Annotated in this window: 51 protein-coding genes (1 of these 51 cut by a window edge); 11 read left to right on the top strand and 40 right to left on the bottom strand. The window is 64.3% G+C overall.

Annotated features, from left to right (window positions below; translation table 11 throughout):
* Positions 1-2,189: translocation/assembly module TamB domain-containing protein (locus RTQ46_RS01625; protein ID WP_312434165.1), on the top strand; the 2,189-nt coding region annotated here is incomplete at its 5' end.
* Between the two features lie 165 nt (positions 2,190-2,354).
* On the opposite strand, the gene RTQ46_RS01620 is transcribed toward RTQ46_RS01625, so the two are convergent.
* From RTQ46_RS01620 to RTQ46_RS01610, 3 genes are all read right to left on the bottom strand, one after another.
* The gene (locus tag RTQ46_RS01620) at positions 2,355-2,594 is read right to left on the bottom strand and encodes a hypothetical protein (RefSeq protein WP_312434164.1); all 240 of its coding nucleotides are present in this window, start codon (positions 2,592-2,594) and stop codon (positions 2,355-2,357) included.
* Positions 2,595-2,618: 24 nt separating this feature from the next.
* Positions 2,619-2,777 carry a hypothetical protein gene (locus RTQ46_RS01615; protein WP_312434162.1) on the bottom strand — a complete coding sequence of 53 codons (159 nt, stop codon included), beginning with the start codon at positions 2,775-2,777 and terminating at the stop codon, positions 2,619-2,621.
* A gap of 62 nt (positions 2,778-2,839) precedes the next feature.
* Positions 2,840-5,344 carry an alpha/beta hydrolase family protein gene (locus RTQ46_RS01610; RefSeq protein ID WP_312434160.1) on the bottom strand — a complete coding sequence of 835 codons (2,505 nt, stop codon included), beginning with the start codon at positions 5,342-5,344 and terminating at the stop codon, positions 2,840-2,842.
* A gap of 140 nt (positions 5,345-5,484) precedes the next feature.
* Here RTQ46_RS01610 and RTQ46_RS01605 point away from each other — a divergent pair, with 140 nt between their 5' ends.
* On the top strand, positions 5,485-6,003 hold the full coding sequence (locus RTQ46_RS01605; RefSeq protein WP_312434159.1) for a hypothetical protein: 519 nt from the start codon (positions 5,485-5,487) through the stop codon (positions 6,001-6,003).
* 4 nt (positions 6,004-6,007) lie between these two features.
* On the opposite strand, the gene RTQ46_RS01600 is transcribed toward RTQ46_RS01605, so the two are convergent.
* The 7 genes from RTQ46_RS01600 to RTQ46_RS01570 all read right to left on the bottom strand — a co-directional run bounded on the left by RTQ46_RS01600 (position 6,008) and on the right by RTQ46_RS01570 (position 14,848).
* The gene (locus tag RTQ46_RS01600) at positions 6,008-6,787 is read right to left on the bottom strand and encodes a hypothetical protein (protein ID WP_312434157.1); all 780 of its coding nucleotides are present in this window, start codon (positions 6,785-6,787) and stop codon (positions 6,008-6,010) included.
* A 12-nt stretch (positions 6,788-6,799) separates the two neighbouring features.
* Positions 6,800-7,822 (bottom strand): DUF4424 family protein, encoded by a 1,023-nt coding sequence (locus RTQ46_RS01595; RefSeq protein WP_312434156.1) that lies wholly within the window; start codon positions 7,820-7,822, stop codon positions 6,800-6,802.
* A complete protein-coding gene (locus RTQ46_RS01590) occupies positions 7,822-10,653 on the bottom strand; it encodes an ATP-binding protein (protein ID WP_312434155.1) in 2,832 nt (943 codons plus the stop codon). Before RTQ46_RS01590 ends, RTQ46_RS01595 begins: the two co-directional genes overlap by 1 nt.
* An 8-nt stretch (positions 10,654-10,661) precedes the next feature.
* Complete coding sequence (locus RTQ46_RS01585) at positions 10,662-11,381, bottom strand: hypothetical protein (protein ID WP_312434154.1); 720 nt, start codon at positions 11,379-11,381, stop codon at positions 10,662-10,664.
* Complete coding sequence (locus tag RTQ46_RS01580) at positions 11,374-12,744, bottom strand: hypothetical protein (protein ID WP_312434152.1); 1,371 nt, start codon at positions 12,742-12,744, stop codon at positions 11,374-11,376. The genes RTQ46_RS01585 and RTQ46_RS01580 overlap by 8 nt, the downstream gene beginning before the upstream one ends.
* Before the next feature lie 235 nt (positions 12,745-12,979).
* Positions 12,980-13,735 carry a DUF3108 domain-containing protein gene (locus RTQ46_RS01575; RefSeq protein WP_312434151.1) on the bottom strand — a complete coding sequence of 252 codons (756 nt, stop codon included), beginning with the start codon at positions 13,733-13,735 and terminating at the stop codon, positions 12,980-12,982.
* Positions 13,736-14,848 carry a DUF3108 domain-containing protein gene (locus tag RTQ46_RS01570; protein ID WP_312434150.1) on the bottom strand — a complete coding sequence of 371 codons (1,113 nt, stop codon included), beginning with the start codon at positions 14,846-14,848 and terminating at the stop codon, positions 13,736-13,738.
* Positions 14,849-15,009: 161 nt separating this feature from the next.
* On the opposite strand from RTQ46_RS01570, the gene RTQ46_RS01565 reads away from it, so the two are divergent.
* Complete coding sequence (locus RTQ46_RS01565) at positions 15,010-15,714, top strand: PhaM family polyhydroxyalkanoate granule multifunctional regulatory protein (RefSeq protein ID WP_312434148.1); 705 nt, start codon at positions 15,010-15,012, stop codon at positions 15,712-15,714.
* Positions 15,715-15,855: 141 nt separating this feature from the next.
* Here the strand turns inward: RTQ46_RS01565 and RTQ46_RS01560 are convergent, their stop codons facing one another.
* From RTQ46_RS01560 to RTQ46_RS01525, 8 genes are all read right to left on the bottom strand, one after another.
* The gene (locus tag RTQ46_RS01560) at positions 15,856-16,071 is read right to left on the bottom strand and encodes a hypothetical protein (RefSeq protein WP_312434147.1); all 216 of its coding nucleotides are present in this window, start codon (positions 16,069-16,071) and stop codon (positions 15,856-15,858) included.
* 76 nt (positions 16,072-16,147) lie between these two features.
* Complete coding sequence (locus RTQ46_RS01555; RefSeq protein WP_312434145.1) at positions 16,148-17,896, bottom strand: response regulator; 1,749 nt, start codon at positions 17,894-17,896, stop codon at positions 16,148-16,150.
* Positions 17,897-17,910: 14 nt separating this feature from the next.
* Positions 17,911-18,624, bottom strand: a complete 714-nt coding sequence (locus tag RTQ46_RS01550) for a HAMP domain-containing sensor histidine kinase (protein ID WP_312434144.1) — start codon at positions 18,622-18,624, stop codon at positions 17,911-17,913.
* A gap of 134 nt (positions 18,625-18,758) precedes the next feature.
* On the bottom strand, positions 18,759-18,983 hold the full coding sequence (locus RTQ46_RS01545; protein ID WP_312434142.1) for a helix-turn-helix transcriptional regulator: 225 nt from the start codon (positions 18,981-18,983) through the stop codon (positions 18,759-18,761).
* Between the two features lie 7 nt (positions 18,984-18,990).
* On the bottom strand, positions 18,991-19,983 hold the full coding sequence (epsC, locus tag RTQ46_RS01540; RefSeq protein WP_312434141.1) for a serine O-acetyltransferase EpsC: 993 nt from the start codon (positions 19,981-19,983) through the stop codon (positions 18,991-18,993).
* Positions 19,984-20,189: 206 nt separating this feature from the next.
* A complete protein-coding gene (gene mnmC / locus RTQ46_RS01535; protein WP_312434139.1) occupies positions 20,190-21,851 on the bottom strand; it encodes an FAD-dependent 5-carboxymethylaminomethyl-2-thiouridine(34) oxidoreductase MnmC in 1,662 nt (553 codons plus the stop codon).
* Complete coding sequence (locus RTQ46_RS01530; protein WP_312434138.1) at positions 21,851-22,414, bottom strand: DNA-3-methyladenine glycosylase I; 564 nt, start codon at positions 22,412-22,414, stop codon at positions 21,851-21,853. The genes mnmC and RTQ46_RS01530 overlap by 1 nt, the downstream gene beginning before the upstream one ends.
* Positions 22,415-22,455: 41 nt before the next feature.
* Positions 22,456-23,925: a PLP-dependent aminotransferase family protein gene (locus RTQ46_RS01525; RefSeq protein WP_312434136.1), complete on the bottom strand. Its 1,470-nt coding sequence runs from the start codon at positions 23,923-23,925 to the stop codon at positions 22,456-22,458.
* 106 nt (positions 23,926-24,031) lie between these two features.
* On the opposite strand from RTQ46_RS01525, the gene RTQ46_RS01520 reads away from it, so the two are divergent.
* Together RTQ46_RS01520 and RTQ46_RS01515 are read left to right on the top strand one after the other, a co-directional pair.
* Positions 24,032-24,490: an OsmC family protein gene (locus tag RTQ46_RS01520; protein ID WP_312434135.1), complete on the top strand. Its 459-nt coding sequence runs from the start codon at positions 24,032-24,034 to the stop codon at positions 24,488-24,490.
* Positions 24,490-25,137, top strand: a complete 648-nt coding sequence (locus tag RTQ46_RS01515) for an FMN-binding negative transcriptional regulator (protein ID WP_312434134.1) — start codon at positions 24,490-24,492, stop codon at positions 25,135-25,137. Before RTQ46_RS01520 ends, RTQ46_RS01515 begins: the two co-directional genes overlap by 1 nt.
* Here RTQ46_RS01515 and RTQ46_RS01510 read toward each other — a convergent pair.
* The 3 genes from RTQ46_RS01510 to RTQ46_RS01500 all read right to left on the bottom strand — a co-directional run bounded on the left by RTQ46_RS01510 (position 25,121) and on the right by RTQ46_RS01500 (position 27,213).
* Entirely contained in the window at positions 25,121-26,074 is a 954-nt protein-coding gene (locus RTQ46_RS01510) for an AEC family transporter (RefSeq protein WP_312434132.1), read from the bottom strand. The genes RTQ46_RS01515 and RTQ46_RS01510 overlap by 17 nt on opposite strands.
* A gap of 105 nt (positions 26,075-26,179) precedes the next feature.
* Positions 26,180-26,614, bottom strand: coding sequence for a CHRD domain-containing protein (locus RTQ46_RS01505; protein WP_312434131.1), 435 nt, complete (start codon positions 26,612-26,614; stop codon positions 26,180-26,182).
* 41 nt (positions 26,615-26,655) lie between these two features.
* Positions 26,656-27,213, bottom strand: coding sequence for a helix-turn-helix domain-containing protein (locus RTQ46_RS01500; RefSeq protein WP_312434129.1), 558 nt, complete (start codon positions 27,211-27,213; stop codon positions 26,656-26,658).
* A gap of 241 nt (positions 27,214-27,454) precedes the next feature.
* Between RTQ46_RS01500 and RTQ46_RS01495 the strand changes: the two genes are divergently transcribed.
* Positions 27,455-27,709, top strand: a complete 255-nt coding sequence (locus tag RTQ46_RS01495; RefSeq protein ID WP_312434128.1) for a hypothetical protein — start codon at positions 27,455-27,457, stop codon at positions 27,707-27,709.
* On the opposite strand, the gene RTQ46_RS01490 is transcribed toward RTQ46_RS01495, so the two are convergent.
* Genes RTQ46_RS01490 through RTQ46_RS01475 form a run of 4 tightly spaced genes read right to left on the bottom strand, consistent with a single transcriptional unit; the run spans position 27,706 to position 32,414 of the window.
* Entirely contained in the window at positions 27,706-28,707 is a 1,002-nt protein-coding gene (locus RTQ46_RS01490) for a spore coat U domain-containing protein (RefSeq protein ID WP_312434126.1), read from the bottom strand. The genes RTQ46_RS01495 and RTQ46_RS01490 overlap by 4 nt on opposite strands.
* A complete protein-coding gene (locus tag RTQ46_RS01485; RefSeq protein ID WP_312434125.1) occupies positions 28,707-31,088 on the bottom strand; it encodes a fimbria/pilus outer membrane usher protein in 2,382 nt (793 codons plus the stop codon). Before RTQ46_RS01485 ends, RTQ46_RS01490 begins: the two co-directional genes overlap by 1 nt.
* A 51-nt stretch (positions 31,089-31,139) precedes the next feature.
* Positions 31,140-31,871: a fimbria/pilus periplasmic chaperone gene (locus RTQ46_RS01480; protein WP_312434124.1), complete on the bottom strand. Its 732-nt coding sequence runs from the start codon at positions 31,869-31,871 to the stop codon at positions 31,140-31,142.
* Positions 31,872-31,883: 12 nt separating this feature from the next.
* Positions 31,884-32,414 (bottom strand): spore coat U domain-containing protein, encoded by a 531-nt coding sequence (locus RTQ46_RS01475; protein ID WP_409518283.1) that lies wholly within the window; start codon positions 32,412-32,414, stop codon positions 31,884-31,886.
* A 345-nt stretch (positions 32,415-32,759) separates the two neighbouring features.
* Here RTQ46_RS01475 and RTQ46_RS01470 point away from each other — a divergent pair, with 345 nt between their 5' ends.
* Positions 32,760-33,569 (top strand): response regulator, encoded by an 810-nt coding sequence (locus tag RTQ46_RS01470; protein WP_312434123.1) that lies wholly within the window; start codon positions 32,760-32,762, stop codon positions 33,567-33,569.
* Positions 33,570-33,587: 18 nt separating this feature from the next.
* Here the strand turns inward: RTQ46_RS01470 and RTQ46_RS01465 are convergent, their stop codons facing one another.
* The gene (locus RTQ46_RS01465; RefSeq protein ID WP_312434121.1) at positions 33,588-36,146 is read right to left on the bottom strand and encodes a TonB-dependent receptor; all 2,559 of its coding nucleotides are present in this window, start codon (positions 36,144-36,146) and stop codon (positions 33,588-33,590) included.
* 303 nt (positions 36,147-36,449) lie between these two features.
* The gene (pnuC, locus tag RTQ46_RS01460) at positions 36,450-37,040 is read right to left on the bottom strand and encodes a nicotinamide riboside transporter PnuC (protein WP_312434120.1); all 591 of its coding nucleotides are present in this window, start codon (positions 37,038-37,040) and stop codon (positions 36,450-36,452) included.
* A 130-nt stretch (positions 37,041-37,170) separates the two neighbouring features.
* On the opposite strand from pnuC, the gene RTQ46_RS01455 reads away from it, so the two are divergent.
* The gene (locus RTQ46_RS01455) at positions 37,171-37,938 is read left to right on the top strand and encodes a transporter substrate-binding domain-containing protein (RefSeq protein ID WP_312434180.1); all 768 of its coding nucleotides are present in this window, start codon (positions 37,171-37,173) and stop codon (positions 37,936-37,938) included.
* A gap of 10 nt (positions 37,939-37,948) precedes the next feature.
* Here RTQ46_RS01455 and RTQ46_RS01450 read toward each other — a convergent pair whose 3' ends face one another.
* Positions 37,949-38,125, bottom strand: a complete 177-nt coding sequence (locus RTQ46_RS01450; protein ID WP_312434119.1) for a hypothetical protein — start codon at positions 38,123-38,125, stop codon at positions 37,949-37,951.
* An 11-nt stretch (positions 38,126-38,136) separates the two neighbouring features.
* Positions 38,137-39,345 carry an RtcB family protein gene (locus RTQ46_RS01445; RefSeq protein ID WP_312434118.1) on the bottom strand — a complete coding sequence of 403 codons (1,209 nt, stop codon included), beginning with the start codon at positions 39,343-39,345 and terminating at the stop codon, positions 38,137-38,139.
* Between the two features lie 403 nt (positions 39,346-39,748).
* Between RTQ46_RS01445 and RTQ46_RS01440 the strand changes: the two genes are divergently transcribed.
* Entirely contained in the window at positions 39,749-41,524 is a 1,776-nt protein-coding gene (locus RTQ46_RS01440) for a hypothetical protein (protein WP_312434116.1), read from the top strand.
* A gap of 34 nt (positions 41,525-41,558) precedes the next feature.
* Here RTQ46_RS01440 and bla read toward each other — a convergent pair whose 3' ends face one another.
* Positions 41,559-42,542 carry a subclass B3 metallo-beta-lactamase gene (bla, locus tag RTQ46_RS01435; RefSeq protein WP_312434115.1) on the bottom strand — a complete coding sequence of 328 codons (984 nt, stop codon included), beginning with the start codon at positions 42,540-42,542 and terminating at the stop codon, positions 41,559-41,561.
* A gap of 77 nt (positions 42,543-42,619) precedes the next feature.
* On the opposite strand from bla, the gene RTQ46_RS01430 reads away from it, so the two are divergent.
* Positions 42,620-43,456, top strand: a complete 837-nt coding sequence (locus tag RTQ46_RS01430) for a metallophosphoesterase family protein (RefSeq protein WP_312434113.1) — start codon at positions 42,620-42,622, stop codon at positions 43,454-43,456.
* A 52-nt stretch (positions 43,457-43,508) separates the two neighbouring features.
* On the opposite strand, the gene RTQ46_RS01425 is transcribed toward RTQ46_RS01430, so the two are convergent.
* Complete coding sequence (locus RTQ46_RS01425; RefSeq protein ID WP_312434112.1) at positions 43,509-43,913, bottom strand: hypothetical protein; 405 nt, start codon at positions 43,911-43,913, stop codon at positions 43,509-43,511.
* A gap of 78 nt (positions 43,914-43,991) precedes the next feature.
* A complete protein-coding gene (gene lldD / locus RTQ46_RS01420; RefSeq protein ID WP_312434110.1) occupies positions 43,992-45,131 on the bottom strand; it encodes an FMN-dependent L-lactate dehydrogenase LldD in 1,140 nt (379 codons plus the stop codon).
* A gap of 100 nt (positions 45,132-45,231) precedes the next feature.
* On the opposite strand from lldD, the gene RTQ46_RS01415 reads away from it, so the two are divergent.
* Positions 45,232-46,110, top strand: coding sequence for a LysR substrate-binding domain-containing protein (locus RTQ46_RS01415; RefSeq protein WP_312434108.1), 879 nt, complete (start codon positions 45,232-45,234; stop codon positions 46,108-46,110).
* A gap of 17 nt (positions 46,111-46,127) precedes the next feature.
* On the opposite strand, the gene RTQ46_RS01410 is transcribed toward RTQ46_RS01415, so the two are convergent.
* The 8 genes from RTQ46_RS01410 to RTQ46_RS01375 all read right to left on the bottom strand — a co-directional run.
* A complete protein-coding gene (locus RTQ46_RS01410; protein ID WP_312434107.1) occupies positions 46,128-46,907 on the bottom strand; it encodes an enoyl-CoA hydratase in 780 nt (259 codons plus the stop codon).
* 73 nt (positions 46,908-46,980) lie between these two features.
* Positions 46,981-48,177, bottom strand: a complete 1,197-nt coding sequence (locus RTQ46_RS01405) for an acetyl-CoA C-acyltransferase (protein ID WP_312434106.1) — start codon at positions 48,175-48,177, stop codon at positions 46,981-46,983.
* 20 nt (positions 48,178-48,197) lie between these two features.
* Complete coding sequence (locus RTQ46_RS01400) at positions 48,198-50,597, bottom strand: 3-hydroxyacyl-CoA dehydrogenase NAD-binding domain-containing protein (protein ID WP_312434104.1); 2,400 nt, start codon at positions 50,595-50,597, stop codon at positions 48,198-48,200.
* Between the two features lie 14 nt (positions 50,598-50,611).
* Positions 50,612-52,402 carry an acyl-CoA dehydrogenase C-terminal domain-containing protein gene (locus RTQ46_RS01395; RefSeq protein WP_312434103.1) on the bottom strand — a complete coding sequence of 597 codons (1,791 nt, stop codon included), beginning with the start codon at positions 52,400-52,402 and terminating at the stop codon, positions 50,612-50,614.
* A gap of 76 nt (positions 52,403-52,478) precedes the next feature.
* Positions 52,479-53,084: a TetR/AcrR family transcriptional regulator gene (locus RTQ46_RS01390; protein ID WP_312434179.1), complete on the bottom strand. Its 606-nt coding sequence runs from the start codon at positions 53,082-53,084 to the stop codon at positions 52,479-52,481.
* 228 nt (positions 53,085-53,312) lie between these two features.
* Entirely contained in the window at positions 53,313-53,702 is a 390-nt protein-coding gene (locus RTQ46_RS01385) for an RNA-binding S4 domain-containing protein (protein WP_312434102.1), read from the bottom strand.
* On the bottom strand, positions 53,699-54,862 hold the full coding sequence (clsB, locus tag RTQ46_RS01380) for a cardiolipin synthase ClsB (protein ID WP_312434101.1): 1,164 nt from the start codon (positions 54,860-54,862) through the stop codon (positions 53,699-53,701). Before clsB ends, RTQ46_RS01385 begins: the two co-directional genes overlap by 4 nt.
* A gap of 9 nt (positions 54,863-54,871) precedes the next feature.
* Positions 54,872-55,645, bottom strand: partial view of an endonuclease/exonuclease/phosphatase family protein gene (locus RTQ46_RS01375; RefSeq protein ID WP_312434100.1) — the 3' portion only. Its footprint extends 48 nt past the window's final position; only the last 774 of its 822 coding nucleotides appear in the window; its start codon lies beyond the right edge, outside the window — the gene reads right to left on this strand; the stop codon is at positions 54,872-54,874.

The raw sequence follows: 55,645 nt of genomic DNA, 5'->3' as shown, positions 1-55,645 counted from the left end.
TTGCCGGCGTGCTGCAGGCCTCGGGCGTGGTGGCGGGCAGGATGGATGCGCCATCTGCACAGCTGAGCCTGGACGGCAGCAACCTGACTTTCTTCGGCGACCAGCGCCTGCAAGCGATCAAGGGCAGCGCCAGCGTCGGCTCCGGCCAGGGCGCACAGGACCCGGTGGTCAGCACACTGGAGATTACCGGCTACAGCACGCCGACCTTCAAGCTGGCCACTGCCCGTCTGGCCAGCACTGGCACGCGCGGCAACCATGCGATCAATCTTGCGGCGCGCAATGACGATTTCGACGCCACGATTGCCGCCAGGGGCAGCCAGAGCGGCGCCAGCTGGACCGGCAGCATCGACAGCCTGCAGAACAAGGGCCGCTATGCGCTGGTGCTGCAAGCTCCCGTAGCCATCAAGGTGGCGGGCCCGGCCGGCAGCGGCGTGGCCGGCCTGGGCAAGCCCGAACAGGTCAGCGTGGGCAATACCGTGATCAAGCTGCCAGCCGGCAGCATCACCATGCAAAGCCTGGCCAAGAACGGTCCGCGCTGGACCAGCACCGGCCAGGCCACCGGCGTGGCGCTGAACTACCTGGCGCAGTTCGCGCCGGCGCTGAAGGAAAACATGCGCGGCGACCTGACCCTGGGCGCGCAATGGTCGCTCGACATGCAGGCGGCCACCGCCAGCCAGAAGGAACCAGCGCTGGCCGGCATGCTGCACGTGTTCCGCGAAAAAGGCGACGTGACGGTCGGCGTCGACCAGCCATTGACGCTGGGCCTGCGCACCCTGGACGCACGCGTCGACGTGGCCAACCAGCAACTGCGCCTGGCCTTAAAACTGGACGGCACGCGCGCCGGCCAGACCGACATCAACGGCACCGTGCAGATGCTTGCCGGACGCATCAGCAACAACAGTGCGCTCAGCCTGACGGGCACCACCAATATCGCTTCGCTGGCGTGGGTGGGGCCGCTGGCGGGACAACCGGGACTGGAACTGGGCGGCGCCCTGAAAGTGGCGCTGACGGGCAGCGGCACCATCGGCGCGCCCTTGCTGAACGGCGACATTGCCGGCACCGGCCTGGTGGTCAACTGGGCCGAGCAAGGCCTGAAACTGCGCAACGGCGTGCTGCAGGCCAAGCTGGCCGGCGATCAATTGCAGCTGCAGCGCCTGAGTTTTGACGGCGGCAACGGCAAGGCGCAGCTTGACGGCTGGGTACGCTTTGCGAATGGCGAAGCGACGATGGAACTGAAACTGCTGGCCGACCGCCTGACGGCGCTGTCGCGTCCGGACCGCACCTTGATTTTGTCGGGCAACGCCACCGTGCTGCGCAACGAGAAACTGTTCAGCCTGGAAGGCAAGTTCAAGGCCAACCGCGCACTGATCGAACTGGCGCCGGAAGGCACGCCGACGCAAAGCGATGACGTGGTGGTGCTGGGCAGGAACAGCCGCGCCACCAAGGCCGCGCCCGAGCTGCCGCTCAATATCGACGTCGAGTTTGACCTGGGCAACGCCTTCCACCTGCGCGGCATGGGCCTCGATGCCGATCTGGCCGGCAATATCCGCGCCCGCGTGCAGAACCGCGCCGCACCGCGCGTCACCGGCAGCATCCGCGTCGCCAACGGCCTGTATGCGGCGTACGGCCAGAAGCTGTCGATCGAACGCGGCGTGATCAACTTCACGGGCGCCTACGACAATCCATCGCTGAACGTGCTGGCCGTACGCAAGCGTCCGGAAGGCGAAGCGCTGTCGGAAACCAATGTGGAAGCAGGCGTGGAAGTGCGCGGCACGGCGCAGGCGCCCACCGCCAAGCTGGTGTCGACGCCGAACGTGTCCGACAGCGACAAGCTGGCCTGGCTGATCCTGGGTCACGGTGCCGAATCGGCGGCCGGCGACGAAATGGCCCTGCTGACGACCGCAGCCGGCGCCCTGTTCGGCGGCTCGGGCGGCGGCCTGCAAGGCAAGCTGGCCAATTCGCTGGGTCTCGATGAAGTGGGCCTGTCGCAGGCGGACGGCCTGGAAAGCACGGTCGTGACGGTCGGCAAGCGCCTGTCCTCGCGCGCCTACCTGACGTTCGAGCAAGGCGCCAGCACGGCGTCGAGCCTGGTCAAGCTGCGTTACAAACTGAACCGCCGCTTTACCTTGCAGTTCCAGACCGGCACCAACAATGCGCTGGACATCCTGTACACCTGGGCGTTTGATTGATCCAAAACACAAAGGGCGCCTCGGCGCCCTTTTCGTTTATTACGTTCACCGGGGGGCGTAGGTCGGATTAGGCCGAAGGCCGTAATCCGACAACACCTCAGGCGTCAACGACGTTGTCGGATTACGCGCTGCGCGCCAATCCGACCTACCCTTTCAACCTGCCACTTACTCCGCGATATCGATGCCACGCTCGATCATGCCTTCGACATACGCGCGCAGGTATTGTTCCAGCGCCGGGCCGGACAACACGTTGGCCGTCAGCGCGCCATGCGGCGAACCCTTCAGCACGCCGCCGTGGTAGACGCGGGCGATCCAGCCGACGTCGCTGCCGGGGGTGTATTCGAGTTCATAGTCGAACGTATCGCCGCTGACTTTGCGGGTGTAGTTTTCCTTGATCAATGCCATCTGTAACAGCCTTTCTTTAACAAATTAACTGGGGTGCGGATCGGGCACGGGATCGTCCTGCGGTACCGGGTGCACCGGGCCGTGGCGATGGTCGTGGCCCGTATCCGGTGCGGAATCGGGCTGCGGATCGTCGATCGGTGCGGGGTCCGGGGCGCGGTGGGCGCTGATGGCAAACGGTGACATGGCTGGCCTCCCTTGGCGAACAGGCAAAGGAAGACCATACCACGAGACGCCGGCCGCCGTCCTTATTGGCCTTCCTTGCCGGCCGGCGGATTGACTGGCGCGGCGTTTTTGACGTATTTTTCCAGCCAGTTGTTGCTTTCATACAGCATGTGCAGGATCGACTCGCGCGCGCGGTAGGCGTGGCTTTCGTTGGGCAGCATCACCAGGCGGGCCGTGCCACCCAGGCCCTTGATGGCCTGGAACATGCGCTCGCTCTGGATCGGGAAGGTGCCCGAGTTGTTGTCCTGCTCGCCGTGGATCATCAGCAGCGCATCCTTGATCCTGTCGGCATAGTTAAACGGCGACATGGCCTGGTACACGGTCTGCGCCTGCCAGAACGGCCGGTCTTCCGACTGGAAGCCGAACGGCGTCAAGGTGCGGTTGTAGGCGCCGCTGCGGGCGATGCCGGCGCGGAACAGCCGCGTATGCGCCAGCAGGTTGCCGGTCATAAAGGCGCCATACGAATGGCCGCCGATGGCGATGCGGTTGCGGTCGGCCACGCCGCGCCGCACCACTTCGTCGACGGCCGCTTCGGCGTCGGCCACCAGCTGCGGCAGATAGGTGTCGTTCGGCTCCTGCTCGCCGTTGCCGACGATGGGGAAGGACGGATTGTCGAGCACGGCGTAACCCATGGCCAGGAAGGCGGCCGGGCCCCAATAGCTGACAGCATTGAACTTGTGCGGCGAACCCTTGGTCTGGCTGGCGGCGCTGGCCGTCTTGAATTCCTGCGGATACGCCCACATCAGGGTCGGCAGCGGACCGTCGCGCCTGGCGTCATAGCCGGGTGGCAGCATCAGTGTCGCCGTCAGGTCGACGCCGTCGGCGCGCTGGTAGCGGATCAGTTCCTTCTGCACATCCTTGAGTTGCGGCAGCGGATGGGGGAACTGCGTGAGCGGCGTCAATGGCGTGGCGCCCGGCTTCAGGTTGCGCACATAAAAGTTCGGCTGCTCGGTCGGCGATTCGCGCGTCGACAGCAGGCGCGTGCCGTCTTCGTCCAGCACGGCCACCACGTTTTCATAATACGGCGCGGCGCTCTGGAACAGGCGCTCCTTCTTTTTTGTGACCAGGTTCAGGCGGTCGATAAACGGACGGTCGCCTTCGGCGGAGGCGCCGGCGCCATCGAGCAAAATGGAGTTGTCCGCTGCGATCAGCAACCGTGGCAAGCCGGCCGCATCGGCGCGCATGACGGGCTGGCCCGGATCGTTGTAGCGGTCCTCGAACGAGCCCGAATACACCAGGTCGCCCGGCGTGCCCGCCTCCAGCGATGGCTGGTCCGGATTGATGCGCCACTGTTTGACAGCGCGCGTCTTGTACCACGCTTCGCTGAGCAGGGCTAGGTCGCCGCGGCCCCAGGCGATGCCCGCATAGCGCGAACCGAGTTTGGCCAGCACGGCCGGCCGGGCGGTAAATGGCGCCGCCTGCGTGTAGACGATGTCGCGAATCTCGGCGCTTTTGGCCGGGTCGCCGCCATCCTGCGCTTCGGCCCATACCAGCGTGGCCGGCGCATCGACGCGCCAGCTGACCGAGCGCACGCCATGCGATACCGCATCATTGCCTGGCGGCAGGCCTTCTTCCAGCGGCAAGGTGGCCACCACATGCACTACCTTGCCGGCCAGGTCGCGCACTTCGATCCGGCTGCCGAAGTCGCGCGCCGGCACGATATACGAGTACGGGCGCTCGACGCTGGCCGTCAGCAGATACTTGCCGCCCGGTGCGGCCGAGACGCGCGAAAACTGGCCCGGCTGGCCCACCAGGCGCTGCTTGCCCGATACATCGAGCAAAGCCAGCTGCACCGTGATGTAGTGCTCGAACAATTGCGCATCCTGCTCGTTTTTCAGCAGGTCGGGATAGGTGCGCAATTGCTTGACGGCGCCGCCGGGCAGGCTGTCCTGGATCGCCGGGCCGGTCGGGATGCCGGTGACGGCGGGCGCCGCGCCCAGTTTGGCGGGTTTCAGTTGCACCAGCAGGGTGCTGCTGTCCGGCATCCACGAAAAGCCGCGGCCATACACGTTCGACAAGGGCTCCCTGGCCAGCTTGCGCGCCACTTTGGTGTGCACATCGAGCAGCCACAGTTCCACGCCCGATTCCCTGATGCCTTTGGCGGCATCGGCATGCACCACATTGCTGAACGCCAGGTAATGCTGGTCGGGCGACCAGGCCAGGTCGGCGATGCGCGGGTTGGCGGGCAGGCCGCTGACCTTGATTTCCTTTTGCGTATCAATGTCGAGCAGGCCCAGGCCCGTGTAAAAGCTGAAACGGCTCGACGAATAGGTGCGCGGATTGATGCGCAGGCCGGCCAGCTTCAGTTCCGGTTGCGCCACTTCGCTGATGCCGGGCAGCGACGGCGTTGGCAGCACGGCCGCCAGGTTGCGTTTCGGGCCCAGGCTCAGGGTGGGCGCGCGCGGCGCATCGACAATCGCTTGCAGGGCGGCGGGCGGCTGCTGATAGCCGCCCGTCTGTGCAGCGGCCATGGAGGAGGCGGCCATCAGGCCAACGGTAACGGGCAGCAAGGGGAAACGGGGGGACATGGCGCTCCGGCAACAGTGGATGAGGAACCGGCCATAGTGCTGACCAGTCACCAAAATGTCAACAAGCAACATTTCCATGGCCTGCCATCGTCACGCCGATCTGGCTTACAATCGCTGTTTTACCGTTGCCGAAGCTCTACATGGAAACCACCACCCTCGCCCTGCTGTTCCTGGTCCCGCTGCTGGTCTGGCGCATCTATTCGCGCCTGAAAAAACTGGTGGCGCGCCAGAAGTCGCAGCCGTGGCGCCACTGGCTGGTGGCAACTGCCGTGCCCGCGCTGATTCTGTTCCTGGCGACGACGACGAAATTCGAGATATTGCCACTGTCGAGCCTGGGCGCCGGCGTGCTGGCCGGCGGCTGGCTGGGCGTGCTGGGCATCAAGCTGACGCGCTTCGAGCAGGTGGGCAAGGATTTTTACTTTACCCAGCACCGCTACCTGGGCCTGGCCATCACCATGCTGTTTATCGCCCGCCTGCTGTACCGCGGCATGGAAATCTACCTGAACACGCGCCTGGACGTGCCGGTGCCGCCGCCCCCGTTCGGCCAGAGTCCGCTGACCATGGCCGCCTACGGCCTGGTCACCGGCTACTACGCCACGTACGCCTGGGGCCTGCTGCGCTGGCGCCAGCGCAGCCAGCCTTTGCCAACATCGGAATAAAAACTCAGTATTCGCACAGTCCGGTGCAAGTAGTGGCCGCCAGCGCCTGGCGGATGGTGGCCAGCGGCGCGGCCAGCGAGGAATCGAAGCTTGCCGCATTGTCAGCCAGGCTGGCCAGCAGCGCCTGGCGCATCTCCGGCTTCATCATGGCCGCATTGACGGTCGCATGGCGCGCCGCCGCTTCCAGCATGGTTTTCTTTTGCGGCACGGTCCAGTACGGCATGGCGACAAACTGCACCAGGCCCGCGTAGGCCGTGGCCGAATTGACGCTGAAGTCGTGCAGGCGTTCCTTGCCCGCTTCCGTTGCGGCCTCCTCCGGCCTGGCCTGGCGTTCGGCATCCATCAGGGTGACCAAGTGCGCATTGCAATCGATGACAAAGCCGAACAGCGCGCTCATCTCGTCGCCATAACGGGCCAGGTTCCGCTCGACCTGCGCGCGCTGTGCCTCCTGCGACGACAGGCCGGCCAGACCGGCCTTCTGGTAATACCTGGCATAGTCGCCGACCTGGGTGCAGATGCCGATGCTGGTCTGCATGTTCGCCAGCGGTGCGTCTGGCTTGGCAAACAGTCGCGGCCCGTCGGTGACGATGGCCAGCAGCGGCGCGACGGCCGGGTCGCTCAATTGTGGCAAGCCCTGCGCGGGTTTGGCGTGCAGCATCAGCACCGCATAGCGGTCATTGGCCTGCACGAAATCGGTGTAAGTACCCGCCTGGGCGGCAGAGGCAGCGAAGGCCGTGCCCAGGCACAGCAGGCGGACGGCACGGTGGATGGCAACAGGAATCAAGGTGCGCTCTCTCTATTTCTTTATTAAATAATTGCTGCGCAGCGTGGGCGCCTCGCCCGTATTCTCGCCGCCATCTTCGAGATTGCCGAAGTAGACGTTCAAGTCCTGGGTGGGGCGGAAATTGCGCAGTTTCACCTGCAAGGTGGTCGGGTTGATCTTGGTAAACGTGCCGGGAAAACACAGGCTGATCAGCTCATCCGGCTTGCCCTTGACCAGGTTCAGGGTAAAGTCCTCGATGCCGTTCTTCCAGGTGTTGCCGGTCTTCAGGATGTACGAGACCCACTTGGCATTGACGAAGCCGCTCTCGCCGCGCTGTTTTGCCAGCTTGTTCCAGGTGGCATAGAAGGCTTTGTCACCGCAGTATTTCTGTTCAAATTCCTTGCCTTCGCCCAGGTAAGAGGCGCCGGGTCCGGCGGCCACGAACGGCGCATATTGGTGGCGCACGCGCACGGTTTTACCGGCCGGGAATGCTTGCCGCCATTGGTAGACCACTGTCACGGACCAGGCCGGCACCCATTGCTCGTCGTCAGACAGCTTGGCCAGCAGGTCATCGGCTATCAGGGCTTTTTTCTGCGCGGCGGTGAGTGGCTCCACCTTCCTGTCGAACGGGCTGAACGACGGGAAATATGCCACTTGCCGGTCCGTCAGACCCAGCGCTTTGAGGCGCGCCGTCACGTCCTTGCCGTCCAGTTTGGCGACCAGCACGGTCTGGTAGTCGCGGCGCTGGCCGTCGACCTCGATCGAAAACTGTTTCGGCTGGCCGTAATACGTGGGCGACGGATGGTAGCCCGCCTCGTAAGGCGGCAGCGGAAAGATGATGGTCTCTTCCACGTCCGCTTTTGATTCGTTGACGAATTCGTACTCGACCTTGATCAGGTCCGGGCTGACGGTCAGCACTTCCTTTTTCATCGCCACGGCATCGGTCTTGCCGACGATAATGCCGCCGGTGCTGACCGAGCCGATGCCGTCATTGGCCATCGCCGGCGCCGATGCCGCCAGCGCCAGCACCGGTGCCAGCACCAGCGCCAGCTTCATCAAGCCACCTTGCCGGCGGCCGGCTCCTGGCGCCGCTGCAGTACGAAAATCGGTTGCGCCCATTGCGTGTCCTTTTTCTTTTTGCTGGTAATCAATGTCAGTTCGGATGGATCGTAGACGTCGGTATTGTGCGTCAGCGGCGTGGTCATCAGGTACTGCGCTTCGGTGTTTTTCAGGAACTCGCCGACCAGCTGGATATTGCGGATATCGAGGTGGGCAAACGGTTCGTCGATGAAGACGAAGCCGCCCGAGCCGCCTTCCGATTTCAGCAGGCCGATCAGCAACACCAGGGATTTCATCACCTGCTGGCCACCCGACGCTTCGCCATCGTTCATGCCGATAATACCTTTGCCGTCGAACTTGAAGCGCACGTGCAGGCCCGCCTGCGACAGCTGCACATCGTCGTTTTCCAGGCGCACCGGATCGGCATGCACTTCGATGCCGGCCAGCTCGCCCAGCTCCTTGATGTTCTTGCTGTAGGTCTTGATCGTGTAGCGCAGCCGCTCCATGTAGGCGCCGCGCGCGTTGCCGGTCGCTTCGATGGCGCGGTTGTTCTGGTAGCGGCGCTCGTCGGTTTCCGACTGGCGCCCGCTTAGTTGCTCCGACAGGCGGTGATGCTGGTCGATCACGGTGGCGTCCAGTTCCCAGTCGTCGCGCGCCAGGCTGTTCTGCAGGCTGGCCACGCGCAAATCGACCTGGTGCGCATTCTGGTGTTCGGCCACCAGCGCGGCGCGGCGCGCGGGACGGCGCCAGCTGCGCGGCAGGTGGCGCCACGCATGGCGCAGCGCCAGCAAGGCGCGCGCATGGTCGGCGCGCTGCTCGATCTGTTTCTTGTAGCCCAGGCGCGAACCGGCTTCCGCTTCCGACAGGGCCAGGCGCGCGTTCTGCCACACGGTATCGGCGCGCGTGCGCGCCACGGTGGCGTTCTTGGTGAGGTTCTGCAATTCGCCCAGGCGCCCGCCCACCTCCAGCCGCTCTTCCTTCAACGGCTTCGAGTTGCGCAGCGCTTCGGCAAATTCTTCCTGGCGGGCACTGAGTTCCTTGGCCGCGTCGACGCCGGCGATGCGTGCTTTCAGATTGCCCACTTCGGCGGCCAGTTTCGAGATGCCCAATGTCAGCGTGTCTTCCTGCGCTTCCAGCCCCGGCAAGGAGCGCAGCAGCGCTTCCAGGCGGCCGCTGCGGCCGGCCTGGCCGAAGCGGTAGCGCGATGCTTCCACGAACAGCGAGCGCCCGCCCCGGCGTTCGCGGTGATACGCCTCGGGCGTGATCCACTCCTCATGGTTGCCCAGCCTGAAGCCGGCCTCGACCGAGTCGACGCGCGCGATGCGCGACAACTGTTCGATCAGCCAGCTCGGCACCGGCGCGGAGAATTTCACCACCGCCAGCAGGCTGTCGTCTTTCACGGCTGGCGCCGTGACCAGGTCCGGCACGATAAAGTGGCGGTAGCGCTCCTTCTCGGCCAGGCGGTAGGCCTCCGGCCCGTCCTTGGCCTTGTCCAGCAGCACCACCGACGCATAGCCGCCCAGTACGCCTTCGACGGCGCCCTGCCAGCGGCTGTCCGTCACTTCGACGATATCGGACAGCATGGCGTGGCCGATGCCCGCATCGCGCAGCGCGCGGCGCATGGCGCGCACATTGTCCGGCTCCGGCATGGCCGTCTTGCCCTGCAGCGCGGCGATCGTCGCCTGCTCGCCGGCGATGCGCGCCGACAGCGCGTCGCGCTGCTGGCGCTGGGCCAGCAAGGCCGCTTCCTGCTGTTCCAGCTGCGCCGCCACGGCAGCGATATCGCTGCCCGAGTCGGCCGCCAGCTTTTGCAGGCGTTCCTTCTGTTCCAGCAGGCTGTCGAGCGGTTTCAACTTGGCGTTGATCAGCCCGAGACGGCTCTGCAGGCCGATCGATTCCTGCTCCAGCAGCGTTTCGTTCATCTGCGCGTCCGACAGGGCCTTGGCTTGCGCCGCCAGCGCATTGCGCTTGTCGGCCAGCAGCGGGTCGTTCAGCACCATCGGTTTGCGCGCGTCGCGCAACTGGCGGCTGACAGTGGCCGCTTTTTCGCGTGCCTCGTGGTACTGCAGGCTGGGCAGCACTTCTTCGAGCAGGTTGCGCCGCTCGCGGTGCAGGCCTTCCCACTGATGGTAATTGGCCACGCGCAGGCGCAGGCCTTCCAGATTGGTTTTCGACGCTTCCAGTTCCGTCTCGAAACGCTTCAGTTCCACTTCCGTGTCGCGCTGGTGGCGCTTGGCTTCGTCGTAGGCGTCCAGCACTTCCTTGTCGCCGAACACCTGGAATACCAGGTCGAGCAGCTGGCGCGGCGCGTATTCGCACAGCTTGTCCGTCTCGCCCTGCTCGAGCGCCAGCACTTTCGACATGGCCGGCGACAGGCCGGCATTGGCCAGGCGCTTGCGGTAGTTTTCCACGCCCAGCCAGTCATTCGCGTCAGAAATATCTTCGATCTGCACATTGCCTGGACGCATCAGGTACTGGCGCTTCCAGTCGCCGCCGTTCTTCTGGATCTGGCAGAACAGCGTCACTTCATCGTCGCTGAAAAAGCCCGAGCTGCGAAACGGCCGGTTCGACAGTTGCTTGCCCACGTTGCGGTTGTCGACCACGGCGCGCAGCCAGGCTGTCTGCTGGCCCGAATGGCGCGCATAGTGCTTGTAGGTACGCCCCATCGAGCAGTCGAGGCCGAACAGGGTGCGCAGCGCGTCGAGCAAGGTGGTCTTGCCGGAACCGTTCTGGCCGGCAATCGTGATGATCTTGGCGTCGAGCGGAATATTCTTGATGCGCTGCCAGTAATCCCAGTGCACCAGTTCAAGTGATTTGATATGAAACATGGCCGCTTTCAGTGTGGGAGGTCGGGCGAGACATCGTCGCCGGTGTCGGCGATATCGGCGGACAGATCGGCATCGGCGTCGAGTTCGACCGCCACCAGGCGCGATGGCGCCCGCTTGAACACGTCGGCCAGCGCGCCATTGATAATGCGCTCTTTCAGGACGTCGGTATCCATCATCAGGTCCAGCAAGGGACCTTCGACGATAAAGTCGCCGCGCCGCTCGATGAAGCCCAGCTTGGCCAGCGTGCCCAGGTTCATGTCCATCCGCGTCTTCTTGCCCAGCTTGTCGCCGAAGTCGGCCAGCAGGGCCTTGTAGGCGATGCCGATCGAGGCGTCTTCCGCGCGCGGCAGCGGCTTGTCGGTGCCGAACATGTCGTTCTGGTCGTCGTCCGCATGCTGGTGGGTTTCCTGGCGTTCGCGCTTGGGCAAAATAATCTGCGCCCACAGCACCACCAGCAGGGCCACGCCATCGCGGGCCAGGCCGAAGTTATTGTTCTGCCAGACGTCGCGCGCGCCGAAAATCTTCGGCTCGATCACGCGTGTGAGCGCCAGCGTGACATGGTCGGCATACACATTGTCGAGCAGTTTCAGGCCGCAGGCCAGCAGGCGTGCGTCGATCTCGGCGCGGAACAGCTCGTCCGACAGCACGCGCTTGACCAGCTTGTCGTCGCGGCGCAGGGTTTGATGCGTGAGCAGGCGCGCAATCAGGATTTGGGAATCGTCATTCATCGGCAGGGCCGCTATCTAAATCAAGTGAAACATTCAGTGAAAGCGAGGCGATCGACATGGCCGCCACATGCGGGTCGTTCAGCTGGACCATCTCGTCGGTCGGTGTAAAGGTGATCGGCAAACGGGCCAGTTCGGCCGTCGCGCCCTGCAGGCTCGCTTCGGACACGTCGCCCAGCAGCGGCAGCATCGAGGCGCGGTAGGACGCCACGGCAAAGCTGGCCGGCAGCAGCGAATCCTGCACCGGCACCGACTTCGGCCCTTCCTCGCCGATGCTGGGAAAGTTGCCCAGGCTGGCAAAGTTCGACAGCCGTTCCAGTAAATCGTCAAGTTCCAGTTGCATGGCAGGTCCGTCGCTGATGGTGGTGGGGGCGTCTTCGCCGCTGGGCAGTCCGGTCTGCGCCACGCCGGCCGCGCGTTCGGACAGCAGTTCCGTTTCGGCCACGTCGATCATTTCGGCCGGCGTCGAGAACAGCGGCACGACGGGCTGGTCGATGGCGCCTTCGGCCAGCGAGGCCAGGTCCTCGTGCTGCAGCAGCCAGCGCTTGATGTCGGTGGTCGACAGGCCGGACTGGCCCAGGTGCACGCGCTGGCGCTCGATCTGGTTCAGCGCGCGCGAGAACATGCCCTGCATGTTGAGCAGCTTGCTTTGCGCGCGGCCAATCGCCTGGGCCGCCTTGTGCGTGGCGCCATCGGCGTTTTCGTCGGAGGTAATCGCCACCAGGATCTCGGAACCCTTCTCGACCCAGTCGCAGGCCATGTTCCATTTCGCCTGCGCCGTGCGCAGCCGGAATTCCGACCCGGAGGCGATCGCGTCGGAAAACTCGTCCGTCAGGTCGACCAGACGGCCCAGCAAGTGCTGCAGTTGTTCCACCGACACGCCGCCCACGGCCTGGGCGCCGGCCACCTGCGACAGCAGAAAGCCCATTTCCGCTTCGTCTTCGGTCTGGCCCAGGCCCAGCAGGCCATCGATGGCGGAGAGCACATTGCGCGCCATGGGCGTCACGCGGTACACGCCCTGCTGCGCATCCCAGGCCAGCAACTGGTTGCTGCGCAGGCGCAGCAGCACCGTTTCCAGGCTTTCCGGCAAAAGGTAGGCAAGACGGGTATTGATGTCGGCGCGCGTATACGACGAGGTGGCCGCGTCGGCCGCCAGTTCGCGCAGCACCAGCAGGCGCACCAGCACGCCATCGAAACCGCCGTGGAACAGCGCCGTAAACACCTGCAGCAAGGGCTGCGCGCGCTTCAGATGAAAGACTTGCTCGATCTCGTCAGCCGAAATATTCGGCTGGAAATGCGCCTGCAACGAATCGTGATGCTCCTGCTCGGTTTCATTTACATCCGCAGCCACGGCTGCACTTGCCATTATATCAATCATTCTATTCCGGATGAGTGTTCAGCGGGCGGCGCAGCGGGCCCTGACGGCGCTGCGGGCATAAAGGTATGCGGGGGCGTCAGTATATCAGTTCTGATATGCAATTTGACCGATGGGGGTGCCTGGCAGGCAGGTGTTGTATCGGCAAAAACTCCTGACGGCGAAAGGCTGCGGTCGGACCCTGAGGGTCCGACCCCGGTTTCTGCTCTTGGGTTGGATATTCGATTTATTTTTTAACGATTTTCTGCAACGTCTGCTCCACATAATCCCCATCCTCGTCGGCAAACGTCACCTTGACCGGATACCAGTCGAGCGCTGGCGCCAGCCACAGGTCCACCTGCTGGCCCTTCTTGTCGGTCGGCGGCGCCTTGGTCAGGTGCAGGGCAGTCACCAGCCCCTGTCCGGTGCCAACGGTCTCTTCCTTGATGACCTTGAAGATCCATGGCTCGGCGTCGTGGCGGCCGGCCACAAAGAAGGCCCACTCGGAGCCGGGCACGAATTTTTCGGGCGCGGCGCGGGCCACGGCTGTCAGCTGCCAGACGGCGCTGTTGCGGTCCTGCTCGCCGCCTTTCAAGGGATAGCTCTTGTCGCCTTCGCTGAACACGATGGTTTTGCTGTCGCGCTTGAAATCGGCGGTGGCCGCTTCCTTGCGGAACCGTTTTTCCACGAAGCGGGCCGGCGCCAGGCCGTAGTCATCGACCGTGCCGTCGCTGCGCTGCTCGAGGATCTTGCCGAACAGCGCGGCTTTGGTTTCGGCCAGCAGCGAATACGTGCCGTCGCCGGCGCGCCAGGTGCTGACCGATTCGCCGGACAGCGACATGCCTTTCTGTTTGGCCTTGATCGAATAGACCAGGTCGGCCGACGGCGCCAGCTTGAATGGCCGCTTGACGACGGGATGCTCGTCATCGGCCGCCATGGCTGGCGCGAGGGCAGCGGCCAGCAAGCTGGCAGCCAGGAGTTGTTTGATCGGAGTAAACGCCATTTAATTTCCTGTCACAGTGAGTTTGGTCACGGTTTGCGTGGTGAGCGCCCCGTTCGCTTCAGTATTGCGTATTTGTACCGGATACCATTGCATCGACGGCGCCAGCCAGATATCGAGCTGCGAGGAATACGTGCCCTTCCTGGGCGGCCGGCGCAGATGCCAGGTCGCCAGGCGGCCCATTGCCGTCTCGAGTTCCTCCTCGCCCACCATCTGGAAGCGGAACACGGTGGCGTTCTTTTCTTCGCCCACCAGGATGTCGATATTGCCGGCCAATTGCTTCACATCGGCGCGGCCGATGGCGGCCAGCTGGAACGGCAGGCTGGCCTTGTCCTGCACGCCCGCCTGCCACGGCGCCGTGGCCGATGTGGCCGAGAACGTGATGACCTTGTCGGCCGCATTGAAATGCGTGGCCGTCTGCGCGCGGCCCTTGCGCTTTTCCGTCGCCTTGACGGGTACCACGCCGCTCGCGTCGATCAGGCCTTCGCTGCTCAGCACCAGCAGGTTGATGCGGGTGATAAACATGTTCAGGCCCGCTTCCAGCGTCAGGTCATAGCGGTCGCCCCGGTTCTGCCACGCCATCGCCGCCACGCCCGTCCATTTGGTGCCATCGGCGTCGCGGCGGTCCACCTGCAGCTCGAATTTGGCCGAGGCCGGCACATCGGTCTTGTACTGGCGCGCCTGCTCCACTGGCGGCGCGGCCGGTGGCGCAGGCGGTACTGCCTCGGCGGCCGGCGCAGGTGCCGCAATGGCCGGCAATTGCACCAGGGCGGGCGCCGGTGCTTCCGGCACAGGCGGCGCGGCAGGCGCTTCTGCCATTTCCGGCACGCTTGGCTGCGGCAGGTCGACCGGCGGCGGCAAGGCCGGCAGCACGGGTGCGGGCGGCGGCGGCAGCGGCACAGGCGCAGCCAGCTCCGGCACCGGCTCCGGCTCCGGCAAGGGCTGCGGCGCCTCGGCCACGATGGCCATGCTGACCAGCTGTTCCGGCGCCGGCACGGCGATACGGTTCGCCTGCGCGGTCAGCCAGTGCAGCGCGGCGTAATGCAGCACGCCGATCACGGCGACAAAGATGATGGTGCGGCGGCGCGGCGGCTTGAAAAAAGAGGCTGACGTCATGCCCGCTAGTGTAACGCCTGCACCGGATATGCGCTTTCTTGCTGCAGATCAACACGCCGCGGTTTCCACGGAAATCCCCGTGAAATATGTGGCTGGCATTTCATCAGCAGGACGCGCTTATCTGCTACGCTAAGGATATCGACCCACCAGGAGACTCTCGCATGGCAAATCCGCAAATGCCCCATATTCCGGGCGCAGCAGTTGTGACCGATACGCTCGACTTCGTCAAGAACCTGTGGGGCAGCATGAGTGTGCCTGGCATGGGCGTGCCCGGCATTACGGCACCGAGCCTGTCGGTCGAGGAACTGGACAAGAAAATCAGCGATCTGAAGGCAGTCGAAGCATGGCTGAACCTCAATACCAGCATGCTGCGCGGCAGCATCCAGGCGCTGGAAGTGCAGCGCGGCACGATTGCCACCCTGAAATCGATGGGCGCCTCGATGGCGGCCGCCATCAAGCAGCCGGGCGCAACCGACAAGAACCTGTTCGACTCGGTACCGTACGCCTCGGCCTTTTTCCAGCAGGCACCGGCGCCAGCCAAGGAGCCCGAGCAGGCGCCCGCCGCGCCGCCACCGGCTGCCGAGCCGGTACAGCAGGCACAGCCAACAAACCCGGCCAGCGATGCGGCGGCCCAGCTGGCCAATCCGACGGCATGGTGGAATTTGCTGCAGGATCAGTTCAAGCAGGCCGTGTCGACGGCAATGACGCCGGAACCGGCCAAGGCCAAGGCCGAGCCGGAAGCAGCGGCCGAAAGCAAGCCCAAGCCTGCGCCACGTGCCAAGCCGGCCGTGGCAGAGACGGTAGCGAAGGCCAAGGCGCCGGTCCGGCGCGCAGCGGCCCCGAAGGGCAAGGCAGGCAAGCCGTAATTTTTGCCGAACCCATGAACAGCCGGGGTCAGCCCCTCAGGGTCTGCCCCCAGTTTCAGCCGTTAGGTGAAAAAGACGTGAGCGTGACGCCATTTCCGCCAGACTGGGCAGTATGTGCAACGTATCCGAAAATGCAGGCAATCAGGCCAGGCGATGAATGCGGATGGCTTCGATCATGTTGTCGTCCTGGCGCTTGACGTCGCCGATCGTGATCAGGCCCTCGTCGGCCAGCGCCTTGGCGTGCTCGTACGAGTTCTGGAACGACTCCAGCGTGTCCCCCTTGGCGGCAACCGGGCGTACCCAGGCAATGCTGCCAACCTTCATTTTTTTGTATACTTCATTGACCACATCACGCATAGTTTCTTCCTTATTGTTGTAAAGCAACTCAAGCGCAGATCAGGCAGCTGCCTGCACCACGCTGGCGCGTAGTTTATCATCCGCCACGGCCGCGCATGGTTTTTACGGCTTTTTCCGGTGCCGCCACGACTTTGACTGCCGGCACCAAAGCCCCGTCGGCGGCCGCGCCGGGCGCATCTTCGGCCCTGGCGTCGGGCGTCAGCTGCATCAATTGCTCCATTAGCTGGGCAAAGCGCTGCTGGCCTGGTGCAATTTTGTCCACATATAACAACACTTCGACCGCTTCCGCCGCCAGGTCCGCGTGGTAGCCGCGCTGTTGCAAGTAAGAAACGATGATCTGCGCCGAGTTGAACAGGATGCGCAGATTGTTCGGCAGCTTGACGCGCGCGGCGCGCATCCACGCCACGGCGTCGTCGAGCTTGTCGGTCTTCCACAGCAGCACGCCCTTGTTCATCAGGTCCGACGCTTCCTTGCGCGAGGCCAGGATCAGGCTGGTACCTTCGTCGCCCATCTTCGCCTTGTCGAAGATCTTCTGCACTTCGTCCTGCACCACCTGGTTGTCGTGGTTGTTCTTCACCACATAGCACAACAGGCCGGCCGGCGCGTCCTTCACGCCGACGGCGAACAGCAAGGTGGCCAGCTCCATGCAGATGGCCTTCTCGGGCCGCGCCGGGTCCTCCAGCAGCATCGCTTCGAGCTCGTCGCCGCACTTGCGCGCGCGCCGGTAGTCGCCCGTTTCATGGTGCACCATGCCTTCGGTAATCTTGGCGCGCAGGCCGATCTCTTCGGGTGGAAATTCGCGCTGCGCCAGCAGCAGCCATTGCAGCGCTTCCTTGGCGTCCTTTTTCATGCCGCACACGCGCGCCAGGCCCAGGTAGGCGTCCACCGTCTTCATCACGGAAAATTCGCCGATCGCCACGCATTTGCGAAATGCCTTTTCGGCCATGCTGACATTGCCGATTTTCAGCGCCGCCTGGCCCAAGTTGCGCTGGCGCGGCACGGAATTGGGCGACAGGCGCGCCGCCTTTTCCAGCACGCCGCACGCTTCCTCGTGCTGGCCCATCAGCTGGTAGGCCACCGCCATCTGGTCGTAGGCGTCGATGTAGTAGCGGTTTTCGACAATCACGCCCTGGAAGATCTGGCGCGCCGCCTCGTGCTCGCCATTGTTCATGCGGATCTTGCCCAGCCCTGCCCTGGCCCAGCTGTAGTCCCGCTCGGCCAGCACTTTTTCATAGATGGCGCGCGCCTTTTCCGGCTCGCCGCTTTTCAGCAGCAAGGTAGCCTTCATGCGCAGCAGTTCCAGTTCGTGCAGCTTGTTCTGCGCGATCTGCGCATCGCACAATTTGGCCGCGCGCAGGTAATCCTTTTCCATGCAGGCCTGGTCGATCTCGCGAAATACCTGCTTTTTATGCCAGACGCGGTTCAATCGCGTCAGCAGCACGCCTTCCGTGATCGGCTTGATCAGGTAGGCGTCGGGCTGGTGCTCGGCCGCGCCCATTACCGATTCCACGCTTTTCTCGGCCGACACCATCAGCCACACGCTCGACGGCGCCGTCAGGTTGCGCACGCGCGTCTCTTCGAGCACCTGCTGGCCGTTCTTGCCTTCGCCGAGGTTGTAGTCGCACAACACCACGTCGTAGCGCGTCTTGGCCAGCAGCTTCATCGCTTCGCCGCCGCTGGCAGCCTGGTCGATATGGCGCGCGCCCAGGTTGCGCAAGGACTCGCGCAGCAAAATGCGGATGCCGACAAAGTCGTCGACCAGCAGGTAATGCTTGTCGGCCCAGTCGGTGGTGTCGGCTTCGTTGGGGCGGGAGGTCTGGTCCATATGATGTCCCCGGCTCAGGGCAGGCGCAAGATGAAGCAGCCGCCGCCCAGCGCGCCGCCATTTTCCAGCGCGATGCTGCCGCTTTGCCCCCGGTGCTTGTGCATCTTGGCCACTTCGCTGGAAAAATACAGGCCGAGACCCGTGCTGTTGGTGGAAAAATTCACGCCCGCGCTCAGGCCATCCATGGCCGCTTCGCCCGCGTCGAGCAGCGCCTGGGTATACCCGTCGCCATTGTCTTCCACGCGCAGCGCCAGCATGCCGTTTTCTTCCGCCACCGACAGGCGGATCGTGTCTTTGGTATAGCGGATCGCATTGTTGATCGCATGCGCCAGCACGCCGATCACCAGGTCTTCGTCGAGGGTCCAGATCAGCTCGGGCGGACAGTGCGTTTCCAGCACGATGCCCTTCGATTGCAGCAGGATTTTTTCCTGGTCCACCACCTGCGCCACCACCTGCGCCACCAGTTGCGGCTGCACGTCGAACGGATAGCCGGGTTTGCCGACCTGCTTGTACAGCGCCAGCAGCTGGATCAGGTTGTCGTTGAGGCGCTTGGTCTGGTACAGCATCTGCGCCATCTGCAGGAAGGCCGGGTCGGCCGTCGTGCTGGACTGCTCGGCCGCCAGCAGCGATTCGAGCGTGCCGCTGACCACGCTGATCGAGTTCTTCATGTCGTGCACGGTCGACGCCAGGAACAGGAACAGCTCGGGCGCGCTGTGTTGGTCTTCCACTGCATCTCTCCTTGGGCGCCGGCGGCACGGCGCCGCGGCTAACATGCCACAAGTAAATTATACCGCCCGCCGTGGAGCGCCAGCGTCGCTGGCGTACAAGATGTCGGACGGCTGCAACGGCCCTGCCACGGAATTCAGTCCGCCAGTTCAGGTTCGCAGCGCGCCAGCAGGCCGGCCAAACCGATGCCGAGCGCACCGGCCAGCTTTTCCGCCGTCAGCAGCGAGGGCGTGGCCGCACCCCGTTCGATTTCGCCGATGAACGAGCGGTTCAGGTCAGCCGCCTCGGCCAGCCGCTCCTGCGACCAGCCACGCCCTTCGCGCAACTGGCGCACGGCCAGGCCAAACTGTTTGATCAGCATACGGTCCTCACGGTTGTTGGGCAAAGGCGGCGCTGGAAGGCGCGAAGTCGGCCGCCTCCTGCGTGCTGTGCGCTTGCGTGACATGGCTGCCGGGCGCCACGCTGCGGGTCAGCCAGACATTGCCGCCGATGACGGAGCCCTGGCCGATCGTCACGCGCCCGAGTATGGTGGCGCCGGCGTAGATCACCACGTCGTCCTCGACGACGGGATGGCGCGCCAGGCCTTTTTTCAGCACGCCATCAAGGCCGGCCGGAAAGCGCTTGGCGCCCAGCGTGACGGCCTGGTAGATGCGCACGCGATGGCCGATGATGGCGGTCTCGCCGATCACCACGCCGGTGCCGTGGTCGATGAAAAAACTGTCGCCGATGGCGGCGCCCGGGTGAATATCGATGCCGGTCTGCGAATGGGCCACTTCGGCGATAATGCGCGCCACCAGCGGTGCGCCCAGCACATGCAGCGCATGGGCCAGGCGGTAATGGATAATGGCCAGGATGCCCGGATAGCATAGCAGCACTTCATCGACGCTGTGCGCGGCCGGGTCGCCGTGGAAGGCGGCCGCCACGTCGGTGTCGAGCTGGGCGCGGATGGCCGGCAGCGTGCGCGCAAAGCGCTGCACGATGGCCAGCGCCTGCTGCTCGATGGGTACCGTCTGCTGCAAGCCGTGCTGGCGCGCATGGTAGCTCAGCTCGCGCCGCACCTGTTCGTGCAGCCCGGTCAGGGTGGTGTCGAGCGTATGGCCGACAAAAAAATCTTCGCTTTCCTGCTGCAGGTCGATCGGCCCCAGGCGCATCGGGAACAGCGCCGCGCACAAGGCGCCGACCAGCTCGCGCAGATGCTGGCGCGACGGGAACTGGCGCGCGCCGCATTCCTGGTGGCTGGCCAGCCCGTCGCGCCAGCGCTCGCGCACCACGCGCAGTTCATCGACGATATGGTGCAGCTCCCACTGGGGTGGCGAGGCGGCGGGAGCGGAAAAATCGGAGGACAAGGCGCGCTGGTTCATGAGATTCCTGGAATGGAACGGGGCAAACGCCCCTTGAGCATGCACTGTAGCGACTTTGGCTTGTCTGTAAAACAAATTAAAAAGAGTTAGGAAAGGCGGAAAACGTATAAGACCCTAACCCGCACGGCGTAAATGCCGGGCTCGGACCCTCAGGGTCCGACCCCGGAACTTGCTGTTGGGGTTGAATCCGATGCCGTCAATCGCCCCTACTGCGCCCGCCGCCTCTCCTTCAGCACAAACCGCCCCGGATCCATCGCTGCCACCAACTGGTTTTCCAGCGGCAGCGGTTCGCCTTCCAGCTGGCAGGCCAGCAGCTCGGCCGCCAGCGGCGCCCAGATCAGGCCGCGCGAGGCGTAGCCGAGCAAGCCATGCAGGCCGGGCCAGCGCGGCACGTCGCGCAGCTGTTCGCAGCGGCGCGGCACGCCGGGGTCAGGCAAGGCGCCCACCAGCGGCATGCGGTCCGGCGCCATGCAGCGAAAGCCCGTGCGTCCGGCCAGCGGCGCGTCGAACACGGGCACGCCGAGGATGTCGGCGGTCTTGCCGATATTGTCCTGCTGGCTCGACGTGCGCAGGCTGGCGTCGTCGTCGCGCATGTCGTAGGTGGCGCCCACGCAGACCACGCCCTGGTACGGCGGCGTCATGTAGGACTCGCGGCAGACGACATAGGGCCGCGCCGGCAGGGACGCTTGCGCAAGGTGCGTGACCTGGCCCCGCACGGTATATAGCGGCAAGCCGGACGCCTGCACGAAGTCCACCGCACCGGCGCCGGCGGCCAGGATCACGGTCGGCGCCACGGCAATCACGGCTCCCTGCGCATCGGCGACGTGCCACTCGTCATTGATGCGCACCAGGGCCAGCGCGCTGCTGGAAAAGCGCCGTGTCAGCAAGTCGCCGCAGGCGTCCAGCATGGCCGCGCAGGCCGACGACGGACGCGCCCAGCCGCCATCGGCAAACCACCAGGCGCCGTCCGGCGCCGGTGCGCCGAACAGCCTTGAGGCTTCATCGGGCTCCAGCCAGCGCGCAAATTCGGGCGGATACTCGCCGCTGGCGGCGATCTGGCGCTGTACCTGCGCATGCTGCGCATCGCGCGCCAGATGCAGCACGCCGCAGCGCGCGCCCTCGACGACGCGACCGGCACCGGTACCGACGCCACCAAGCCGGTCCCAGTAGCGCAGCGCATGCAGGTAGGCGGCGCGCACCAGGCGGGTGGGAATATTGTCGTCTTTCGACAGCAGCGGCATGAAGATGCCGGCCAGGTTGCCCGACGCTTCGCCGGCCGGCTGCGCATGGCGCTCGACCAGCGTCACCTGCCAGCCGCGCGCGGCCAGCCGTTCGCAGGCGGCGCTGCCGGCCATGCCGGCGCCGATCACGATCGCGCGCCGGTCGATGGCCTGCACGGGCGCGACCGGTGCCTGGCGCGCATGGAACACGGCGCGCAGGCGGCTCTCGTCAAACGCAAAGCCTTCTTTCCACAGCGCCACGCGCTGGCCATCGTCGAGGTACACGGCCTGCAGGCGCGCACCGTCCTTCATCAGGCGTGCCAGCACCGTCATTGACGAGGGCACCCACGCCAGATGCACCTCATCGACGGTCGCCGACAGTTGCGCCAGGCTGGCGGCGGGGTCGCCGACCAGCAGGTCCAGCGTGACCAGGCCGTCGCGCGAGACCATGCGGTGCAGGCCGCGCACATGGGGCGGCCATTGCACGCGCCACTGCTCGGGCAACTGGCTGGCGTCGACCGGGCGCGGCGCCAGCGCGGTGTAGTGCAAACGCCGGTCCAGATGCTGTCCGCCATGCGCGGCGCAGGCGGCGCGAAAGCGCGCGCCGTCAAACTCCGTGTCGAGCACGATCCATGCAGCATCCACCATCAGCGCTCCATGCGGCAAAAGCAGGTGGGCGCGTGGTCATCGATCATGCCGATGCCCTGCATGTAGGCGTAGACGATGGTCGAGCCGACAAACTTGAAACCGCGTTTCGCCAGGTCTTTCGACAGCCGGTCCGACAGTTCCGTCCTGGCCGGCAATTCGCCGGGCTGGAAGTTGTTGACGATGGGCTGGCCACCGACATACGCCCATAAAAAACTGTCCAGCGTCTGCCCTTCTTCGCGCAGGCGCAAATACGCTTGCGCATTGGTGATGGCGGCCGCCACCTTCAGGCGGTTGCGCACGATGCCGGGGTTTGCCAGCAGCTGCGCCACTTTGTCCGGCCCATAGGCGGCGATTTTTTCCGCATCCCAGCCATCGAACGCGGCGCGGTAGGTGTCGCGCTTGTTGAGGATGGTCTCCCAGCTCAGGCCCGCCTGCGCGCCCTCCAGGTTCAGCATTTCGAACAGCGTGCGCTCGTCGTGGCAAGGCACGCCCCACTCTGTGTCGTGGTAGGCAAGGTAGCGCGGATTGGCCGGATTGGCCCAGCTGCAGCGGGTGACGGTCATGGCGGATTTCTTCGTGTGGAGACAGGCCTTCAGTATATAGTTTATCGGCCGCGCAGGAGCTGCCCCAGCACGCGTACGCCATGCCCGATCTCGTCCGGCTTGATCGCCGCAAAGCCCAGCAGCAGGCCGGCCGGCGTGGCGCAGGCCGGGCCGGCATCCGGGTCGGCATAGTGACCCAGCGGACGCAATTCGATGCCGCGCTCGATCCCCGCGCGCGACACGCTGTCCTCGTCGTGCGCACCGCGAAAATACGCGCACAATTCCAGCCCGCTGTCGGCCGGGCCGCACGCCAGCTGATCATCGAGTTCCTGCGCCAATGCGCGCAGCAGCACGTCGCGCCGCTCGGCATTGCTGTCGCGCGTGCGGCGGATATGGCGCGCAAAGTGTCCCTCGGCGATAAAGTCGGCCAGCGCCATCTGCGGCACGATGGCCGTATGGCGGTCGGCCACCGCCTTGGCCTGCACCAGCGCGTCGGCCAGCGCCGGCGGCGCCACCATGTAACCGAGACGCAGGCCCGGGAACAGCACTTTCGACAGCGTGCCCACATAGATCACGCAGCCGGCCCGGTCCAGGCTTTGCAAGGACGCCAGCGGCGCGCCCGCATAGCGGTATTCGCTGTCGTAGTCGTCTTCCACCACCCACGCCTTGTTGCGCGCGGCCCAGTCCAGCAGGGACAGGCGGCGCGCAAGGCTCATGCTCACGCCCAGCGGCATCTGGTGCGACGGCGTCACATAGGCCAGTTTCGCCTGCGGGCAGTGCGCCACACCGTAGGCCACGTCCAGCCCTTCGCCATCGACCGGCACCGGAAAGACACGGGCGCCGCTGGCGCGCAGCGGCCCACTGGCGCCGCGGTAGCCGGGCGACTCCATCCAGGCCGCGTCACCGGGCGAGAGCAGGATGGTCGACAGCAGGAACAGCGCCTGCTGCGAACCCGAGGTGATGACGATCTGCTGCGGCGTGCAGCGCACGCCGCGCGATGCCTGCAGGTACACGCACAGCAGTTCGCGCAGCGGCAGGAAGCCGGCCGGGTCGCTGTAGCCGAACTGGTGATCGGGCCGGCGCCAGCGCCGCGCTTCGAGCCGGTTCCACACGTCGAACGGAAAATGGTCGATGCGCGGCATGCCGACCCGGAACGCGCGCAAGGCGCTGCGGTGAAACGCCACCTGCTGCATCGCCGCCACCACATCCTGCCCGCGCGCGGACAAGGGGCGCAGCAGGCCGGTTGCCGCAGCCGCCGCTTTGGGCACGGGTACCGCGCGGCTGACAAACGTGCCGCGCCCCACCGCGCCGTCCAGATAGCCTTCGGCTGCCAGCAGCGCGTAGGCATTGAGCACGGTCTGGCGCGACACCGACAGCAGCGCACAGAACGCGCGCGTCGGCGGCAGTTGCGTGCCTGGCGCCAGCGTACCGTCGAGAATGGCGGCCTTCATGGCCGCATACAGCTGGCGGAACAGCGGTTCGGGCAGCGCGCGCTCGAGCGGCAGCGCAGCGATGATGTCGGCGACAAGCATGGGTGACCCTTGAATATTGGTAACCTGAAGATAGCACTAATTGGCTGTTTTAAATAGCCAACTGCAGCACTACAATCACGCCATCGCATTTATCCGGAGCACCGCCATGCAGCAGTTTTTCGCCACCGTCGCCTGGCAGCGCGACGGCCAGGATTTCACCGGCCAGCGCTACAGCCGCGGCCACGCCTGGCAGTTCGACGGCGGCCTGAGCGTGCCCGCCTCGTCGTCGCCGCTGTCGGTGCCGCTGCCGATGTCGGTGGCGGAAAACGTCGACCCGGAGGAGGCGCTGGTGGCGGCCACCTCGAGCTGCCATATGCTGTTCTTCCTGTCGCTGGCGGCGCAGCGCGGCCATGTCATCGACGATTACCGCGACGAGGCCGTCGGAGAACTGGGCAAGAATGCCGAAGGCCGGCTGGCCATGACGCGCATCGTGCTGCGCCCGCGCGTCGAATGGGCCGGCGATGCGCCGACGACCGAGGCGCTGGCGGCGCTGCATCACGACGCCCATGAACGCTGCTATATCGCCAGTTCGCTCAAGGCCGAGGTGCTGGTGGAGGCGCCCTGATGTACACCCCGAAAAGCTACCGCGAAGAGCGGCTCGATGTGCTGCACGCGCTGATGGCGGCCCATCCGCTGGGCGCGCTGGTGCGCATGGGCGAGGACGGTTTGTGTGCCGACCACCTGCCGTTCGAGATCGCCCCGCCAACGCCCGACGCGCCGTTCGGCACCCTGCGCGCCCACGTGGCGCGCGCCAATCCGCTGTGGCGCAGCAATGGCGCGGACACGCTGGTGATCTTCCAGGGGCCGCACGCCTACATCACGCCGGCCTGGTATGCGGCAAAAGAGATCAGCGGCGAGGAAGTGCCGACGTTTGACTACGCCGTGGTGCACGCGCACGGGCGCCTGCGCGTGATGGACGAGCGTGCCTGGCTGCTCGATTTTCTGGCGCGCCTCACCCGGCGCCATGAAGCGGATCAACCGCAGCCGTGGCAACTGGGCGACGCGCCGCCCGCGTATATCGACAAATTATTGAAGGCGATAGTCGGCATCGAAATTCCGCTGGCGCGGCTGGAAGGCAAATGGAAGATGGAGCAGAAAAACAGCCTGCAGGACCGCATGCGCGTGGCCCATGAACTGTCGCGCACAAGCATGCCGGAATCGTCACGCCAGCTCGGCGCGCTGATGGCAAAATCGCTTAGCGCAGCCAGCTGACGGCCGCCGAAAACGTCACGAACGACAGCGCCGTCGACACCAGGATGATGCGCGCGATGCGCGCCGTGTTGGCGCCGAAGCGCTCGGACAGCAAGGACACATTGCTGGCGCTGGGCAGGCAGGCCACCAGCACCATGCAGGTCAGCGCAAACGGATCAAGCGGCGCGCCCAGCGCAATGGCGGCGTGACCCGTACCCCACACCAGCAGCGGATGCAGCAGCAGTTTTTTCAGCGCCACCGGCACATACTCGTTCATCGGCGCCGCGTCCGCCGTGCTCATTTGCGAACGGGCCAGCACGGCGCCGATGGTAAACAGCGCCACCGGCGAAGCCGCGTCGGCCAGCAGGCCCACGGTCTGCGTCAGCGGCTTCGGTAGCGCCAGGTCCAGCCACGACACCAGCCCACCGAGCAGGATCGCCCACGGCATCGGATTGCCGGCCATGGCTGTCAAGGCGTTGAGCACGGCGGCGCGGCTGCCGTGCGCGCCGCCGCTGCCCACGCGCGACAGCGCGATGCACAGCGAACTGGTGACCAGCATGTCGACCACGATGGTGACGATCACGGGGCCGGACGAACGGGGACCCAATAACGTCAACAGCAGCGGCACGCCCATGAAACCCGTGTTCGGAAACGCCGCCACCAGCGCGCCGAAGGCGGCGTTGTTCCAGTCGATGCGGTGCGACAGCGTCATGGCCATCGTCACGCCCACCATGATGAGCGCGCACAGCAGGTAGACGCCGAACACGCTGGCGTCGAGCAGTTGCGCGACCGGCGTGGATGCGCCGAAACGGTACAGCATGCAGGGCAGCGCAAAGTACAGCACAAAGGCATTCAGGCCGGGAATGGCGGCCAGCGGCAGCAGCGAACGGCGCACGGCCAGGTAGCCGCACAGCACCAGGGCAAAGAAGGGAAAGGTGATGGCGAGGATGGTCAGCATGGCCAGCCATTGTAGCGGCAGGCAGGATGCCCCGATGGTCAATGCAAAAAAAAGGCCGCGAATGCGGCCCGAAGGAGGTCTGGAGCAATGCCCATCAAGCCGGCCCTACTTCGGCCTGAGCTGGGCGCGGATCTCGCCGGCCGGATAGGTGGCGCTGTGCACATTGACATACAGATTGCCGGCCAGGTAGCTCGCGTATTGCGACGGTGTCAGGCTGGTCTCGGTCGGCACGGCAAACATGCCGTCGCCCGCTTTCAGCAGCGGCACGATGGCCGGGCCATTGGCGCCAGGCGGCGCTTCGTGCAGATGGGCTGCCGTCGCCACCATGCCCGTAAAGCGCACGGTCCCCGTCACGCCGCGGTCAGGGCCGACATGGACATTGCTGCTGCCGCTGGCCAGGCTGGTATTGGCCGGCACGGCCTGCGCGCCGCTCAGGGTCACGTCGAGGCTGGCGGCCGGATGGGGCGCGCGGGCGCAGGCGGCCAGCGCCAGCGCCAGCGCGGCCACCACCCAGCCTGCGCGCGCGCGCAGCACGGTCATCCAGCCACGCCCGCAAGCGATGCAGCGCCAGCCCACACGGTTCAGGCCAGGTGGCCTTCCGCCACCCAGCCCCGGTTGGCGGCCACCGCTTTCGGTTTCGGCGCGATGCCGCTGCTTTTCTCGGCTTCCTCGATGATGTGGCGCATGCTGTCGCTGGCCGCAGGACCAGGGGCAAACGCATAGTATTCGTCATTGATGGGCAGGCCCGTCATGGCGTCGACCAGCACCGGATCGGCGGCCAGGCCCGTATCGCGGCTGGCGATCACCAGGCTGGCGCCTTCTGGCGCGAAGTTTTCATTGCCCCACGCGATAAAGGCCAGCAGCACCGGCTTGAAGGCCCGGCCGGACTTGGTCAGCACATAGTCGTAGCGTGGCGGCTTGGCGCAATACTGGCGGCGCGTCATCAGGCCGCCTTCGACCAGGTCGGCCAGGCGCCGCGTCAGGATGGTCGGGGCGATCTTCAGGCTTTTTTCAAACTCGTCGAAGCGCGTCTTGCCATAGAACGCCTCGCGCAAGATGAGGATGCTCCACCATTCGCCGACCTTGCCCAGGCTGCGCGCAATCGGGCATGGCAAAGTATTGAAGTTGGTATGTTTCATGATTATCTCCTCACGTAGTTGCAAAGCAACAATAAAAATCCATTGAACGACTGGTGTGACTATCAAATTGCTAGTGAGTATTCCCCCATGACAGGGCCTGAAAATACGCGAAAACTCACACTATTTATTGCTCAATTACAATATCTCTTGTTCCAATACCCCTAACCCGGTGTGACTAACGGTACTCGCCAGTTGCGTACAAACGCCTGCCCAATGTCCGTTACTGCCAGATGCGTCAACCATGAAATCCTTGAAACCTGTTTTGCTGCCAGCCCTGTTTGCTTTGTCTGCCCTGTCTTTTTGCCAGGCCACGACCGCCGGCACCATCGCGTCTAGCTCTTCCGCTTCCTTCCAGGCCACCTTCGTGGTACTGGAGTCCTGCACCATCGTTTCCCGGCGCAGCAACAGCAATCCGAGCGTGCGCTGCCAGCACAATTCCCCCTACCTGATCGAGCGCCATGCCGCTGCCGACGGCATGCTCAGCGTCGTCTTCTAAAAATAAATCGTCGCCGTCACCGTATCCTTGTAGTCGCCCGGTATCGGCGTCGTTTGCGCCGGCACCCGCCCATAGATCGTTACCGGCACGCTGTTGCCCGTACCCGTGCCGCTGACCATCGCCGTGCCATTCGTGCCATCGCCCCACAGCGGCCCATCGAGCGTGCCCGACAGGCGGTAATCGACGGTGGCGGCCGTCGCCGTGTTCTTCATCTTGCGCGCCGCCACATTGGCGCCCACCGTGCCGCCGTTCAGGGCGATCTGGTACGCGTTGTTGTTTACGCAGCGCACCGTCAGGGTGCTGGTGCTGCGCACCGAGCCGGTCAGGATGGTGGCGTTGGAAAACGCCATCGGCGTGGCCGTGATGGTGCAGTTGTTGATGGCCGTGGCCTTGACCGTGAAGCCGAAGCTGGCGCTGTTGCCCAGGCAGTTCGCTGGTGCGGCCAGGATGCTGATCGCATAGGTCAGCGTGCCGGCGCCCGCAAAGCTGGAGCTGTATTCGGTATCGCCGTTGTTTACCGTGGACACGGCCGCCAGCGATGCGCCGGCCGGAATCTTGCCGTAGAAACTGAAGTTCTGCGTCTTGGTGCCGCCCAGCGACAGCAGTCCCATCGACAGCGACACGGGCAGCGAGGACAGCGCGCCCGTCACGCCCGGTCCGCCCCAGATCGATGCCGGCGCATAGCTGGCGTCGACATACAGGTTGTACGGCATGCGCTGCGTGCCATTGCCCAGCGTGCGCGAGGCGGCCGACAGCGAATTGGTGCCCAAATTCAGGTTCACGCAGGCGCTGACATAGGCCGTCAGCAGCGGCGCCAGCGGCGCAAAGGTGCAGCTCAGCACGCCCGAGCCCGTCACCGTATAGTCGGCGCCCGAGATCGGCGAGACGGCACCGAAATTGGTGTCGACCACGCTGACCGAGCACGTGTTCTGTGCCTGGGCCGACGCGCCCCAGGCGCAGCCAAACGCGGCAACAAGCATGGTCAGCCAGCGGCGCATCAGCGGCCTCCCCCGGCAGCTGCCGGAGCCGGTTCGCTCGGACGCTTGACATTGCGGCAGCGCAGCGGACCGATTACCGGCAAGCCGCCCGCCGCCGGGCGCACATAGGCAAAGCGCACCACGCACAGCTGGTCGTCGGCGCCGATCCGCATTTCATTCTCGGCCGCCAGGTCGTCCACAAAGGTCACGCCGTCAAACCCCACCACCGTGCGCTTGCCGCTTTGCACATGCAGCACCGGCAGGCCGGCCGCCAGCGGCTGGGCGTCTTCGCCATGCACGATGATGGTGGCGGCGCTGTAGCGTTCGACCGGGAACGCGGCCAGCACGCCGGACAGGCTGCGCGGCACCACGTTGATGTTGGTGACCGGCACGCGCGCGTCGACATCGAGGCCGTCGGTGCCGATGGCGATCTGGTTGTTGCCGTAGGCATTCAGGTTCGGCACCAGCAGATAGCCGCTGCCGCCCGTCACGCCGATCTGGCGGTTTTCATGCAGCACCGGCACGCCGGCCACGCCGCCGGTCGACACCAGCGCAAAGCCGTTGCCGACCTGGCGCGCCGCGGCCAGGTGGCCGTCCATCAGCACCACCGCGCCGGACAGGCCAACTGCCGAGGCACTGCTCGATGCGCTGTGCTGCAAGCGGCCCGTCAGGCGGCCATAGTTGCCCAGGTATTCCAGCTGGGCCTGGCGGTAATCGAGGCCGCCCGAGCTGCCCGACTGCACCGCCCAGCCGAAGCCGCCGCCGAAGTCGGCGCTTTGCTGGGCCGTGAAACTGCGGCTGTCATTGTCGTTCTGGCGGCTGGCGCTGGCGCTGACGGAGACGTCGCCCAGCGCCATGCTGAGGCCAAAATAAAAGCCGCGCTGGCTGCTGTCGCGCAGGTCCTGGAACAGGCTGGCGTTCAGGAACACGCTCTTGAACAGCGTGGCCGTGTAGCCGAACGTGACCAGTTTCGACATGTCCACGCCAGGCGAGCGGTAGCTGATGTAGCTGAGATTGACGCTTTGCGCGCCCGGCAGCGGCAGGTTCAGCGAGAGACGGTCGGCCGCGCGCACCACCGGGCTGCCGTCGCGCGTGGCCACGTCGCCATAATGGGCGCTGGCGCGCGTGCTTTGCGCGTCGATGCTGAAGCCCGGACCCATGTACTGGTAGCCGGCGCTGGCCTGCATGCCCTTGTTCTGTCCGCCACTGGCGGCCAGCGAACCGTTGATGACGCCGCTTTGTCCCAGCCGCAGCAAGGCGCCGGCGCCCGCATTGAGCACGCCGCGCGTCAGTTCGGCATGGGCTTCGACGGTCAGGTTGTCGCTCACGCCATAGCGGCCCGAGGCGCTGGCAACGGGGTCGTCGGCATAGCCCCACGAACGCTGGCCGTAGTCGCGCCGCAGCACGCCCGCCTCGACCGAATAGTCGCTCAGCTCGCGCGCCAGCAGGCGCGTGTCGACATACAGCGGCAAGGTGGTCGTCACGCTGCGGCCCAGCGCATCGCGGGTGACGATGGTGGCCTGGCCGGCGCCATTGATGCCGCTGACCTGGTTCAGCACGAACGGGCCGCTCGGCACGCTGGCCGAATATTGCTGCACCCCGTTGACATACAGGCTGAGCGAAGACGGCACCAGCGCCGTGCCGTCAACCGAGGCGACGGGAAACGTCAGCAGGTCGGGACGCAGCTGGAAATTCTTGCGCCATTGAAAGCCGCCCATGCGCACGGCGCGGCTCCAGCTCAGCGACGACGAAATCAGGTCGCCCACCTGCCAGCTTTCCAGCGTTTCCGGGTCGGAATGGTTCCAGAACGTGTCGAAGCGCATGTACTGGCGCTGGCCGCTGCCCAGGCTGTAGGTGCCGGTATTGCTGAACACGCCGTTCCGGTTGAAGTAGCGCAGGTCGTTGAACAGCGCGCTGCGCCGGGTCTGGCCCAGCTCGGAATACAGTTCGTAATTGAGCACGGCGCCCGGCGTCACCTGCGACGGCGCGGGGCGGCTGGTGGCGCGCGCGCTGACCGTGTATGGCGCGCGCAGGCTGTCGTCGACGCGCAGCGCAATGCTCTGGCGCGCGGCGTCATAGTCGTAGCCGAGACCGGCAATGGAGTCGAGCGCCACCTCGGCCTGGCCGGACACGCCGAAGCGCGCCGGGTCCAGCCCGAGCTGCTGCAAGTTCTCCACGCTGCTGACCACGCCGTTGCCCTGGCGGGTAAAACGCATGATCAGTCCGGTTGCTTCGGCATTCAATATGACCTCCAGATACAATTCATCGGGCGCCGCATCGGGCGCCGCCGTGGCCGGCCCGGGATCGGCTCCTGACACTGCCACCACCGCCTCTGCCGCACCGGCCATCCGGACTGCCAGCATCGCCATCAGCACCATCGCGCAAGCCTGCCATGTCTGCATCCATCTCATGGGTTAACCCGGTTGAGCCAGCATGGGCCATGACGGCAGTAATCAAGGTGGTGTGGAATTTCGGGCAACGCTCACCTTTGCATTGACGTTTACGGCGATCGCCAGCGCGCCTTCCAGCGCGGCTTCCCTGGGCACGGGCAGGCGCCAGACGCGCATGCGGCCCGCCAGCACATAGCCGAACAGACCATTGCTGATCACAAAACTTTTTCCTGCCTGGTTGGTCAGGGTCAGGCTGCCGATCTGCGCATGGAAGTTGCCCGTGTTCTGCACACGCAGCATCCACTCGCCATCCTTGCGGTACACCTGCCAGTCGAGTACTTCCTTGCCGGGCGCGCCACTGGGCAGCACGAACACGGGCACCGAATAGCGCAGGCGGATATCGACGCCGCTGCGGGCCGGATCATCGTCGCGGCCCACTTCGTCGATCAGCACGCGATAGGTGCGCTCCTGCTGCGCGCTGGCCGCCTGCGTGCGCACCAGGCGGATGGTCTGCCGGCCGTTGGCGGCGATCTCGACAATGGGAGGACTGGCGACCAGCTCCTGGGTCGGCGACATGGCCTCTTCGCCATTGGCCTGGTCCCACAAAAACACGCGCACCTGGCCGAACAGCGGCGCATCGCCGAGGTTCTGCAAGGTGATGCCGGCCGAGGTCTGCTCGGCCCGCATATTGATGGTGACGGGAGAAATCTGCAGGTTGGCAGCCCCTGCCGTTTCAACTCCAGCGATGCCCAGCAGCAGCATCGTCAACAGGAGAAAAGTACGGCGGGCCGTCATGAGCTGCCCACTTTAAAAATACACCGTCGCCGTGATGGTCGACTTGTAGGTATCGGGAATCGGCGTGCTTTGCGGCGGCACCTGGCCATACACCGTGATTGGCTGCGCCACGCCGCTGCCCGTGCCGCTGTGGGTATCGGTACCCTGCGTATTGCCCCAGACGGTGGCGCCGGCAGCCTGGAACAGGTTGTATTGCACGGTGGCCGTATTGCCGCCAGTACCGGCCAGATAGCGGGTGGTGCCGACCGAGCCGGCGCCGGTACCGGCATTGAGGCCCACGTTGTACGGCGTGCTGTTGGTGCAGGTCACGTTCAGGGTGGTGCTGACGTTGACGGCGCTGGCCAGCACGCCCTGGGTCTGGCCGAAGTCCAGCGGCGCGGCGGCGATGACGCAGTTGGCGACGATCTTCAGCGTCACGTCAAAGGTGGCGGTATTCGAGCCGTTCAGATACGTGGCGGCATTGCTCACGCCAGGCAAGACGGCAGCGATCAGGGACATGGCGACCGCAGCGGCGGCGAAAGGGGAAAATTTAGCGCGTAACATACTACCTCCTGATGATCAGACATCAAAAAATGGCCTCTCTCTTGAAGAGGCGCGAGGATAGTCACGGTATTGCCGGCGTTTGTCGGGCACGCAAACCAGGACAACAAATTCAAGTGCTGGCAGCCAAAATTCTTGGGCTTTCAGCATCCTTGCCTGAATGGCAAAGCAGATTTTTTCGTAAGCCACATTGCTTTAAATCAATCTATGACTGGATTATTAGTCATCCAGAAAATTGCTGCTTCTTAACGCGGTGAAACATCTTTTGATTTGAGAGAAAAGCAGATAATTTTTTAAAAGCAGGGCATAATAAACCACATCTTGCTTATTGGTTAACTCATCCACGCCATGTCGATAGCCAGCGAAACAGGGAAAAAAAACATCTTGATCGTGGACGATTCCGCGTTCGAGCAGCGCATGCTGACGGAGCTGTTAAGCGACGAACCCTATCGTTTCAGCGTGGCCTACAACGGCTACCAGGGCTACCAGCTGGCACTGGCCACCCACCCCGACCTGATCCTGCTCGATGTGCGCATGCCGGAAATGGATGGCTTTACGGCCTGCCGGCTGCTCAAGGCCAATCCGGAAACGGAACACATTCCCGTCATCTTTCTGAGCGGCGCCGATGCCGTCAATGAGCGCATCACGGGGCTGCAGGTGGGCGGCGTCGACTATATCTCCAAACCGTTTACCCCGGCCGAACTGGCCGCGCGCATCCATATCCACCTGAGCCTGATGCGGCGCGCCAACAGCACCGCGCCACCTGCCGCGCCGGCCAGCGACAAGCCGCCCCAGCATCCCGACCTGGTGTTCGTCAACGCCGTCAAGCAGCTGATCCTCGACAACCTGGGCAGCTTGCCCAACCTGTCCGAAATCGCCCGCAGCGTGGGCACCTACCGTGAAAAACTGACCCTGATGTTCCGCGAACAGACCGGCATGACCGTGTTTGCGTTTATCCGCGAAGCGCGCATCGCGCGCGGCGTGGAACTGCTGCAACAGACCGAGATCGACGTGCAGGATATCGCCCTCTTGATCGGCTTTCATAACGCCGGCAACTTCGCCACCGCCTTTCGCGAACGCATGGGCGTCACCCCCAGCGCCTACCGCCAGCGCCTGCAGGAGCAGCGCGGCGGCCAGCAGATGCCGGCGCCGCACTGACCTCTTTTTACACCGTCTTCAGAACTTGTAGTTCAGTTTCAGCGACGCGAAGCGTCCGCGCGGATCGGCCTGCGTGTAATCGAAACCGGAGGCCGAGTAATCCCATGGCGCGCGCTTGTTGGCCAGGTTCTGCACGATGAAGCTGACGTTGGCCTGTGGCGTGACCTGCCAGCTGGTATTGATGTCGAACGTGCTGAAGGCCGCCACCGATTCGTCCAGGTGCGTGTTCTGCGCATAGCTGCCCACATAGTTCCAGGTCAGGGTCGAGCTCCACTTGCCCTGCTCCCAGGTGGCCGAACTGACGCCGCGCCATTTCGGGATCGAGCCGAAGTAATTGGTGCCGGCGCCGTCCGTCAGCGCCGCGCCGTCCGACAGCGGCTCGGCAAAGCGCAGCACCCGGCTCAGCTGCCCGGCCAGCGTCAGCTTGCCCCAGTCCTGGCTGGCGAAGCGCTGGCGCAGGTCGAGGTCGATGCCGGACACGTCGCGCTGCCCCTGGTTGCGGTACTGGCGGTACAGGGTGGTGATGCGCCCGTCCGCGTCGCGCGTGACCTTGCCCGGCGCGCCAGCCTCGTTGGCGATGGTGGTGACGGCGCTCTCGGTGCCGATCACGCCGTCCTGGCGGATGCGGTAGTAGTCGAGGCCGATGCTGGCGTTGCTGGTCGGCGAGATCACCACGCCCAGGTTGATGTTTTTCGAGCGCTCGGGACGCAGTTCGGTATTGGCGATGGTAATGGCCGTCACGCCGCGCGCCTGGGTCGGCGTCTGCGGGTCGCGCGGATCGATCACGCTCAGGTAGCTGACCGCCGTGCTTTGCGTGATCTCGGGCAGCGACGGCGCGCGAAAGCCGCGCGAGGCCGTGCCGCGCAGCAGCAGCCACGGTGCCGCTTGGTAACGCGCGGACGCTTTCGGCGAGAACGCATTGCCGAAATCGCTGTAGTGGTCGGCGCGTCCGGCCAGATTGACCGACAGCTCTTTCACCACCGGCACGTTGAATTCGGCAAACAGGGCCGACACGTCGCGCGCGCCGTCGATGATATTGATGGCCGGGCGCAGCTCGGTGCCCGACAGCACGGCGCTCGAGGTCTGCGAGTCCATTTTTTCGCGGCGCCACTGCGCGCCGGCCGCAAAGCCGAGCGGACCGGCCGGCAGTTCGGCTATGTCCTTGGCAGCCGACACATCGAGCGTGTCCAGCGTCGAGCGGGCCGGGCGCAGGGTCGACAGGCGCAGCCGGTTGCGCACCGCCTCGCTGTTTTGCGACTGGTCAAAGAAATTGTAGCTGCCGTCGGCCAGCACTTTTTCGAACTCGTAGCGGTTGACGAAATTCTGCACGGTTTCCTTCAGCTCGCTGCTGGAATGCCCGACCGAGGCATCCCAGTCCCAGCCCGCCAGCGTGCCATTCAGGCCGGCCAGCGCGCGGTAGAACGTCACCCTGTCCTGCTTCATGCGCGGCCCCAGGTCGAACAGCGTGGCCGTGAATGGCAGCGGCGTCGCGCCCGGATTGTTCGGATGGCCCACCGGCAGGATCACCGGGATCGTGTCGAGCGCCTGGGTGGCGTTGTTCCATACGCGCGTGGCGCTGTTGACGGTCAGCGGCGCGCTGAAGGTCTGGTCGGCGCGCGAATAGCTGTGCAGCAGGTCGACGTATGCCTCGGTCTCGGCATTGACCTTGAAGGTGGCGCGCGCGGCCGTGTGCACGCGCTTGATGCCGGGTATCAGCGTCTTGTACGGCGACGGATTGTAGGCCAGCACCTGGCCCGCCTTGCCGGGCGTGATGGCGCCGTAGTCGGCCAGTTGCAGCGGCCCCTGCACGCCGCCCAGGGTGCGGGTCGGGTCGGAGCCGGCATAGTTGGTGATCGCCCAGCCCAGGCTGCCGCGCTGCTGATTGCGGAAGTCCGCGTCGCGCATCCACGCCACGTCGCTTTGCTGCAGCTTGTCGCGCTCCTGCGCGTCGATCGACAAGACCACGCTGTAGCCGTCGTCCTGCAGCTTGCCGAAGCCCGTCTGCAGCGCCGCGCTTTTCTCGCTCTGGCCGGTGCCCTCGGTCGAGCCGCCCAGCTGCGCGGTGAGCTCGGTGCCGGTGAATTCCTTGTAGAGAATGATATTGACCACGCCGGCCACCGCATCGGAGCCGTAGACGGACGAGGCGCCATCCTTGAGCACCTCGATGCGCTGCACCGCCGCCATCGGCAAGCTGTTGAGGTCAACGAACGTCTCCTGCAGATTCTGCGCCGTGGCATAGCTGGCCACGCGCTTGCCGTTGACCAGGATCAGCGTGTTTTTCTGGCCGATGCCGCGCAGCGACAGGCCCGAGGTGCCGGCCGAAAAGCTGCCCGTATATTGTTCGTTGTAGCTGTTGCCGCTGTTGGCGGAAATGGCGCGCAGCACTTCGGCCACGCTGGTCTTGCCGCCCGCTCTCAGCTCCTTGGCGGTAATGACCTGCACGGCGCTGGCGCCTTCTTTTTCGCTGACGCGGATATTCGAGCCGGTGACATTGACGCGCACCATCTCTTCCTGCGCATGGGCGTACGATGGAAAGGCGGCGGCGATGGCGAGACTGGCGGCGAGTGGTTTGAACATGGTTTCCTCTTGATGGGAGATGGCCTTTTCCGGATAAAAAAGGCGTACGGGGGCCTGCTGGCCGAGGGGTTACCTCAGCCAACGGACAGCGACAGTGGGGGTGTGATGCGACTACGGGATGCGGCGGCGTGCCCGCATCGGCATGCGGCTGCACGGCGATGGCGGGACGGTAGAAAAATAGCTGAACAAGGTAAAACGCGACATGAAAGACACCGGTGAGCGGAGAACACCCACTATATCGCGGCGTCTTTCAAGCTGGAACGAATTAAAAATTGATTGTATATACGTTTTGAGTCTAAAGACTCAGGCGACAGCACTGGCGGCAGCGGCGGCCGCCGCCCTGCGCGCCTGCAGGTTCCACCAGTACCATGACACCAGCGCATTGATCCAGTAGGCCGCATACAGCACGGCCGTCAGGTGCAGGCCGCGGCTGTAGTACAGCGGCACGGCCACTGTATTGACCAGCAGCCAGAAGCCCCAGGTTTCCAGGCGCCGGCTCATCAGCAGGAACTGCGCGATGATGCTGAACACCAGCACGGCCGAATCGATGAATGGCGCGTAGGCATTGGTCCAGGTATGCAGCAGCATGCCGTAGATGACGACGGCGGCCACGCCGGCCGGCACGATCCACGCCAGGCTGCGCCAGCCGGTGCGCGTGATCGGCAACGGTTTGCCCCCCGCGCCGCGCCGCCATTGCAGCCAGCCGATGGCGCAGGTGACGATAAAGAACAGCTGCAGCAGCACGTCCGCATACAGGTTGACCTGGTAGAACAGCACGGCGAACAGCACGCAGCCCACCATGCCGATCCACCAGGAATGAATATTGTTGCGTCCGGCCAGGACGATGGAGACGGTCATCAGCACATTGGCGGCGATTTCGAGTGGAGGAGTCAAGCGGGCTTCCTTTGCGATGGGGGACACCGCGCCACTATAGCGGATTTATGCAGCCTCGGCGCTTGACTTCCTTTACCATTCTGTCACATTGACTCTTGGTTAGATAGCGAATGAAACTCCCTTGGAAAAGATGCCCCTGCGCCAGCTGCTGATCGCCGCCTTCCTGCCTGTCTGCGCCCTGCCGGCCACGGCCTGCCGCATGACGATGGCGCTCGACCAGTGGCTGCCGTATCTGTACCGCGATGCGCAAGGCCGCGACACGGGCCTGGACCTGGAACTGGTGCGCGCCATTTTCAGCGAGGCCCACTGCACCCTGGTCACCTTGCCGGAACTGCCGGCGGCGCGGCGCCAGTTGCTGTTCCGAAAGGGCGGCCTCGACATGATGCCGGCCGCCTCCCCGACCGGCGAGCGCGAAGCGTATGCACGCTTTACCATCAGTTACCGCAACGAGACGGTCGGCATCTTCGGCAAGCCGGGCAGCGCCAGCGCAAGGCCGCCGATTGCCAGCATCGCGCAGCTGGTGCGCGGCAAGGCCACCCTGCTGGCGCCCAGGGTCGGCTGGTACGGCGAGGAGTATGCGGCAGCCCTGCCGGCGCTGGAGAACAGCGGCCGCCTGAACCAGTTCGGCAGCTTCGAGCAGGGCCTGCGCATGTTCGAAGCCGGCCGCGCCGACCTGTTGATGGGCGACGTGCTGGCCATGCGCCACGTGGCGCGCCAGCAGGGCGTGGCGCTGTCTGCCGTCCCCTTCGTGGTGCGGCACGCGCCCGTGGCGCTGATGCTCAACGCGCGCACCACCAGCAGCGCCGACCTGGCGCGCCTGAACGGCGCCATCGCCCAGCTGGAGCGGCGTGGCACGCTGGCGGCCATCCGGGCGCGCTACGAGCACCCGCACCACTGAGCACCCACCATCAGCGGCTGCCGTCGTGCTTCACCCTCCCCGCCAATAACTGCTGCAAATGATGCTTGCCGGCCCGGCGCGCCGCGCGCGGCGACGCTTCCGATTGATGCGCACCGGCGCCGCCGCGCAGCTTGGCGGCCGCCACCAGCGGATTGCGCGGCTTCGGTGTTTTCAGTTTCATTTTCATGGTGGCTCCTTTCAGCCCTTGATGCAGACGACCTGGCGCAAGGTATGCACCACCTCCACCAGATCGCTCTGGTGCGCCATCACCGCATCGATATCCTTGTAGGCGGCCGGGATCTCGTCGATCACGCCGCCGTCCTTGCGGCACTCGATACCCTGCGTCTGCGCGATCAGGTCGAAGCGGTCAAAGCGCCGCTTCGCCTCGCTGCGGCTCATGCTGCGTCCGGCCCCGTGCGAGCATGAACACAGCGACTGGGGATTGCCCTTGCCGCGCACGATAAAGCTGCGCGCGCCCATGCTGCCGGGGATGATGCCCCACTCCCCTGCCTGCGCCGAAATGGCGCCCTTGCGCGTCACGTACAGCGCCTCTTTGGCGTGGGTTTCCTGCGCAATGTAGTTATGGTGGCAGTTGATCGCTTCGCCGTCGAGCCGGAACGGCGGCGCACATTTCGCCAGTACTTCCAGCACCAGCCGCATCATTTCGCTGCGGTTGAGCAGCGCATAATCCTGCGCCCAGCCGACCGCTTCCACATAGTCGTCGAACACGGCCGAACCTTCGCTGACATAGGCCAGGTCCGCATCCGGCAATTGAATTTTATGGCGCCGCATGTCCTTCTGCGCGGCGGCGATAAAGTAGCGGCCGATCGCATTGCCGATGCCGCGCGAACCCGAATGCAGCATGACCCACACGCGCTGCTCTTCGTCGAGGCACAGTTCAATAAAATGGTTGCCGCCGCCGAGCGTGCCGGCCTGGCAGATCCAGCTGCGCTCGAACTGGCGCAGCATTTTCGCAATGCCGGGGTGGCGCCCGACGATGCGCAGCAGACGGTCGTTCAGGGGCCGCGTGGCACGCGCCTGGCGCGAACCCTGGACCTTGCTCCAGTCGTGCTGTTCGAAGCCGACCGGCACGGCCGCTTCGATGCTGCTGCGCAGCCGCGCCAGGTTGTCGGGCAAATCGCTGGCCGTCAATGTCGTGCGCACGGCGTTCATGCCGCAGCCGATATCAACGCCGACGGCGGCCGGAATAATCGCGCCGCGCGTGGGAATCACGCTGCCGACGGTGGCGCCGATACCGGCATGCACATCGGGCATGGCGGCAACAAACGGATGGACGATGGACAGGCTGGCGATCTGCTCCAGCTGGCGCAGTGCCTGCGCGTCGATATCGTCGGTAAAAATGTGCACGGGTACTTGAAAGCCGTGCAGGGTGTGATGAATGGGCATGCGTAAAACCTTGGGTGTGCCCGGGTTTCGTATGCCGGCGCGCCTGAAAAACGCGCGCCAGAAAGACAAAACCCCGGCGAGTTTCCTCGCCGGGGTTCTGGAAGGAACGCCGGCTCGGGATCGATGACCCCGAGCACAGCATGCACGGGGCTAGTGGTGATTCAAATTGTGGCTAGCCTGGTATTGCATGCTGTTTCCTTTCATTGTTGGGTGGATAAACTGACCGAGCCATGATTCTGCGCCACCGTTGCCGCATGTGTCAACCGGTGAGATGGCAAAACAATCATGTGTTGTAAAAAACATGACCTTGCTGTGCTTCGCCTTCCATGGGTATTTCTATCTGTTCCTGGTGGCAGGAGGTTTTTAAGCGGTAACATGAAGTGTCCGGAATGGTGGAGAGAAGATGAAGATGCGTTGTACGGGACTGATGATGTCCATGCTGCTGATGAGTTCCACGGTCCGTGCCGAAGACCTGTTTCCGGCAAAGCCAGCGAGTTTCAAAGCGTGCTACGACGCCGGACAGGCCTGGATACGCGCGCGGATGCCCGAACTGAACGCCAGCCCGAAACCTTCCCGCTACGAATTCAATTCCGACCTGGCCGCATGTACCGGGCGCGTGCCGGCACTGGCGGCATTCAAGTGGCCGGCCGACCTGGCTTACCGCGCCAGGGCGCCCTACAAGAATTTTTTCACGCAGGATGCGCGCGGGAACTGGATCGTGGCGAGTTACTCCGAATCGTCCGATTCCCCGGTGACCTATTTGCGCATGCCTAAAAATGGGACCGCGGCTGAGGTGATTTCTTCGGTGCCGCTGAACGGCCATTTTTTCGGTTTCGACTTTGCAGCCTACGACATGGATAAAGCCGGCCGCGCCTTCGGATCGTTGACAGCTTTTCTGACCAGGGATGCATCTGCGCTTTACTTCGAACTGCTCGGACAGGTTAATGGCGTCGGGCGGCTGCTGCTGCAGAGCCAGCGCGAAGTCATCGCATTCGATACCACGAAAAAGACCTGGTTCTGGAGAAAGTGCCTGTTGCAGCTGGCGCCAGCTCCCGGCAATGACCTGCCAAAACTCATCGAGAAGTGTCGCACCAGCGATGGTGCGGACGTCGCGTCTGTCGTGCACGGTTCTGAGACTTCCACGCGCGCCCTGACCAGCAAAACGCTGCAGTGGAACGGCACGTCCTTTGAGGAGGGCGAGCCCACTGCTTGGCTGGCGAGGCGCAACGCCGCTCCCGTCAAGTTCCCCGCCATCCTGACGCGCACGATCAAGGGTGAGGTGAAGGAGCAGGATGGCCTGCAGTTTCGGCGGGTCACGCAAACGCAAGGACCGAAGGGCCGCCAACCGGTCGTGACAAATGAAATGATCGAAATAGTGACAGGCGTGGCCCCTGAGCCAGCGCGCAAAATAAATGAGGACATCGCCAGCACCGTTGCCGGCGCAACCGATGGCATGATCGAACCGGAAGTCAGGGACGATGATGGAACCCGGACGTTCCATTACGGCGAACTCATATCGAAGGCTGATGTTGTGAGCTTCGCGCGCGGTGTGGTCGTGATACGTTTTTCTTCATCGACGATGGCGCCTCTGCAGAGAAGCTACGATGAGACGGCGTATGTTCTGTATGACGCCACCTCCGGCATTCGGCGGGACATGTCTTCGCTGTTTGAAACGCCGCGCGAGCTTGACTTGTTTGCTTACGGAGCAACGGCACGGTTCAAGGGAAAGACGCAGTACCTGTTTCCAAAACGGTGGTTCGTCAGGGACGCCGGGCAGTCGACCGGATCTCTGGTCGTGATTCCCAAACCGGGCGGCCTCGAAGTTCTCGCCGGCGACGTGTTTGGCGGCCACTATGTCGAAGCATCATGGGGCATCGTGCCCGATGCCGGCATCGCTGCGGCCTTGCGGGCCGGGCAGCTGCAACCCCGCATCCAGTGTGCACCCGGGATGGAGCGCCCGGAGGAAGAGCGGCTGTGTGCGGAAAAGCTGGCTGGCGAATACGAGGCCTTGCTGCAGCAGTGGCAGGCGCGCCTGGAAGCTGTTGCGGGGAACTCCGCAGCGGCCGAAAAGCTGAGCGAGGATCACGCGGCGCTGATGGAAAAACTGGGCGCCTGTCCCGAAAAGGACCGCGCTTGTCTCAAGCAGCGCCTGAGCGAACAGTCAGCAGCCCTGAAATAAGCCGGCCTGGCAACCGTCCCGGCAACCTTCGCCGCTAGCGGATCGTGCCAGGCGCTGGCGCAGCCTGCCCGGCCTCGCCGGCCTTGGCCTGTTCCTCGCCTTTTTCTCTGGCGATGCGCGCGTCCAGCTTGGCCTCGTTTTTGGCCGCGTAGTTGCGGCACGCCTGTGGATCGACAAACGGATTCGGCGACGCGCCCATCACCAGCTGCGCGAGCTTGCGGTCGGCGCCCGAATGGTCGGGATGGGCGGAAATCAGGATGTCGCACGGCAGCTTTGCGAGGTCCTGCATCACGCGGCGAAACGCCGGCGTCAGGTCGGCATGGCGCTCGTCGGCCAGGTAATGAAAATTGTCGGCCGCCACCGGCGTCAGGCTGGCGCCGAACACCACGTTCAGGCAGTCGCTGCGCGCCTCATCCTCGCACGAGACCCAGGTCCAGCTAGTGCTGCCCGGCGTATGGCCGGGCGTATGGTGGGCCGTGACGGCCAGTTCGCCCAATTGCAGCGTTTCGCCATCGGCGACTTCGCGCACGTTTTCCACCGCCGGCATCGGGTCGATTTCGCCGGCCTGCGGGTCTTCGTCCAGCACTTTCCCAGCGCGCAGGGCCTGCGCGCCCAGCGGGCTGGCCACCACCTGCGCGCCGCTGTCGCGCGCCAGCGCGGCGATGCCGCCGGAATGGTCGAAATGCGCTTCCGTATTCAGGATGAACTTGATGTCCTCGACGCGAAAACCGAGTTCCTCGATATTTCCCTTGATCGCCGCCACCGATTGCGGCAGCGCGCCGTCGATCAGCACCAGGCCGGCCCCGGTATGGATCAGCACCACGCTCAGTCCCCCTACGCCCACGTAATACGTGTCGCCATGGATGCGCACCGGCTGCTGCGGGCGGTTCCACTGCTCGGCGTAGGGCGAGGCGATGGGACGGGTCAGGGGATCGTCGGCGGCCTGCGCCAGGGCGGACCCCGGCAGCGGCAGCAGGGCCAGCGCGGCGCACAGCGTGGAAAAGGCGAAGGATGGCATGCGGCTCCAGTCAGGTGATATTTTTTAGTGAATACAGAGTACCGTTGCCATCGCGCGCCGGTCAAGCTTGCGTTACGATGGATGCTTGTCCACTGCCGCGCACCTTGCGCCTGTTAGCCATGCGCCTGCTGATTTTGTCCGACCTGCACCTGGAAGTGTGGCGCGAAGATGCGCCCGCGATCGACCTGTCCGGCCGCCCCGATGCGGTCATCCTGGCCGGCGATATCGACACGGGCAGCAACGCGATTGCCTGGGCCGCGCGCACCTTTGGCGCGCTGCCGGTGCTGTACGTGCATGGCAATCACGAAGGCTATGGCCATCAGCTGGAACAGATGCAGGCAGCGATCCATGACGCCTGCGCCAGCGCCAATGCGCACGGCGCCGATATCCGCCTGCTCGATGGCGACGCGGTGGAATTCAATGGCGTGCGCTTCCTCGGTGCCACCTTGTGGACCGATTTCCTGCTGTTCGGCGAAGAGCGCCTGGAAGAAGCCTTGAGCGCTGCGCAAAGCTATATGCCCGACTACCAGCGCATCGGCACCGGCGGCACTGCTCCCCGCCTGCTGTGCGCGCAGGACACGGCAGCCCTGCACGCGCGGCACAGGACCTGGCTGTCAGAGCAGCTGGCGTTGCCGTTCGACGGCCGCACGGTGGTAATCACGCATATGGCACCCTCGATGCGCTCGGTCGAGGAACAGTACGCCACCAACCTCGGCTCGCCCGCCTTTGCCTCGCGCCTCGACGAGCTGGTGGCGCAGGCGGACCTGTGGGTGCATGGCCATATGCATGCCTCGCACGACTACCGCATAGGGGAGTGCCGCGTGGTCTGCAATCCGTGCGGCTACCGGTGGCCCGACGGCACGCCGGAAAATGAACAGTTCAATCCTGGCCTGACTGTCGAGCTCATCGGATGAGCATCGGCCCGGCAGCTGGATCAGCGCCCCGGCCTGGATGGCACGATCCTGGTCAGACCTGCCGTTTCTTCGCCGGTATTGCAGCGTAGACGTGCCGCACATCTTCATCGATATGTATCACCTGCGCCGGTGTTCCCTCGAACACGGGCGCAAGCAGCATGGGGCGCAGATCGCCGCTTGTCACTGCCGCATCGAGAAATACCAGCAGGTCAGTGACGCTGGCCTGCACCATGCGGCCCTGGAAAATAACGCGCTTGCCGGCATGCGCCACCAGCTTGTGCGCCACGTAATAGGCGGGCGCCGTCAACTGCATCTGCAAGGCGGCCATCGAATCGCATGCGACCAGCGGGCAGCCGCGCAGGACCGGCGCCAGCATGCTGAAAAACAGCGCGTCGGCGTCCGGCCCCGGCGCGACGTCCTGTTTTGCCAGCGCCGCAAAGGTGTACTCGCTCTTCATGCGCCCGTGCCCTGACAGAGGATGTGCTGGCAGACGCGCGCGTATTGGGCTTTCATGTGGCAAAGCCTGGCACGGCAATCAAGGCCTATGCGCCAGGATAGATTCATCGATCTGGTCGATCGCCGTCACGCCGGTCAGCGTCATGGCCACCCGCATTTCACGGGCAAAGATGTCGAGCAGGTTTTCCACGCCATGCCGCCCATCCGCCGCCAGCGCATAGACCGACGAGCGTCCCAGCAGCACGGCGCGCGCGCCCAGCGCCAGCATGCGCACCACGTCGAGGCCCGAGCGCACGCCCGAATCGGCCAGCACCGCCAGGTCGCTGCCGACTGCCTGGGCGATTTCCGGCAGCGCGCGAGCGGTCGACAGCACGCCGTCGAGCTGGCGACCGCCATGGTTCGACACGACGATGCCGTCGGCGCCGAAACTGACGGCATCCCTGGCATCGTGCGGATCGAGGATGCCCTTGATGATCATCGGCCCCTTCCAGAAGTCGCGTATCCATTCCAGGTCGCTCCAGCTGATCGACGGGTCGAAGTTATTGGCCAGCCAGCCGATATAGTCTTCCAGGGTGACGGCCTTGCCCAGGTAACTGGAGATATTGCCCAGGTCGTGCGGACGTCCCATCAGGCCGACATCGAATGCCCAGGCCGGCTTCGTCATCGCCTGCAGCATGCGGCGCGATGCGGCATACGGTCCGGACATGCCGGAATGCGCATCGCGGTAGCGCGCGCCCGGCGTCGGCATGTCCACCGTAAACACCAGGTTTTTCACGCCGGCCGCCTGCGCCCGTTCCAGCGCGTTGCGCATGAAGCCGCGATCCTTCAGCACATACAGCTGAAACCAGATCGGCGCGCTGCTTTGCGACGCGACTTCCTCGATCGGGCATACCGACACGGTCGACAGGCAATACGGCACGCCCTTGCCGGCAGCGGCCTGCGCCGCCTGCACTTCGCCGCGGCGCGCATACATGCCCGTCAACCCGACCGGGCTCAGAACCACGGGCATGGCCAGCTTCTGGCCGAACAGTTCCGTTTCCAGGCTCAGCGCGCCGACATTTTTCAGGATGCGCTGGCGGAGGCTGATCGCCGCCAGGTCGGCGGTATTGGCGGCCAGCGTATGCTCGGCATAGGCGCCGCCGTCGATATAGTCGAACAGGAAGCGCGGCAGCTTGCGGCGTGCCGCTTCGCGGTAGTCGGAGGCGGAAGAAATGATCATGAGGAGTCGAGCCAATGTTTGGACCTGAATAGGGTAAGCTTGCGTTTGCCATGATGCAAACAACTTATTTTTCTACCATCCAGTCGCAAATGGAATACAGATGAATCTACGAACCTTGCGGATCTTTGTCGAGGTGGTGCGCCAGGGCGGGTTTTCGCAGGCGGCGGCCACGGTGTCGCTGACCCAGTCGGCCGTCAGCAAGGCCGTCAGGACGCTGGAAGAGGAACTGGGCCTGCCACTGCTGAACCGCCTCGGCCACCGCATCGAACTGACGCCGGCCGGCGACATCGCCTACCGCCGCGCGCAGGCCATGCTGGCCGAACGCCAGGATCTGCTGGTCGAACTCGATGAGCTGAAGGGATTGCAACGGGGCGTGCTGCGCATCGGCATCCCGCCGGTCGGCAGCGGCGTGGTGTTTGCCGCCATGTTCGCCGCCTACCGCAGCCGCTATCCGGCCATCGAGATCGCCCTGCTGGAGCATGGCGGCCAAAAACTCAACCAGTGCCTGCACGACGGCGAAATCGACGTGGCGGCCATCCTGGCGCCAGTCCACGCCGACTTCGATTTCCAGGAAGTGCGCATCGAGCCGCTGGTGGCGCTGATGTCGGCCAGCCATCCGCTGGCCGGCAGCGAACGCGTCGACTTCACGCAACTGGCCACCACGCCCTTTATTCTGTTTGAAGGCGGCTTTGCGCTGAACCGCATCATTCTCGACGCCTGCGAGCGCCGCGGCATGCAGCCGAAGATCACCGCGCGCAGCGCCCAGATCGACTTTATCGTCGACCTGGTGGCGGCGGGATTGGGCGTGGCATTTTTTCCGCGCATGCTGGCGGAAAAACACCGGCGCGCGGCTATCTGGCTGGCGCCGCTCGACGAACCGCACACCGACTGGCACATGACGCTGGCCTGGCGCCGGCAGGCGTACCTGCCGCCAGCGGCGCGGGCCTGGCTGGAACTGGCGGCGCAGATGCAGCAATAGAAGCTGCTGCCAGCGACTCAGGCAAACTTCTTGAAATCCGGCTTCCTCTTTTCAAAGAACGCCGTGAACGCTTCCTTCGCTTCCGGCCCGCCCAGCATGGCGCTGAACTGCTGGTTTTCTTCCGCGATCGCCGCCTTGATCGGCTCCATGCGGCTTTGCTTCATCAATCGCTTGGTGGCGCGGATCGAGGCAGCCGGCAGGGCCACCAGCTTGGCGGCCTGGGCCTGCGCGAACGGCATCAGTTCGTACAGCGGCAACACTTTCGACACCAGCCCCATTTCCAGCGCTTCCTGGGCCGGGAACGACTCGCCCAGCATCAGCTTTTCGGCCGCGCGCGGGTAGCCGGCCAGCTGCGTGAACAGCAGGCTGGAAGCAAATTCCGGGCACAGGCCCAGCTGGGTAAACGGCATCGAGAAGCTGGCGTTGTCGGCCGCGTAGACCAGGTCGCAGTGCATCAGCATGGTGGTGCCGATGCCGATCGCCGGACCGGATACTGCCGCCACCACCGGTTTGCTGCAGCCGTACAGCGCGCGCATGAACTGGAACACCGGGCGGTCATGGTCGACCGAGCCGTCTTTCGGGCGCGCCGTCTTCATGAAGTCGTCGAGGTCATTGCCGGCCGTGAAAATCTCGCGCTTGCCGCACAACACAATGGCGCGCACTTCGTTGTCGGTTTCGGCCGCCAGCAGCGCGTCGGCCAGGGTCTGGTACATCGCGCCGGTAATGGCGTTCTTGCGTTCCAGGCGGTTGAATTCCAGCGTCAGTATGCCGTCGCTCTTGCTGCACAAAATATCCATGTCGTCTCCAAAAAGATAAAGGGCGCCGAGGAGGTTCCGCAGCGCCCTGTTTTATTGCTTCAGTCCGTCAAACTTATACGCGCTCAAAAATCCCGGCCGCGCCCATGCCGGCACCGACGCACATCGTCACCATGCCGTACTTCTGCTTGGTGCGCTGCAGCGCGTGGATCACGGTGGCGGCGCGGATGGCGCCGGTCGCGCCCAGCGGGTGGCCCAGGGCGATCGCGCCGCCCATCGGGTTCACTTTCGACGGGTCCAGGCCCAGGTCGCCGATCACGGCCAGCGCTTGTGCGGCAAACGCTTCGTTCAGTTCGATCCAGTCCAGCTGGTCCTGCGTGATGCCGGCGGCGGCGCAGGCGGCGGGAATGGCGAACTTCGGACCGATGCCCATGATTTCAGGCGGCACGCCGCGCACGGCGAACGACGAGAACTTGGCCAGCGGCGTCAGGTTATGCTCGCGCAGGATTTTTTCGCTGACGATCAAGAGCGCACCGGCGCCGTCCGACATCTGCGAGCTGTTGGCGGCGGTGACGCTGCCCTTGGCGGCAAATACCGGTTTCAGCCTGGCCAGCGACTCCATGGTCGAATCGGCGCGTGCGCCTTCGTCGGTGTCGACGGTGCGGCGGCTCACATCGACCTGGCCGGTGGCCAGGTTCGGCGTGCGCGTGATGATCTCGACCGGCGTGGTTTCGGCCTTGAAGAAGCCGGCCTGCTGGGCGGCGATGGCGCGGCGGTGCGATTCGACCGAGAATGCGTCCTGCTGCTCGCGCGTCACTTTCCATTGCTGCGCCACTTTTTCGGCCGTCAGGCCCATGCCGTAAGCCATGCCGATGTTTTCATCGGTGAACATGTCCAGGTTCATCGACGGGTGATGGCCCATCATCGGCACCATCGACATCGATTCGATGCCGCCGGCGATCATCACGTCGGCTTCGCCCACACGGATGCGGTCAGCGGCCATGGCGATCGCGGTGATGCCCGAGGCGCAGTAACGGTTGACGGTCACGCCGCCCACGGTTTTCGGCATGCCGGCCAGCAGCACGGATTGACGGGCGATATTGAAGCCCTGTTCCGCTTCCGGGAACGAGCAGCCGATGATGGCGTCGGTGATCAGCGCCGGATCGAGGCCCGGCGCTTGCGCCAGGGCCGATTGCAGCACGCGCACCAGCAGGTCGTCGGGACGGGTGTTGCGGAACATGCCGCGCGGCGCCTTGCCGATCGGCGTGCGAGTGGCGGAGACGATATACGCGTCTTGAAGTTGTTTGCTCATAGTCTGCTTTCGCTTTTCGATTAGTTACGCACTGGCTTGCCGGTCTGCATCATGCCCATGATGCGTTCCTGCGTCTTCGGATGGTTCAGCAATTCCAAAAAGGCCTTGCGCTCCATGTCCAGCAACCACTGTTCGCTCACAAAACTGCCCTGGTCGATATCGCCGCCCGACACGATCTCGGCGATCATCTCGCCCAGCTTGAAGTCGTGCGCGGAGATAAAGCCGCCGTCGCGCATGTTGACCAGCTGCGCCTTGATGGTGCCCCAGCCGTAACGGCCCGTGACCTGGATCAGCGATGGCAGGGCTGGACGGAAGCCGGCGTCGAACATGGCGCGCGCTTCGACTTTCGCCACGTGCAGCAGCTCGTACGGATTGAAGACGATGACGTCGTCTTCCTTCAGGTAGCCCATTTTTTTCGCTTCCAGCGCCGACTTCGACACATTGGCGGTAGCGGCATTGGTGAAGCCCACTTTCAGGAACTGCAAAATGTCATTGCCATTGGCCTGTTTATAGGCGCGCTGCGCCGCTTCCTTCAGGCCGCCGCCGGCAGGAATCAGGCCCACGCCCACTTCCACCAGACCGATGTACGACTCGATCGAGGCGACACGCTTCGAGGCGTGCAGCGCCAGCTCGCAGCCGCCGCCCAGCGCCAGGCCCGCCACTGCGGCGACCACCGGCACGTTCGCGTATTTCAGCGACATGAAGGTTTTCTGCAGTTCGGCGATGATCGGATCGACCGCTTTCACGCCGCCCTGCATGAATGCCGGCAGCGCCGACTGCAGGTCGGCGCCGGCCGAGAATGCGCCGCCTTCGGCTGCATCCGCATGCCAGATCACCAGGCCCTTGAAATTCTTCTCGGCTTCCGCCAGCGCCAGTTTCAGGCCATTGATCACGCCTTCGCCGATCACGTGCATCTTGGTCTTGAACGAGATGATCAAGACGTCGTCGCCCGTATGCCAGACGCGCACGGATTCGTCTTCGAACACGGTGGTGCCGGCCGTCTTGCCGTCGACTGCGCCGCTGCCGATAACGGGCGCGCGGAATGGCTGGCGGTCATACACGGACAGGGTCGAACGCGGCACGAAGCTGTTCGAGACGGCCGAGTACGAACCTTCGGCCGTATGCACGCCGCCTTTTTCCGCCACAGGACCTTCGAATACCCAGGCTGGCAGCGGTGCATTGCACAGCGCCTTGCCGGCGTCGATATCTTCCTTGACCCAGTTGGCCACTTGCAGCCAGTTCGAGGCCTGCCACGTTTCAAACGGACCGACGTTCCAGCCGAAGCCCCAGCGCATCGCAAAGTCGATGTCGCGCGCATTGTCGGCCACGGTGTCGAGGTGGATCGCGATGTAGTGGAAGGCGTCGCGGAAGATCGCCCACAGGAACTGGCCCTGCGGATTGGTCGAATCGTGCAGCGCCTTCATCTTCTTGACCGGATCCTTTTCCTTCAGGATGCGGGCGATGATGTCGGCTGCCTTGGCGCCGCCGGCGACGTATTCACCGGTGGCGAAATCGAGGCGCTGGATCTCCTTGCCGACCTTCTTGTAGAAGCCGGCGCCGCTCTTCTGGCCCAGCGCGCCTTTTTCCACCAGCTTGGCCAGCACGTCCGGCGTCTTGTAGACGGCGGCGAACGGGTCGTTCGGCAGGTAGTCCTGCATGGTCTTGATCACATGGCCCATCGTGTCCAGGCCGACCACGTCGGCGGTGCGGAAGGTACCCGACTTGGCGCGGCCCAGCTTGGCGCCGGTCAGGTCATCGACCACGTCCACCGACAGGCCGAATTTTTCGGCTTCGTGCACGATGGCCAGGATGCCGAACACGCCCACGCGATTGGCGATGAAGTTCGGCGTATCCTTGGCGCGAACCACGCCCTTGCCCAGGGTGGTGGTCAAAAAGCCTTCCAGCTGGTCGCTGATTTCCGGCTTGGTGAACTCGGTCGGGATGATTTCGACCAGGTGCATGTAGCGCGGCGGATTGAAGAAGTGCACGCCGCAGTAGCGCGATTTCAGGTCGGCATCAAAGCCTTCGGCCAGCTTGGTGATCGACAGGCCGGAAGTGTTCGACGCAAAAATTGCGTTCGGGCCGATATGCGGCGCGACCTTCTGGTACAGGTCGTGTTTCCAGTCCATGCGCTCGGCGATGGCTTCGATGATCAGGTCGCAACCGGCCAGCAGGTCCAGGTTGTCTTCGTAGTTGGCAACCTGGATCAGGGCCGCATCGTCCTTGTTGCCCAGCGGCGCAGGTGACAGCTTTTTCAGGTTCTCGATGGCGCGCAGCACGATGCCATTCTTCGGGCCTTCCTTGGCCGGCAGGTCGAACAGCACCACCGGCACTTTCGCGTTGATGCAATGGGCGGCGATCTGCGCGCCCATCACGCCGGCGCCGAGGACGGCTACTTTTTTAACGATGAAATTGGTCATATTTTCCTCAAGTCTTAGAACAGGTCTGCGTCGAGTGCCATCAGGTTGGCCGAACCGGAGCGCGCCTGGCGGATCAGGGTGGCCGTTTCAGGTTGCAGGCGGGCGAAATAGAAGCGCGCGGTGGCCAGCTTGGCCGTGTAGAAGGTGTCGCCCGACGATTCTTTTTCCAGTGCGATCTTGGCCATCTGCGCGAACAGGTAGCTGTAGATCATGTGGCCGACCACGCGCAGGTACGGCACGCAGGCCGCGCCCACTTCGTCCGGATTCTGGAACGCCTTCATGCCGATTTCCATGGTCAGCTTGGTGACCTTGTCGCCCAGGTCGCCCAGCGGCGTGACGAATTCGCTCATCGCTTCGTCGGTGCCGTTGTCTTCCACGAACGCCTTGATCTTCTCGCCGAACTTGCGCAGCTTGGCGCCGTTGTCGCCCAGGATTTTGCGGCCCAAGAGGTCCAGCGACTGGATCGTGTTGGTGCCTTCGTAGATCATGTTGATGCGCGCGTCGCGCACATACTGCTCCATGCCCCACTCCGCAATGTAGCCGTGGCCGCCGAATACCTGCATCGCATCCGAGGTGGCGATCCAGGCGTTGTCGGTGATAAAGGCCTTGATGACGGGCGTGAGCAGCGCGACTTCGTCGGCCGCTTCCTTGCGCACGTCGGCGTCAGGGTGGTGCAGTTCGCGGTCGATCTGCAGCGCCACGTACGAGGTAAAGGCGCGCGCGCCTTCGGCGTAGGCTTTGCCGGTCAGCAGCATGCGGCGCACGTCAGGGTGCACGATGATGCGGTCGGCCGGCAGTTCCGGGTTCTTGATGCCGGACAGCGAACGCATTTGGGTGCGGTCCTTGGCGTAGATCAGCGCGTTCTGGAACGCGATCTCGGTCAGGCCCAGCGACTGCATGCCCACGCCCAGGCGGGCCGCGTTCATGAACACGAACATGGCGTTCAGGCCCTTGTTCGGCTGGCCGATGATCCAGCCCTTTGCGCCGTCCAGGTTCATCTGGCAGGTCGAATTGCCGTGGATGCCCATTTTTTCTTCGATCGCGCCGCAGGTGATGGGGTTGCGTTCACCGACCGAGCCGTCTTCCTTCGGCAGGAACTTCGGCACCAGGAACAGCGAGATGCCTTTCGAGCCTTCCGGTGCGTCCGGCACGCGGGCCAGCACCAGGTGCAGGATGTTTTCCGCCATGTCGTGCTCGCCGGCCGAGATAAAGATCTTGTTGCCGGTGATCAGCCACGAACCGTCGTCCTGTGGCAGCGCTTTCGAGCGCAGCAGGCCCAGGTCGGTGCCGCAATGCGGTTCGGTCAGGCACATGGTGCCGGTCCATTCGCCCGATACCAGTTTCGGCAGGTAAACCTGCTTCTGGTGGTCGGTGCCGTGTTCTTTCAGGCACTCGTAGGCGCCGTGCGACAGGCCAGGGTACATCGACCAGGCCTGGTTCGACGAGTTCAGCATTTCATAGAACGAATTGTTCAGCACGACCGGCAGGCCCTGGCCGCCGTATTCCGGATCGCAGGCCAGCGCTGCCCAGCCGCCGTCGACGTACTGCTTGTACGCTTCCTTGAAGCCTTTTGGCGTGGTGACGGTATGGGTCGCGGCGTCGTGCTTGCAGCCTTCGCGGTCGCCCGAGTGGTTCAGCGGGAACAGCACTTCCGAGGTGAATTTGGCGCCCTCTTCCAGTACCTGGTTGATGATGTCGGCATCGACATCGGCGTAATCGGGCATGGCTTTCAGTTCTTCACCGACGTTCAGGAACTCATGCAGAACGAATTGCATATCACGGATAGGCGCGACGTATTGACCCATTATTTTCTCCTCAAGGCATTAGCTAAGTGTTTGTATGTGTACGGCGTGTTCGTTGTTGCGGATGCTGCCTGACTGCTTATTCGGTACTGCCGGCTTGATTCTGGTACGACTCGATCAGGCGCTCGAAACCGCGCTGCGCCCGTTCGATGCTGCCCGGCACGCGCAGGAAGCGCGCATCGTGGTGCAGGGCCAGGATCAGGCCATACATTTCATACACCATCTGCTGCGCATCGGTGCCGGCTTTCAGGTCGCCGGTGGTGATCGACTGCTCGACGCTGCGCAGCAAGGCGCCCTGCCAGGCCTGCACCATGGACACCAGCGCTTCGCGGATCGGACCCGGGCGGTCGTCGTATTCGACGGCGCCGCTGATATAGATGCAGCCGGAAGCGATTTCCACGCTGACGCGCTTGACCCAGCGCGCAAACATCGACTGCAGGCGTTCGATGCCGCGCGGCTCCTTCATGGCCGGGAAAAACACTTCCTGCTCGAAACGATGGTGGTAGAGCTTGAGCACTTCCATCTGCAAGTCTTCGCGCGAACCGAAGTGGGCAAACACGCCCGACTTGCTCATGTTCATCTTGTCCGCCAGCAAACCGATGGTCAGCCCTTCCAGGCCATCGCGGCTGGACAAGTCCAGCGCCACGTCGAGGATGGCAGCGCGCGTCAGTTCGCCCTTGCGCATGAATTTGACTGAAGTATTCAAAATGACCGTTCTAAAGTGATGTTGCCGAGCTGGTGAATTTGTTCATGATGACGAAAAAAAGCACGCCATGAAAAAATCCGAACGCTCGTACTATTATCCAGCGAGCTTCAAAAGTCAAACACGAAATTTAGAGCGGGTGTTCTATTGGTGCGGTGCAGCATTTCTTCGCTGCATCACCATGGACAGAAAGACAGCTGTGGGGCAAACTCAGGAGAGGTCGCCCGCCTTGCTCAGTTGACGGCGGTCGCGCTTGGTCGGCCGCCCTTTGATGGTACTGCCCGGTTCGCGGAACAGTTTGCGCTCTTGCGCGGCATTCTCGCGGCGCGCGATGCTGGCCGGCGTTTCGGCATACAGCAATCGTGCCACGGGCGCCGCGCCGCGCTTGTCGGACAGGCCCAGCACGGCCACTTCCCAGGTATCGGAACCGTTGTCGATGGCCAGCTCGTCGCCGATGCGCAGGCCGCGCGCCGGTTTCACGCGCTCGCCGCCGACTTTCACCTTGCCGGTCTCGACGGCGTCGCTGGCCAGGGTACGGGTCTTGAAAAAGCGCGCCGCCCACAGCCACTTGTCGATGCGCAAAGCAGTCATCTCGTTCATGCGTATTTCCCTACTGAAAAAATGCGCATTACCAGCCGGTAGGTCCAGAACGCCACTTCATAGCCGACGCGCTGAAAGCGCCCGATATGCTTGAAGTCGTCCTGGTGGATCACCTTGCCGTCGGCAATGCCCTGTTCGATATGTTCGCGCAAGGACTTGGCAAAGGCCACGTCCTTGATCACCACATTGGCTTCCTGGTTCAAAAACAGGCTGAGCGCGTCGATATTGCTCGAACCCACCGTGGCCCAGTCGTCGTCCACCACCGCCACCTTGGCGTGCAGCTGCGTCTTGCGGTACTCGACGATTTTCACGCCGGCCGCCAGCAGCTTCGGATAGAACGAGTGCGCCACCGCATCCTGCATGCGGAACTCGCCCACGCCGATCAGGAGCACCACGTCGACGCCGCGCTGGGCGGCGCGCGCCAGCGCCCGGCGCAGCTTGTGGCCGGGCGCAAAATACGGATTGGCCAGCATCACGCTTTTCCTCGCCTGGCCCAGTGCCTGCAGATAGGCGCGCTGGATGGTGCGGCGGTTGCGCAGGTTGTCGCGCACGACAAAGCCGGCCACCACCGGGTTTTTCGCCAGCTCCTTGCCGACCACGCGCATCTTGCGGTACAGCTTGATGCGGCGCACCAGGTTCATCTTGCCCAAGCGCGCCCACTGCGCCTGCGCTTCCATATGGATCGCGTCCACCAGCGGCCCTTTCACCTGCACCGCGAAATCCCAGCGCGGCGCTTCCAGGCTGATGTTGTGGTCGTAGTCGCAGAACATGTCGTCGTTGATATTGATGCCGCCGACCAGCGCCACTTCGAAATCGACCACGCAGATTTTCCTGTGCGTGCGCGTGACGCCGCGCAAGAACCACGGATTGAACACGCGGTGGTGCACACCGGCCGCTTCGAGCTGGGCATGCATGGCGTTGACGCGGCGCCGCCCCGTGCCGAACCAGTCGGTAATCATGCAGACCATCACGCCGCGCGCCGCGGCGCGCTTCAGGGCATCGAGCACCAGCGTGCCGGTGGCGTCGTCGGCAAAGATATAGGTCTCGAAATAGACCTCTTTTTTTGCGCTGTCGATGGCGCCGATCAATGCGGGAAAATAGTCGGTGCCGCATTTGAGCAGCTTGATGTCGTTGTGGGCGGTGTAATGGACTGAACGCATGCAGTCACTCTAGACGAGTTTCAGGGCGGCGACAATCGGCGCGTGATCCGACAGTTTGGCCCACAAGGTGCCGTGCATCACCTGCGCGCCTTCCACCTGGAAACCGCGCACATAGATGCGGTCGAGGCGGAACCACGGCAAGGCAGCCGGAAAGGTGCGCGCCGGCACCGGCACGGGCGGACGCGCCTGGCGCCGCGCCAGCGTGCGCACCAGGTCGCCCAGGGCCGAGTTCGAGGCGCGCTGGTCGAATACTTCCACCACCCCCAGCGCATTGCGCAGCTTGTCGCTGAGCGTGTTGCGCCAGTCGTTGAAGTCGCCGGCGATAATCACCGGTTCGCCGTTCGGCGCCGAAGCGTTGACGGCGTCGATCAGGGCCTGCGTCTGGCGCCCGCGCCCGGACTCGAACAGGCCCAGGTGCACCACATAGCAGTGCACGTCGGCCTGCGGCGTTTTCAGCACGCAATGCAGGATGCCGCGCTGTTCATACGCATGGTCGGACACGTCGTGGTTGATCTGCGAGCCGATCGGATACTTGCTGAGCAGGGCGTTGCCATGGTGGCCATGGTCATACACGGCGTTCATGCCGTAGGCCGTATGGTGGTCGGGGCCGGCAAAGAACTCGTGCTGCGACGCTTCCGGCCAATGCTTGTGGCCATGCGTCTCGGCGCCATAGCGGGCCGCATTGCGGTCGTGCTTGCCCTGCACTTCCTGCAGGAAGACGACATCGGCATCGAACAGCGCAATGGCCTGTTTCAGGGCGTGCACGCGGGGCAGTCCTCGCAC

It is taken from the genome of Janthinobacterium sp. (genome assembly GCF_031995485.1).
Classification (GTDB): domain Bacteria; phylum Pseudomonadota; class Gammaproteobacteria; order Burkholderiales; family Burkholderiaceae_D; genus Janthinobacterium.
The sequence above is the reverse complement of the archived record's forward strand: the minus strand, read 5'-3'. Positions and strand labels throughout refer to the sequence as shown.

What these genes read in the sequence shown, in the direction of transcription:
- RTQ46_RS01445 (WP_312434118.1), bottom strand. Translation starts at nt 39,345, where the DNA reads ATGCCCATTCATCACACCCTGCACGGCTTTCAAGTACCCGTGCACATT.
- RTQ46_RS01505 (WP_312434131.1), bottom strand. Translation starts at nt 26,614, where the DNA reads ATGACCGTGCTGCGCGCGCGCGCAGGCTGGGTGGTGGCCGCGCTGGCG.
- RTQ46_RS01610 (WP_312434160.1), bottom strand. Translation starts at nt 5,344, where the DNA reads ATGTCCCCCCGTTTCCCCTTGCTGCCCGTTACCGTTGGCCTGATGGCC.
- RTQ46_RS01525 (WP_312434136.1), bottom strand. Translation starts at nt 23,925, where the DNA reads ATGCTTGTCGCCGACATCATCGCTGCGCTGCCGCTCGAGCGCGCGCTG.
- lldD (WP_312434110.1), bottom strand. Translation starts at nt 45,131, where the DNA reads ATGATCATTTCTTCCGCCTCCGACTACCGCGAAGCGGCACGCCGCAAG.
- RTQ46_RS01480 (WP_312434124.1), bottom strand. Translation starts at nt 31,871, where the DNA reads ATGACGGCCCGCCGTACTTTTCTCCTGTTGACGATGCTGCTGCTGGGC.
- RTQ46_RS01475 (WP_409518283.1), bottom strand. Translation starts at nt 32,414, where the DNA reads ATGTTACGCGCTAAATTTTCCCCTTTCGCCGCCGCTGCGGTCGCCATG.
- RTQ46_RS01500 (WP_312434129.1), bottom strand. Translation starts at nt 27,213, where the DNA reads ATGAAACATACCAACTTCAATACTTTGCCATGCCCGATTGCGCGCAGC.
- RTQ46_RS01620 (WP_312434164.1), bottom strand. Translation starts at nt 2,594, where the DNA reads ATGGCATTGATCAAGGAAAACTACACCCGCAAAGTCAGCGGCGATACG.
- RTQ46_RS01440 (WP_312434116.1), top strand. Translation starts at nt 39,749, where the DNA reads ATGAAGATGCGTTGTACGGGACTGATGATGTCCATGCTGCTGATGAGT.
- RTQ46_RS01465 (WP_312434121.1), bottom strand. Translation starts at nt 36,146, where the DNA reads ATGTTCAAACCACTCGCCGCCAGTCTCGCCATCGCCGCCGCCTTTCCA.
- RTQ46_RS01410 (WP_312434107.1), bottom strand. Translation starts at nt 46,907, where the DNA reads ATGGATATTTTGTGCAGCAAGAGCGACGGCATACTGACGCTGGAATTC.
- RTQ46_RS01495 (WP_312434128.1), top strand. Translation starts at nt 27,455, where the DNA reads ATGAAATCCTTGAAACCTGTTTTGCTGCCAGCCCTGTTTGCTTTGTCT.
- RTQ46_RS01470 (WP_312434123.1), top strand. Translation starts at nt 32,760, where the DNA reads ATGTCGATAGCCAGCGAAACAGGGAAAAAAAACATCTTGATCGTGGAC.
- clsB (WP_312434101.1), bottom strand. Translation starts at nt 54,862, where the DNA reads ATGCGTTCAGTCCATTACACCGCCCACAACGACATCAAGCTGCTCAAA.
- RTQ46_RS01580 (WP_312434152.1), bottom strand. Translation starts at nt 12,744, where the DNA reads ATGGCAAGTGCAGCCGTGGCTGCGGATGTAAATGAAACCGAGCAGGAG.
- RTQ46_RS01515 (WP_312434134.1), top strand. Translation starts at nt 24,490, where the DNA reads ATGTACACCCCGAAAAGCTACCGCGAAGAGCGGCTCGATGTGCTGCAC.
- RTQ46_RS01575 (WP_312434151.1), bottom strand. Translation starts at nt 13,735, where the DNA reads ATGGCGTTTACTCCGATCAAACAACTCCTGGCTGCCAGCTTGCTGGCC.
- RTQ46_RS01430 (WP_312434113.1), top strand. Translation starts at nt 42,620, where the DNA reads ATGGATGCTTGTCCACTGCCGCGCACCTTGCGCCTGTTAGCCATGCGC.
- RTQ46_RS01520 (WP_312434135.1), top strand. Translation starts at nt 24,032, where the DNA reads ATGCAGCAGTTTTTCGCCACCGTCGCCTGGCAGCGCGACGGCCAGGAT.
- RTQ46_RS01560 (WP_312434147.1), bottom strand. Translation starts at nt 16,071, where the DNA reads ATGCGTGATGTGGTCAATGAAGTATACAAAAAAATGAAGGTTGGCAGC.
- RTQ46_RS01490 (WP_312434126.1), bottom strand. Translation starts at nt 28,707, where the DNA reads ATGCGCCGCTGGCTGACCATGCTTGTTGCCGCGTTTGGCTGCGCCTGG.
- RTQ46_RS01605 (WP_312434159.1), top strand. Translation starts at nt 5,485, where the DNA reads ATGGAAACCACCACCCTCGCCCTGCTGTTCCTGGTCCCGCTGCTGGTC.
- RTQ46_RS01425 (WP_312434112.1), bottom strand. Translation starts at nt 43,913, where the DNA reads ATGAAGAGCGAGTACACCTTTGCGGCGCTGGCAAAACAGGACGTCGCG.
- RTQ46_RS01565 (WP_312434148.1), top strand. Translation starts at nt 15,010, where the DNA reads ATGGCAAATCCGCAAATGCCCCATATTCCGGGCGCAGCAGTTGTGACC.
- bla (WP_312434115.1), bottom strand. Translation starts at nt 42,542, where the DNA reads ATGCCATCCTTCGCCTTTTCCACGCTGTGCGCCGCGCTGGCCCTGCTG.
- RTQ46_RS01395 (WP_312434103.1), bottom strand. Translation starts at nt 52,402, where the DNA reads ATGGGTCAATACGTCGCGCCTATCCGTGATATGCAATTCGTTCTGCAT.
- RTQ46_RS01400 (WP_312434104.1), bottom strand. Translation starts at nt 50,597, where the DNA reads ATGACCAATTTCATCGTTAAAAAAGTAGCCGTCCTCGGCGCCGGCGTG.
- RTQ46_RS01590 (WP_312434155.1), bottom strand. Translation starts at nt 10,653, where the DNA reads ATGTTTCATATCAAATCACTTGAACTGGTGCACTGGGATTACTGGCAG.
- RTQ46_RS01510 (WP_312434132.1), bottom strand. Translation starts at nt 26,074, where the DNA reads ATGCTGACCATCCTCGCCATCACCTTTCCCTTCTTTGCCCTGGTGCTG.
- RTQ46_RS01615 (WP_312434162.1), bottom strand. Translation starts at nt 2,777, where the DNA reads ATGTCACCGTTTGCCATCAGCGCCCACCGCGCCCCGGACCCCGCACCG.
- RTQ46_RS01385 (WP_312434102.1), bottom strand. Translation starts at nt 53,702, where the DNA reads ATGAACGAGATGACTGCTTTGCGCATCGACAAGTGGCTGTGGGCGGCG.
- RTQ46_RS01530 (WP_312434138.1), bottom strand. Translation starts at nt 22,414, where the DNA reads ATGACCGTCACCCGCTGCAGCTGGGCCAATCCGGCCAATCCGCGCTAC.
- mnmC (WP_312434139.1), bottom strand. Translation starts at nt 21,851, where the DNA reads ATGGTGGATGCTGCATGGATCGTGCTCGACACGGAGTTTGACGGCGCG.
- RTQ46_RS01405 (WP_312434106.1), bottom strand. Translation starts at nt 48,177, where the DNA reads ATGAGCAAACAACTTCAAGACGCGTATATCGTCTCCGCCACTCGCACG.
- RTQ46_RS01415 (WP_312434108.1), top strand. Translation starts at nt 45,232, where the DNA reads ATGAATCTACGAACCTTGCGGATCTTTGTCGAGGTGGTGCGCCAGGGC.
- RTQ46_RS01595 (WP_312434156.1), bottom strand. Translation starts at nt 7,822, where the DNA reads ATGAAGCTGGCGCTGGTGCTGGCACCGGTGCTGGCGCTGGCGGCATCG.
- epsC (WP_312434141.1), bottom strand. Translation starts at nt 19,983, where the DNA reads ATGAACCAGCGCGCCTTGTCCTCCGATTTTTCCGCTCCCGCCGCCTCG.
- RTQ46_RS01455 (WP_312434180.1), top strand. Translation starts at nt 37,171, where the DNA reads ATGCCCCTGCGCCAGCTGCTGATCGCCGCCTTCCTGCCTGTCTGCGCC.
- RTQ46_RS01390 (WP_312434179.1), bottom strand. Translation starts at nt 53,084, where the DNA reads ATGCGCAAGGGCGAACTGACGCGCGCTGCCATCCTCGACGTGGCGCTG.
- RTQ46_RS01450 (WP_312434119.1), bottom strand. Translation starts at nt 38,125, where the DNA reads ATGAAAATGAAACTGAAAACACCGAAGCCGCGCAATCCGCTGGTGGCG.
- RTQ46_RS01585 (WP_312434154.1), bottom strand. Translation starts at nt 11,381, where the DNA reads ATGAATGACGATTCCCAAATCCTGATTGCGCGCCTGCTCACGCATCAA.
- RTQ46_RS01555 (WP_312434145.1), bottom strand. Translation starts at nt 17,896, where the DNA reads ATGGACCAGACCTCCCGCCCCAACGAAGCCGACACCACCGACTGGGCC.
- RTQ46_RS01485 (WP_312434125.1), bottom strand. Translation starts at nt 31,088, where the DNA reads ATGCAGACATGGCAGGCTTGCGCGATGGTGCTGATGGCGATGCTGGCA.
- RTQ46_RS01570 (WP_312434150.1), bottom strand. Translation starts at nt 14,848, where the DNA reads ATGACGTCAGCCTCTTTTTTCAAGCCGCCGCGCCGCCGCACCATCATC.
- RTQ46_RS01545 (WP_312434142.1), bottom strand. Translation starts at nt 18,983, where the DNA reads ATGCTGATCAAACAGTTTGGCCTGGCCGTGCGCCAGTTGCGCGAAGGG.